This is a genomic window from Azospirillum palustre, from assembly GCF_002573965.1.
Classification (GTDB): domain Bacteria; phylum Pseudomonadota; class Alphaproteobacteria; order Azospirillales; family Azospirillaceae; genus Azospirillum; species Azospirillum palustre.
The window spans coordinates 1-56,633 of the sequence record NZ_PDKW01000037.1 but is presented as its reverse complement, the minus strand read 5'-3'; the positions used below and the strand labels follow the sequence as shown (position 1 = coordinate 56,633).

The window sequence follows — 56,633 nt, the reverse complement described above, 5'->3', positions numbered from 1 at the left end:
GCGGGTGTCGATCCGCGGCTTCAGGATGACGTCGACGGCCCCGGCCTCCAGCGCCTGCATCAGCGTCTCGCTGCCGTCCTCGACCAGCGAGGAGCACATCACCACCGGGATCGGGTGCTGGCCCATCAGCTTGCGCAGGAAGGTGATGCCGTCCATGCGCGGCATCTCCACGTCGAGCGTGATGACGTCCGGCGCCTCCTCCGCGATGCGGCGGACAGCGGCATAGGGATCGGCGGCCGTCCCCATCACCTCGATCTGCGGATCGGACGACAGGATGCCGGCCAGGGTCTGGCGGACGGTCGCGGAATCGTCGACGATCAGCACGCGGATCTTCTGGCCCATCGTTCAGCTCCGGACGAAAATGGCGGACCCCACCTGTTTCACGGGCAGGTCCATGTTGGTGATGGTCTCGCTGTGGCCGACGAACAGGTAGCCGCCGGGCCGCAGATGGCCGCACAGCTTCTCCAGCACCTTCTGCTGCGTCTTCTTGTCGAAATAGATCAGGATGTTGCGGAAGAAGACGACATCCATGTCGGTCGCCATCGGATAGACCGGGTCCATCACGTTGAGATGGCCGAAGCGGACCGACTGGCGCACCGGCGGCACCAGCCGGACCGTGGGATTGCCGTCGTCGCGCGACCGCATCAGATAGCGCGACGCGAAGGGGGCGGGCACCATCTTTGCCATGTCGAGCGGGTAGACGCCGCTCTTCGCGGCGGCCAGCGCCTCCGTGCAGATGTCGGTGCCGACGATCTCGTGGCGGATCGGCGCTCCGGTGCTGGCGCGGTCGAGCAGCAGCATCGCCACCGTGTAGGGTTCCGCCCCGGTCGAACAGGCCGCACTCCAGATCTTGAGCGGGCGGTCCTGGCCGGGCCGGTGGGGGAGACGGGACAGGGCCGGGATGGCGGTGCCCATCAGATAGCGGAAATGCTCGATCTCGCGGAAGAAGTCGGTCTTGTTGGTGGTGACGGCATCGATCAGGTCGACCATCTCGCCGTCCAGCCCGCCGTCGTCCAGCACATGGCGGCAGTAGGCGTTCATGTCCGGCAGGCCGAGCACCCGCAGGCGGCGGCGCAGACGGCCTTCCACCATCGTCCGCTTGCTGGGCGGCATCCGGATGCCGGCATGGCGTTCGATGATGACGGCGAGCCGGACGAAATCCCGCTCCGACAAGGTGTCGGAGGACGGCCGCCGCGATCCTTCCTCTGGCTGCGGATCGTCGGGATCGATCATGACACCCCGTCCGCCATCAGATCCGCCATATCGTTCGCCGTGCCGGCCGCCATGTCCAGCAGGGCCGCGTCGTCCTCGGCGAACAGACGGGCGATGTCGAAGACGATGACGAAAGTGCCGTTGGAGCGGCCGATGGCCTGGATGCAGTCCGAGCGCCAGCGCCCGCCGACCTGGGGCGGCGTTTCCAGCCCGCGCTCGTCGAGCGAGGTGACCTCGAACACCCGGTCGGCGATGACGCCGACGGTGATCGACTGCCCCCGCTGCGGAACGTCGAGCACGACGATCCGGGTGTTGGCGGTGGGCTGTGCCGCCGGCAGTCCCAGCTTGACCCGCAGATCGACGGTGGGCACCCCCTGCCCCCGCACGTCGATCATGCCGACCAGGAAAGGCGGCGCGTGCGGCAGGCGGGTGATCGGCTGGAGATCGAGGATCTCGCGCACGATGGCGACCTCTATGGCGAACACTTCGCGATCGATGCCGATCGTCACATATTGCGCCGGTTCGCGGGGCGCGGTCGCGCTGGTCATCTGCGGCTTCCGGTTCGGGGGGCGGAACGGCGGGATGGCGCGGCGAGGCGCCATCCCTGCTTGGCATGGAATACGGCCCGGCGATCAGGCCCCAATCCTCAGAACGCGGTGTAGCGGGCGTCGAGCGCGTCGGGGCCGCTGCCGCCCTCCAGCGCGATCTTCACGCCGCGGTCCTTGCCGTTCAGCTTCGCCGCCGGCTTGTGCGTCAGGGTGACCGTCGTCGCCGGACGGCGGGCGGCCGGAGCCGGGGCGTGAGCCTGCGCCGGCCGGGCCTGGGCGGCCACGGCGACCGGGTTGCGGGCGGCGGAGCGGGCGGCGGCCTTCTCCTCCACCGTGAAGTAGGAGATGGTGTCCTGCAACTGCGTCGCCATCGACGACAGCTCTTCCGAGGTCGCCGCCATCTGCTCGGACGCGCTGGAGTTCTGCTGTGTCACCTTGTCGAGCTGCTGGATCGCCTGGTTGATCTGCTCGGCGCCGATGTCCTGCTCGCGGCAGGCGGCGCTGATCTCCTCGACCAGTTCGGCGGTCTTGCGGATGTCGGGCACCAGCCGGCCCAGCATCTGCCCGGCCTCCTGGGCGATCTTGGTCGATTCCGCCGACAGGGAGCTGATCTCCGCCGCAGCACCCTGGCTGCGCTCGGCCAGCTTGCGCACCTCCGAGGCGACCACAGCAAAGCCGCGGCCATGCTCGCCGGCCCGCGCCGCCTCCACCGCGGCGTTCAGCGCCAGGAGGTCGGTCTGGCGGGCGATCTCCTGCACGATGCTGATCTTCTCGGCGATGGTCTGCATCGCCTGCACCGCCTTGTTCACCGCCTCGCCCGACGCCTGGGCGTCCTTGGACGACTGGCGGGCGATCTTCTCCGTCTGGGTGGCGTTCTCGGCGTTCTGCTTGATGTTGGCGGCCATCTCCTCCATCGAGGCCGAGGCCTGCTCGGCGGCGGAGGCCTGCTCGGTCGAACCCTGAGACAGCTGCTCCGAGCTGGCCGACAGCTCCTGGCTGCCCGCGGCCACATTGTCGGAGGCGGACAGCGCGTCGGTCACGACACCGCGCAGCTTCTCCAGCATGGTTTCCAGCGCCAGACCCAGCGTGTCCTTGTCCGACTGCGGACGGGCCTGGACGGTCAGGTTGCCGCGGGAAATCTCGTCGGCGACCTCGGCGGTCGCCCGCAAATTGGCGGTCATGCTGTTCAGCGCCGTCACCAGATCCTTGATCTCGTCGTCGGTCGACACCTCCACCTTCTGGCTGAGATCGCCGATGGCGACCGCATCGGCCAGACCGACCGCCTTGCCGAGGCCGCGGGCGATGGAAATGGCGATGTAGGCGCCGGCGGCGATGGCGATCAGCAGGGCGATGGCGACGGCGCCGATGGTGATCGCGCGGATCTGGGAGTAGGTGGCCTCCGCCGCCTGCCGGTCAGCCGCCATGCCCTTCTCGGCATCGGTGACGAGATCGTTGGCGGCCTGCACCAGCTTGGTGGCGGCGGTCCGCACCTCACCGACGGAGAGCGCCAGGGCCTTCACCTCGGTGTTTTTCAAGGACAGTGCGATCACTTCGTCGGTGAAGCGTTCATAAACATGATAACGCTCGACGAAGACATTGAATGCCCGGATATCCTCTTCGCTGGCCAGGCGGGTACGAATGCGGTCCTGCTGCTGGGAGATATTTTTCAGCAGATCGGGCAGTGGCTTGAGCGTCGCCGCCGTCGAGGCATCGTCTGAAACGAGCAGGGAGTTTCTGACGATGATGCGCGCCGTCCCCCAATCCGTCGTCATGCGCCGGATCAGATGGGCGACGGCAATCTGTTCCGCCGTCGCCTGTGTCCCAGTCTCGACGCGGTCGAGCAACGGGCGCAATGCCTCCTGCGCCGCGAGAACCGCATCGTTGCCGGAGCCTGTCAGGAGGTCTGCACCCTTGGCATTCGAATGGATCCGACCGATGGAGCGAACCTTGTCCTGAGCCGTGCTGAACTCCGTCATCAGGGTTTCGATCTGGGCCAGCTTGCGGGCACCTTCGGCATCGGCGACCCGCCGATACTGCTCCAGCACGCCCTTGAACTCCTCACGGCGGGCCAGGATCGCCTTGTCGAAGCGGTCCATGTCCTCCTCGCTGCTCGACAGCAGGAAGTTCTTCTCCTCCCGCTGGATCAGATAGACCGTGGACGGCATCTGGCGGGCGATGTCGATGCGCTGGGCCGATACGCTGACGAGTTCCTCGATCTTCTGGTTCAGGTCCGACAGGCCGTTCAGGGCGATGCCGGCGGTGGCGGCGGACAGCAGGATGACCGTGCCGAATGCCGCGACGATTTTCGCTTTGATTGAGATGCGCATGGTCGCTCCTTGCTCCCCGGGCCTGAACCGCTCCCGGTCGATGGGGCGGTGCCGGTTCGTCTGGTTTCCGTTGACCGGGGTTCGGTCGGGTCAGTGGGTCGTGAAGATCCGGACGATGTCCGGAATGACGATGAAGTCGTCGCCGCGCTTGCCGATCCCCTTGATCAGGTCGGGGTTCCAGCGCATGCCGATGTCGGGCGTGTCCTCGATGGAGGCGCCGGCGATGCCGGTCACCTCATGGACCTTGTCGGCCAGCAGCCCGACCACCGTCGGCTCGTCGTCCAGCAGGATTTCGACGACGACGATGCGGGTGTCGATGGTCGGCGGCGTGCGCTCCATGCCGAAGCGGATGCGCAGGTCGGCCAGCGGCACCACCTTGCCCCGCACGTTGATCAGGTGGCCGACCAGCGGCGGCGCGCCCGGAACCTCGGTCTGGGGAACGATGTCCAGGATCTCGTGGACCGAATTGGCATCGATGGCGAAGATCTCACCGCCCAGCCCCAGGGTCAGCGCTTCGAAGGTCTCTGTCCCGGTGACAGCCATGCCGGCCTCCCTGTGACGTCTGTCGTGGAATCGGTTCGCTTGTGAAGCCTGCTCAGCAGGCTTCGCGCCGCAGTTCCTGCGTCTGGCCGGCGGCCACGATCTGTCCGATGTCGAGGATCAGCGCCACCGAGCCGTCGCCGAGGATGGTGGCGCCGGAGAAGTTGGCGACGTCGGCATGCAGCTTGGACATCGACTTGATGACGGTCTGGTGGTCGCCCAGGACCTGATCGACCACCAGGCCGACGCGCTTGTCGCCGGAGGAGATGATGACGATCTTCTGATAGGGATCGGGCGGATGGCGGACGGCGAAGCTGTCGCGCAGACGCAGGAACGGCACCAGCGCACCGCGGATGTTCAGGAAGTTGCGGTTGGCATGGCGGCGTTCGACATCGGCCGGCAGCTCGACGCATTCCTCCACCGCGAACAGCGGGATCACGTAGCGCCCCTGCCCGACCCGGACCAGCAGCCCGTCGATGATCGCCAGCGTCAGCGGCAGGCCGAGCGTGATCTCGGTGCCGCCGCCCGGCAGGCTGGACACCTCGATGGTGCCGCGCAGCCCATCGATGGTGCGCTTGACCACGTCCATGCCGATGCCGCGGCCCGACACGCTGGTCAAGGTCCGCGCCGTCGAGAAGCCGGGATGGAAGATCAGCTGGAACAGCTCGGCGTCCGACAGCTTGGCACCGGGCGGGATCAGCTCCTGCTCCTCGGCCTTGGCGCGGATGCGCTCGCGGTCCAGCCCGCGCCCGTCGTCGCGGATGGTCATCAGCACGCGGGTTCCGGCATGGCGGGCCGACAGATGGATGCGGCCCTGCGGCGCCTTGCCCGCCGCCACGCGCTCCGCCGCCGGTTCCAGCCCGTGATCCAGGCTGTTGCGGATGATGTGGACGAGCGGGTCGTTCAGCCGCTCGATCATCGTCTTGTCCAGCTCGGTCTCCTCGCCGGACATCGTCAGCGCCACGTCCTTGCCCAGCTCCTGCGAGAGGTCGCGGACCAGCCGGCGGAAGCGGCCGAACAGCGATTCCACCGGCACCATGCGGATGCCCATGGTGATGTCGCGCAGGCCGTTGGACAGCCGTTCGATCTCCTCGGTCACCGACTTGATCTGGAGATCGACGCTGTCGGAGATCAGCTGCTTCAGGCGGGCATGGGCGATCACCAGCTCGCCGACCTGATCCATCAGATCGTCGAGCCGCTCCGCCGGCACGCGGATCGAGTTGGCCGCCGGCTGCGCCCTGCCCTTCTCGGGCACGGGCTCCGCCTTGGGCGGGGCCGGCTCCTTCGGCGGGACAGGCGCGGCCACCATCGCCGGCACCGGCACCGGCCCTGTCACTGGCACCGACAGCGGTTCCTGCTCCACCCCCGGCTCCGGCAGCGCCGACACCGGTTCGATGGTCAGTTCGGTCTCGTCGATCACGAAGATGAAGACGTCTTCGATGGTCGAACGCGGATGTGCGGTGGTGAGGATCAGCTCCCAGCCGATGTGGCAGCGGGTCGGCTCCAGCTCGCCCAGCGGCGGAACGTCGTCGGTCAGGGCGACGATCTCGGCCTCGCCCAGCCCGCGCAGTTCATCGAGCAGCAGCAGCGGGTTGGTTCCGCGCTCCAGCGCGTCGGGAGCGAGCCGGAAGCGGACACGCCAGGTCGCCAGGATTTCCTCGTCGTCGCGCTCCCGGTCAGGGGGAACGGACATCGCGGCACTGCCGCTCAGGTCCGCCAGCCGGGCCAGGATGCCGTCGGCTACGGCAGGGTCGGCACTGGCGGGGTCGTCGATCAGGATGCGGATATGGTCCTTGGCGGCAAGGGCGATGCCGATCATCGCCGTCGTGGCGGCCAGTTCGCCCTTGCGCATCCGGTCGAAGGCACTTTCCAGATGATGGGTGAAGCTCGCCGCAGCCTCGAACCCGAACATCGAGCCGGAGCCCTTGATCGTGTGCAGGGCACGGAACGCGGTGTCGAGCGGCTCGCGGTCGGTGGGGTTCTGTTCCAGATGGAGCAGTGCGGATTCCAGAGCGGCCAGAAGCTCCGCCGCCTCTTCGCGGAAGACCTGGCCCGGGTCGCCGCCGGTCATGTGCCGACGATCTTTCGGACAACGCTCAGCAGTTGGTCCTGCTGGAACGGCTTGACGATCCAGGCGGTGGCGCCGGCCGCCTTGGCTTCGGCCTTCTTGCCGGCGTCGGATTCGGTGGTCAGGAAGACCATCGGGATGCCGCGATAGGCCGGCAGCGTCCGCAATTCGCGGATCAGCGTCAGGCCATCCATATTCGGCATGTTCAGGTCGGTCAGCACCAGATTGAAGCTGCCGGACTTCGCCTTGACCAGAGCGTCACGCCCATCCGTGGCCTCCACCACCTGATACCCGGCAGAGGACAGGGTCAACTTCACCATCTGGCGCATGCTGGCGGAATCGTCGACGGCTAGTATGGTCTTCGCCATGGTATCAGGGCACTCCAATCCAGAATTCATCCGCCTTGCGCGCCGGTCCGGACATACCGATGAAGCCGCCCCGTTCGAGCGCATCGCGCATCGATGCGGAGAGCGGCTGTTTGAGATGCAGGCTGACGCCCCGCCCGGCTGCGCTTGTGCGCGCCGCCAGCAAAAGTTGAATGAAGCAGATCGATGTCTCTCCAACCTCGCTGCAATCGACCTCGACCCGGCCAGCCGAACCCAGCGAATCCCGAAGCCGGTCGCGAACGTCCTCGACTTCGATGAGCGTCATCGGGCCAACGCACTCCACAACAACGCTTCCCCTGAGATCAGCCATTCGTCTTCACCGCATTCGCCGCGTCATCGCATTCGCCATGTCGCCGCAAGGCACATGTTGAAATTTTATATCTTGTCGGTCTGCGCAATTGAAATTCGGGATATCCCCAACCCCGGTTTCATCGCAACTTAATGGCCGCGAAAGATGATATAGCATCTATATTAGACTCTTCATTGGCACTGGGCTTGTCGTACCGGGCGGCCAGCGGCGGCTCCCCCCTCCCCTTCCGGTCACGGCCGGCAATCGTGTGCGTGTTTGCGGCCGCCCCTCGCCTCTTGGTAGTCTGAGGCCGGACGACCGGAGAGGCTTTCGTGGCGAACGGCGGGCAGCGGGGCGGGCAACGGAGCGGGTGGCCGGAAAGAGTGGGGCCGGAGGGCGGACGGCCGGCACGAGCCGGTCTGAGCGAGGCGATCCTGACCTTCCTGGAGCGTGGCGTCAGCCTGGTCGTATCGTCGAGCGATGGGGCGAACCGACCGCGGGTCGGCCGGGCTCTGGCGGTGCAGGTGCCGGCCGACGGGGCCTGGATCGGCGTCTGCCTCGACCGGACGGCGAACGCCGCCCTGCTGGCGGCGGTTGCCGAGACCGGACGCTTCGCCCTGGCGGCGACCGAGCCGAGCACGCATCTCTCCATCCAGCTGATCGGCGATGATGCCACCGTCACCGCGGCGGATGCCGAGGCGGCGGCGCTGGCCGCCCGCCACGTCGACGCCTTCGCCGCCGAACTGGCGCTGATCGGCTACGGCGACGCCTTCACCCGTGCCCTGATGGCCCATGACCCGGCCACACTGGCGATGGTCCGCTTCTGCCCGTCGCGGCTCTACGACCAGACACCGGGCCCGAAGGCCGGCACCGCGGTGCCGCCATGAGCGCCGCCATCGGCGCCTCCCTGACGCTCGACGCGATCCGCGCCTGCCTGGAGGGGGCGGTGCCGGCGACCATCGCCACCTGCGCGCCGGACGGAACGCCCAACGTCTCGCTGCTGTCGCAGGTCCATTACGTCGATCCCGATCATGTCGCGCTGTCGTACCAGTTCTTCAACAAGACGCGCGCGAACATCCTGGCCAACCCCATCGCCGTCCTGCAGCTGATCGACCCGCCGACCGCCGCGCAATACCGGATGGAGCTGTGCTACCTGCGCACCGAGACCACCGGGCCGCTGTTCGAGAGCATGAAGGCTAAGCTGGCCGGCATCGCCTCCCATGTCGGAATGCAGGACGTGTTCCGGCTGCTCGGCGCCGACCTCTATCGGGTGACGGCAATCGAGGCGGTGCCCGGCGGCGCGCCCCTCCCCGCCCCGGTCGCCCAGCGCAGCCTCCTGTCGGCGACCCGGCGGGCCTGCGAGGCCTTGCGCGGCTGCGCCGATCTGACGGAGCTGCTCGACCACAGCCTCTGCGTGCTGCAGCGGCTGTTCGGGGTCGACCATGCGCTGATCCTGATGCCGGACGAGGCGACTGGCCGGCTCTTCACCGTCGCGGCGCTCGGCTACGATTCCTCCGGCGTCGGGTCGGAGGTGGCACCCGGCGAGGGGGTGATCGGCGTGGCCGCGCGGGAACGGGTGCCGATCCGCATCACCCACATGACCAGCGATGTCGCCTACAGCCTGACCGCCCGCGACGGGGCGGAGGACGCCGGGCTGACCGGCGGCCCGGCCCGCGAGATTCCCTTTCCCGGATTGGAGCGTCCGCACAGCCAGCTGGCGGTGCCGATCCTGGCCGGGCGGCGTCTGGCCGGCGTGCTGTTCGTCGAGAGCCGGCAGGAGATGCGCTTCACCTACGACGACGAGGATGCGCTGGCGACGCTGGCCGCCCAGCTCGGCGCGCTGATGCAGGCCCTGCCCCCGGCGGAGGAGGTGGCGCCCGTTCCCGCCGCCTGCCCGGAGGCCGGCGGTGCGCCGGCGGTGGTGCGCCACTACGCCGCCGACGACAGCGTGTTCGTGGACCACGATTATCTGATCAAGGGCGTGGCCGGCGCCATCCTGTGGAAGCTGGTGCGCGACCACACCACGCTCGGCCGCACCGACTTCACCAACCGCGAGCTGCGGCTGGCCCCCGACATCCCGCTGCCCGACTTCGCCGAAAATCTGGAAGCGCGGCTGATCCTGCTGCAACGCCGGCTGGAGGAACGCTGCGGCGTGCTGCGCATCGAAAAGACCGGGCGCGGGCGCTTCCGTCTGGTGGTGATGAAGCCGATTCTCCTCCAGGAGACGGCGTGAACGCCGTCCGGCTTTACTTTCCATCCCGACAGTTATCGGGCCAGAAACAGTTACGAATATTTTAGCATTCCGTTAGGCAACAGTTAGCAAGCCGGCGGCGATTGCCTGCGTAGGGTCCGTTCCGCACACAACGTCACGGAGCCGACCGACATGACCGCCCGCCCTCCCGTGGAGGCCCTGGAGTGCATGATGCTGGAGCGCATGATGCTGATCCGGGCCTACGAAGAAACCCTGGTCGACCTGCATGGCCGCGGCCGCGCCGCCGGAACCTGCACCGCCATCGGGCAGGAGGCGTCGGCCGTCGGCGTCGTCGCGGCGCTGACGCCTGACGACCTGATCCTCACCAACCACCGCAGCGCCGGCCATCTGCTGGCCCGCGGCGCCGACCCCGGCCGGATGCTGGCCGAGGTGCAGGGCAAGAGCGGCGGCTATTGCGGCGGCAAGAGCGGGTCGCTGCACATCTCCGCCAAGGAGCTGGGCGTCGTCCTGACCTCCACCATCGTCGGCGGCGAGCTGGCGCTGGCGACCGGCGTGGGGCTGTCGCGCTCGATGCAGGGCGGCCCCGGCATCGTCGTCTGCTTCTTCGGCGACGGGGCGGCCTGCGAGGGGCGCTTCCACGAATCGCTGAACCTCGCCGCGGTGTGGAGCCTACCGATCCTCTATGTCTGCGAGAACAACCAGTGGCAGGCCTTCGTCCACCGCAAGGAGACGATGACGGCAGACGGCGTCGCCGGCCATGCCGCCGCCTACGGCATCGACAGCGCGGTGGTCGACGGCAACGACCCGCTGGCGGTGTTCGATGCCGCCGCCGCCGCCGTTGCCACCATCCGCCGCACCGGCAAGCCCTTCCTGCTGGAGGCCATGACCTACCGGCTGCGCGGCCATTTCGAACCGGACGACCAGTCCTACGTCGACCCCGGCGAGCTGGCCCGCTGGCGCGAACGCGACCCCGTCATCCTGCTGCGCCGCCGGCTGGAGCGCGACGGGCTGCTCGATGCCGCTGCCGCCACCCGGATGGAGGAGTCGGTCAGGGCACGGATGGAGGCGGCCGCCGCCTTCGCCGAAGCCAGCCCGTACCCGGCGCCCGAGGAACTGACCCGCGACGTCTACGCCTGACCGAGGAGACCGACATCATGACCCAGATGACCGTGAACGATGCGATCTCCGCCGCGCTGGCCGAGGAGATGCGCCGCGATCCCTCCGTGCTGATCTTCGGCGAAGGCGTCGCCACCAAGCGCCGCGACCTGCTGGGCGAATTCGGCCCGGCCCGCGTCCGCAACACCCCGCTGGCCGAGGGCATCATCGCCGGCACCGCCGCCGGGGCCGCCGCCACCGGCCTGCGCCCGGTGATCGACCTGCTGTTCGCCCCCTTCCTGTGCTACGCGATGGACGAGATCGTGAACAGCGCCGGCAAGCTGCGCTACGTCTCCGGCGGGCAGTTCAAGTTCCCGATGGTGGTGCTGGCGATGACCGGCGCCGGCTGGGGCGTCGGCGCCCAGCACAACCACAACATCGAATCCTGGTTCGTCCACAGCCCCGGCCTGAAGGTGGCGATGCCCTCGACCCCCGCCGACTTCAAGGGGCTGCTGAAGGCAGCGATCCGCGACGACAACCCGGTGCTGGTCTTCGCCGACATCGCGCTCGGCTACAGCGCCGGCGAGGTTCCCGAGGACATCGACGCGATCCCGCTCGGGCAGGCCGCGCTGCGGCGGACAGGCGACGACGTGACGCTGGTCTCCTACGCCAAGACCGTCGGCACCTGCCTGGCTGCCGCCGACCGGCTGGCCGAGGCCGGCATTTCCGCCGACGTGCTCGACCTGCGTAGCCTGAAGCCGCTGGACGAGGACGCCATCCTGCGGTCGGTCGCCAAGACCGGCCGGCTGGTGGTCGTCCATGAGGCGAGCCGCCTGTGCGGCGTCGGGGCCGAGGTCGCGGCGCTGGTCGCCGAAAAGGCCTTCGCCAGCCTGCGGGCGCCGGTGCTGCGGCTAACCGGTCCCGACGCCCCGGCCCCGGCCAGCTTCCCGCTGGAGCAGGCCTTCGTTCCCCAGGCCGACGCGGTGGTCGCGGCGGTTCAGTCCCTCGTCCATGGCGCACTCGCCGCCTGATCATCCGGAGTTGCCGACGATGTTCCGCAAGACCCTGTGCACCGCCCTCCTGCTGTCCGCCGCCGTTCTCGCCTCCCACGCCGATGGGGCCCGCGCTGATGAGAGGGTGGAGCGCGGCAAATACCTCGTCGCCCTCGGTGGCTGCAACGACTGCCACACGCCGGGCAACTTCCTCGGCAAGCCGGATTTCGCTCATGCGCTGAGCGGGTCGGAGGTCGGCTTCGAGATCCCGGGCATGGGCGTGTTCCACGGCCCGAACCTGACGCCGGACAAGGTGACCGGGCTCGGCGACTGGAGCGAGGATCAGATCGTCACCACGCTGCGCACCGGCAAGCGGCCGGACGGGCGCATGCTGGCGCCGGTGATGCCCTGGATGGCCTTCTCCGCCCTGACGGACGCCGACGCCTATGCCATCGCCGCTTACCTGAAGAGCCTGCCGGCGGTCGCCAACAAGGTCCCCGGCCCCTTCGGCCCGACGGCGAAGCCGACCGGGTTCGTGATGCGGGTGGTGGCGCCGCAGAGCGAGTGAAACCGGCGTCCCGGCGGGGTCGCTCAGTCCTCGCCGATTGACACCAGCTCGGCCTTACGGCGGCGCCGGGTGTCGGCCAGTTCCCTGGAATCGACCCGGACGAAACTGCCCGGCGCCTGTTCGGCGTCGGCCGCACGGGCGATTTCCCGCCGGTTCCAGGCGGACACCCGATGCGCCTCGGCGATCTGATGCAGGAACAGGTCGGACGGACGCAGGCGGAAAATGATGTCGTCGTGGCGCTTGCCGACCTTGATGACCTCGCGTTCGACCTCCGCCAGCGCGCCGACCTTCTGCAGCACATCGACGATGTCGGAAATCCAGCGGAGCATGTTCGACCAGCGCGCCCATTCCGTCATGCCGCTGTCGCGCATGATCTCCCGCGCGGTGATCTCGATGCTGGACCGGTCCTGGTGATGGCGTTGCAGCAGCGTGAAAGCGACACGCTTGAACAGCCAGCGCGAGAAGGGATTGGCGATGCGCATCAGCCATTCATAGGAGATGCGCTGCTGCTCGACGCTGCGGATGGTGTTTTCCACCATCCAGTTGAACTGCACGGCGGTTTCGACGTCGGCCCGGCCGTTCTCGTCCGGCGAGCCGCCGGCATTGACGTCCTGGTTGCGCATCCACAATTGCGGAAAGACGCTGGAATCGAGCAGGGCGTTCTTCCCGCCCTTCTCCGCGATGACGATTGTCGAGCGGCGCAGGACGAGAAGCGCTTCCTTGAGTTCCGGCAGGCTCAGCGTGTGCTTGACCCGCCGAAGCTCCTGCATCACCTCGTAGAGGGTGAATTTGAAGACGATGGAGTCCTTGTCGCCGGTCGACAGCCGGGCCTTCTCGGCCGCAAGACGGCGGATGACCTCCTCGACGACCTGCTCCTTCTCGCCGGGGAACATGTCGATTTCCTCGACGACCTCGGTGGCGCCCTCCTTCACCCGGCGCTCGATGCGGGCCGGCAGGATCTTGAGCGAATAGCTCTTGTCGTTGAAGACGAACTCGCGCTTCACCTGACGCAGGAACCGCGGCTTGGCCGGATCGGGCTCCGCGGCGTCGACCGCGCCGGCGGAGCGCTTGCGGCCGTTGGAGCGTGCGACATCGGAGGCGAAGAAGACCCATTTGGGCGCGACATCGTACAGACCGACGAAATGGGTCGTGCGCTTGGCGTCGTCGGGCTCGTCGATCTCGAACAGCGCGAACTGGAGCGGCAACGCCATCTGCTTCAAGTCGCCCTTTCCGCCCGGTGTGTTGCTCGACATCTTGGGGTCTCCAGCCACGTCTCCAACGACACACGCTATGGGGTCGGACGCCCGGTGCGCAACGAAGGATTTGGCATGCCCTTCTCCAAGCCGGTAGGTGCCGGGTGCAGATAGGCAGGTTGCGGGTGCAGAAGCGATAGGTACCGGGTGCAGACCTGTAGGTATCGGGTGCAGGAGACGCGGGGACAGTCAGGCGGACGGTGCTTTCTGCACCCGGTACCTACCGGCAACCCGTCCGAATCGGGCTGGAGTTGCCCGGCCGGCTTCCGGTGACGGCCCCTGGGTCCGCCCCTAGGGCGCCAGGATCTCCAGCCTCCGCAGCGAACTGCACCCGATGCCTACCCATCTGCGCCGGTGCGTACGCCGGCAGGCTCCCTCCCCCTGCCGCGCAGGCAGGCGGAGAGCGCAAGCGGTCGATAGGTACCGGGTGCAGCAGAGCTTCCGGCGCTTTCGGGTTCGCCGGTTAGCCTTCCCCCCTGGCGTGACGGTAGGCACCGGGTGCAGAAAGCGGAGTGTCCTCCGGCCCATCCAACCGCGACAGAAGGGTGCAGAATCCCGCGCCGGCCCCCCGATAGGAGCCGGGTGCAGATAGGACGCTCCGATTCGCAGTGTTTCTGCACCCGGCGCCTATCCATCGGCACCTGCGCCCTACCGGGCTGCATCCGGCACCTACGCATCTGCACCCGACACCTAACGGTGGGCGCCGGGTGCAATTTGGCCGATGCCCGTCCCTCGGAGAATCCTGCCCGCAGATCCGTCGGCCCATGCCGATTGCCAGACCTCGCAGGAGCACCCGATGCGCAGCTCGCCGACCGACAGCACCAGCCGCTGGGGCAGGATCCCCGCCTGGTGGCTCGACCATCCCGATCTCGACGCCGACGGGTTCGCCATCCTGGCGGCGCTCGCCACCTTTGCCGACGAGCACGGCGTCTGCTGGCCGTCGCAGTCGACGCTCGCCGCCAAACTCAAGCGGTCCCGCCCGACAATCAACCGAATCCTGCAACGGCTGGACGACATCGGTCTGGTCCGCATCGAGCACCGCCGCGGCCGCGACGGCTCCCGGCTGTCCTGCCTCTACCGGCTGCGCGTCGAGCAGGAGGGGGACAGGGCCGCGCAGGAAGCGCCGCGCCCTGCCGCCGCCGGGGATGTTCATGCGGCAGACAGGGATGACTCGGTGGTGAACGCCCCCTGTCCGTCAGCGAGTCAGAAACACCTCCATTCCGAACAGATTCCGGACTCGCTCGCCACGGGCGGGCGCGGGCAGATGTCCGGCGTGCCTGCGGATTGGATGCCGAACGCCGGCGATGTCGCCTGGGCCCATAGCCGTTTCGGCACGGTCGATCTCAGTCGGCACGTCGAGGGCTTCGTCCTGCGCTGCCAGGCGCATGGCTACCGCTACCGCGACATCTCCGCGGCATGGCGCGCCTGGCTGATCCAGGATGCCGCCGCCGGCAAGGCACCCACGGTCAGGAGTGCGGCGGCCGGCGCCTCCCTTTCGTCGTCCGCTTCGCCGCCCCCCCGGTCCCGCGAAAGCGCTGCCGAACAACGTGTCAATGCGTGGATGACCGTCGCGGCGCGGCTCAAGGACGCGAAACCAGACCCCCGTTCCCGGCTGTGAGGAGAACCGCCATGCCAGTCGCGAAGTCAGCCGCCGCCGTCATGCCGGTGCCGGAGCGTTCGCCGCTGCCGTTCGACCCCGCGATGCCGCCGGCCGACCGCCGCCGGCTGCTCGTTGCCGCCTTGCCGGAACCGCTGCGCGAGGTCCTGGCCGCCGGCCGGCTCGAACACCGCCCGCGCTTCGGTGACAATGGCTTCGACGGCCTTTCCGAGATCTGGTCGCCGCCCGCCGCCGTCACCGCCCGGCAGGCCGCCATGGCGCAATGGGCGCTGGCCGATCTCGAAGGGTCGGTCCTGGCACCGGCGGAGCCCGACCGGCTGCTCGGCCGTATCCTGGCGCTGCTGTCGCATTACCCCGCCAAGGGGCTGACGCCCGAGGTGGAGCAGCTGGTTGCGATGGACTGGGTCGAGGATCTGGGCGAGTTTCCGGGCTGGGCAATCGACCAGGCGGCGCGCAGCTGGCGCCGGACACGGAAATGGCGGCCGAGCATCGCCGAGATGCGGGCGCTGTGCGAGGAGGCCTGTGCGCAGGAGCGCCGGCTGGCCGAGTGTCTCCGCAAACTGTCGGGTGCCGCCCTGCCCGGATCGTCGGTTCCGGGTTTCGCGCGGCTGGCCGAGGCTCCCTGCATCCGCCGTTTTCCCTGATCCCAGGCCCTGATCGCGGCGTTCACCGGTGTTGCCGAAAAGACAGGGCGGCGGCGAGACGCTAACGCCGCCATGCCGGCCCATCCGAACGGCGTTGACAGGTGTGAGTGTCTCACACTATCGGTGACCCGGCTGGATTCGACGGATTGGGGAGGGGGCATGCTCGGCGAACAGTTGAAGGCGTACCGCGAGGCGCGCGGGCAATCGAGGGAAGACTTCGCGGCCTTTCTGAACGAGGGGCTGGAGCGCTCCTACGACCGCCAGCGGATTTCGCGCTGGGAGAATGGCGGAGAGCGCATTCCGCAGGCCGTCGTCGCCTTCGTCCGCAAGCACCCGGTGCTTCCGGTCGAGAAGCCCGGCCCGGCGCTGGTGGTATCGCTGGCGAACCAGAAGGGCGGCGTCGGCAAGACCACCGGCTGCGTCAATGTCGGCCGCATGCTGGCCGACCGCGGCTATTCCGTCGTGCTGGTGGATTCCGACCCCCAGGCCAACGCCGGCATCCATCTCAGCGTGGATGTCGTCGCCTGCGAGGACGCCGAGAAGACTCTCTATTATGTCCTCAAGGGGGCGGCGAAGGCGGAGGAGTGTCTGGTCGAGACGCGCAACCCGCGCCTTCGGGTGCTGCCCTCCTCCCTCAAGCTGGCTGAGAGCGAGACCGAGCTTGCCGCCCAGCAGTTCTCGCACAACACGCTGCGCAGCCGTCTTGCCGACCTGCGCCGCAGCGTCGATTTCATCCTCATCGACTGCCCGCCCACGCTGGGGCATCTGGTGACCAACGCTCTGGTGGCCAGCGACACGGTGCTGATCCCGTGCCAGACCCAGCCGCTCGCCTTCATGGGCATGGGCACGCTGCGCAAGCAGATCGACTTCGTGCGGGAGCGCGGCAATCCCACCCTGTCGCTGCTCGGCATCGTCCCGACCTTCTATTCCGGCCGCACGACCCAGGATCAGGCCACCCTGAAGGACATGCACGACACCTATGGGCAGGAGGTTCACATCTTCCCGCCGATCCCCAACACCACGCTCTACCCGCAATCCTCGGCCGGCGGCGACGCGCTGGTCGCCTTCAACGCCAAGGCGCCGGGGATCGGAACCTTCGATCTGGTGGTGCAGACCCTGATCGCGGAACGCGACCGCCGCATCGTCCCGGCCGGTCATGGAGTGATGACGCATGGCTAAGGGCATTCCGCGCTCCAACATGGGGCTTATCACCAAGAGCAGCGATCAGAGCAGCGCCAGCCCGGTGCGGCTCGACAGCAATGCGCTGACCGGCAAGGCCGTGCCCTTCGAGCGCCCCTTCGCCTGCGACATCGGGCTGGTGGTGACCAATCCCGACCAGCCGCGCAAGATCTTCCGGGAGGAGGATCTGGCGTCTCTGGCCGCCTCGCTCGACCGGCATGGCCTGAAGCAGCCGATCGGTGTGCAGCAGCAGGGCAACGGCGAGTATCTTCTGGTGTGGGGCGAGCGGCGTTGGCGGGCCGCCCGGTCGCTGGGCTGGCCGACCATCACCGCGGTCCTCACCGCCGGCGATCCGCTCGAGGTGGCGCTGGTCGAGAATGTGCAGCGTGTCGACCTGTCTCCGTTCGAGCAGTCCGATGCGCTGCAGGGGCTGAAGGAGCGTCACGGCTACACGGACGAGGCGCTTGCCGGCATCGTCGGCAAGGACCGCAGCATGATCTCCAAGCTGCTCCGCCTGCAATCCCTGCCCGGTGTGATCCGCAAGGAGTATGCGGAGCATGAGCCGACGCTCCGCTTCCTCCTCACCCTGAGCCGGGCAGCGTCGGAAGCGTCCGCGCTTGCCATGTGGACGCAATGGAAGAGCAGTGACGGGCAGGGAACTCCCGATCCGGACGGCGAGCCGCCACAGCGGAAGAGCGCCGCGGAGGACGGCGAGGGCTCCACACCCAGCCCCGCCGACAGCTCGCCGGAGATGGCGCTGAGCGCCCTGCCGCAGCGGGTGTTCCGCGTGCTCAACCGGGCTCAGGAAACCATCAGCGCGATGGTCGAGAAGCCGCGCCCGCTGACCGACGAGGATTGGCAGCGGCTGATGCGGATGCGGTCGCTGATCGACACGCTGCTTGAACAGCGCAAGGCGTAGGGAAAGGGCTGTGCAATGGGAACGGTTCCCATTGCACAGCCTTCTCGACCGGAGGAGTGCCGGCATTGTGGACTTCGGCGAACGTCTGTTCCTGCCGGTCCATTCGATGGGAACGGTTCCCATCGACCACCCCGTGCCCCGGCCTTGCGCCAGCGGCAGAGTCGGTTCCCCGCCGGCACGAGCCTGCAGCCCTGTCGACTAAAAAATTGTCGGCAGCAAAAGGGCCTGACCGCCTGAAGAAAACCGACGGTCCTTCCATAAGCTTGGAGTGGATCGTCCGGTGGGTGATAATAGGCCGGCGGGTCCGTCACTGAGATCGCCTGCGCTCAACACCCATAAAGGAAAACAGAAAGTGATGTTGAACACGGACTTCGGGGAACCCCTCGACAAGCTCTGCCCGGAGTGCGGGAGCGCAAACCTCGTCCACAGCGTGGAAACGCAGGCGGTTCGTTTCCCCTATGGACCCGGGGACGTCCTGATGGCGACTGTCGATGTGCAGGTCCCGGTCACCACGTGCGGCGCCTGCGGGGAGGCTTGGACTGATGCCCGAGCGGAGAGCGTCCGGGAGGAGGCCGTCTTGCAACGCCTTGCTGAGTTGAAGGCCTGAGAGGTCTGCCTCAACTGAAGCGGTGCAGGGGGCGCGGCATTCCGAAGGTGGGTATGTCATCGGAGGAAATCCGATGCTGTGCACTGTCATCAGGGAAGCCGGCACCGCCGCCTTAATGGATGAGGAATATCCGTCAGGCAAGGTATCTCATGGGGCTGTGAGGGAAATCCGGGCTGTCACGGATTTCCAGCGACCACGCCGGCCTTACTGGATGCCTTCCCGGCGGAGACCAGCGTCGGCGTCCAAGCGGCGCCGACGCCCTGACCGGCGTCGGCGGCAACGACGCCTACATCGTCGTTAAGACGGGCGACGTCGCCACCGAACTGGCCGGCCAGGGCAACGACACGGTGTCGAGCGCTTGGTTCGTGACGCTCTGAACCCGACGAGCAGCGCCCCGCTCTATGAGCGGTCAGTCCCTGCCGGTCGCCAAGCGGTGCGCAGATCAGACCTGGGCCATGCCGCCGTCGACCGGAAGCTCGGCCCCGGTGATGAAGCTGCTTTGGTCGCTGGCGAGGAACAGCGCGGCGGAGGCCACTTCGTCGGCACGACCCATACGGCCGAGCGGGATCAGTGTCGTCAGCGTCTCGCGCACCTCGTTGGACGCTGCCGCCATCATGGCGGTGTCGGTTGGTCCCGGTGCCACGACGTTGACGCGGATGTTGCGGGGCGCCAGCTCGTTGGCCCAGGTCCGTGCGAACGAGCGCACGGCGGCCTTGGTCGCCCCGTAGACGCCATAGCCTTTGGTGCCGATCGCGCCGGCGATCGAGCCCACCAGCACGATGGAGCCGCCATCCGGCATGATCGCCGCCGCCGCCTTGGTTGCAAACAGCAGCGTGCGTACGTTGAGGCCGAAGGTCCGGTCGAAATGATCCTCGCCGATGCCGTCGAGAGTCGCGAACTCGGAGATGCCGGCGTTGACGGCAAGCACGTCCACCCGCCCGGCCTCGCTGCCCACCGCCTCGAAGAAGGCGGCCAGCGCCGTCGGATCGGAAGCATCGACGCGGCGCGTGCGCAGCCTGCCGGCCCCAAGCTCGGCCTCTCCCTCTTCGGCACGGCGACTGGTGGCGTAAACCGTGGCGCCTTCCGCTGCGAACCGCTCTGCGATGGCGCCACCGATGCCGCCATGGCCACCGACCACGACGGCGATTTTTCCTGAAAGCCCGCTCATACGTCCTCACATCGCTGGTGATGACGAACAGCTATCATTCCTATATCTAATTACAAGAAGGCACCTGATGGTGCTTAGATACCAGATGGTGCTCAGATATTGAGGTGTATACCCATGGCCAGAGACGTGCTCGAACTGCCGCTCGATGTCACCGCGACGCGGCCCATCCTCGAACATATCGCCAACAAATGGACGGTGCTGATCCTGAGCGTCCTCTGCACGCAGCCGGCGCGGTTCAACGACCTCAAGCGCCGGCTCGACGGCATCACGCACAAGGCTTTGTCCGAGGCATTGAAGCGTCTGGAGCGCAACGGCCTCGTCAGCCGTAAAGTCCTGCCGACGCAGCCCATCGGCGTCGAGTACACGATTACCGATCTCGGCTGCTCGCTGCGCGAACCCTTCGCCGCCCTTTACAACTGGTCGCTCGCCAACGGCCCCGCGATGGAAAGAGCGCAGCGCGCCTATGACACATCGAAAGGGGAGGAAGAGGAGGTCTAGCAGCCGGACGGCATGCAGCCTCCTTCGCACACCGTCCCGGAGCGCTGCTTTGCCATCTCTACATTCGATCAGTTTTTATCGGCCTTTATCACCCTCGTATCGCTCCATGCCAGAACCCGCCCGTCTCCGCTGTGCAGTTCCAGACGGGCAACCGGGAGGCCCGTTTCAGCGGCGATCATCGAGGATCGCGGTTCATCGGGGGCATAGAGATGGTCTTCGCCCCACTGGCGCAGCGCGACGATGACGAGGAAAAGGCCGCGCCCTTTTTCGGTCAGGACATATTCCTTGTAGGCGCTGCCGTCCGAAGCCGGCGCGGTCTCCAGAATGCCGCGTTCGGTCAGATCGCGCAGCCGGGTTGCCAACATTCCCTTGGCAATACCAAGGCCGCTCTGGAACTCGTTGAAGCGTCGCACTCCGTCGAAGGCGTCGCGAATGATCAATAGCGACCACCAATCGCCGATGACATCGAGCGCCCGCGCCACCGGGCAACCCGCATCCCAAAGACTGACCCGCTTGACCATGCCACCGGCCTCCACCGCACAAAACTGGTTCTAACTTAGAACTGGATTTCTCTTCGTGCAAGTGGTCTCGATATGAAACCAGATTGGCTTCACGAACGGGATCGCCATGCAGAGCGCAAGGGAATCAGGAAGACGACATCAGCCGGATGGCGGGCTATCGAGAGGTACGACGCTGATCTTTGCCAGTGCCGCCGGCATCAGCGTCGCGAATGTCTATTTCGCTCAACCATTGCTCGACGCTATCGCGAGGGATTTCGGAGTTTCGCCCGCTGCGATTGGGCTTGTCGTGACGCTGACCCAGGTCGGTTATGCGCTGGGGCTGATCTTCATCGTTCCGCTCGGGGATATGCTTGACAGCCGTCGGCTTGTCATTGGGCAAGGTTTTTTGTCGGTCGTCGCATTGGTCGCCGTTGCGACAGCGAAAACCGATTGGGTTCTATTCACCGGCCTTGTCGCGATGGGCCTGCTCGCCGTTGTGGTTCAGGTTCTGGTCGCCTTTGCCGCGACACTGGCAGCGCCTGCCGAACGGGGCAGGGCAGTCGGCACAGTGACAAGCGGTGTCGTCATCGGCATCCTCGCCGCCCGCTTTGTCGCCGGACTGCTCGCCGATGTCGGCGGCTGGCGGCTGGTCTATCTGACATCGGCTGTTCTGATGGCTGCTATGGTCGGGCTGCTGACGCGTGTTCTGCCGCGAAATCCGCTGCCGGGTAGCACCGACAGCTACGCCGAGACACTGTGCTCCATCCCCTCCCTGTTTTTTCGTGACCGGGTTTTGCTGGTGCGCGGTCTTCTCGCTCTGCTGATTTTCGCGACCTTCAGCACATTCTGGACAAGCCTGGTTCTGCCGCTCAGCACGGCTCCTTTCAACTACTCGCACACGCAGATCGGGCTGTTCGGTCTGGTCGGTCTGGCAGGGGTGGCCGCCGCGACAGGTGCGGGACGCCTCGCGGATCGCGGTCTCGGCCAATGGACAACGGCACTGTCTCTCACGCTCCTGCTGCTGTCGTGGGGGCTGATCGCGTTTCTGCCGTCGTCGATTCCGCTTCTGCTGATCGGCGTTGTCCTGCTCGATCTTGCCGTTCAGGCGGTCCATGTCACCAACCAGAGCATCATCGTCGCTCGCCACCCGACGGCACGCAGCCGTCTCGTCGGCGGGTACATGGTTTTCTATTCGATCGGCAGTGCCATTGGAGCAAGTGCCGCGACCATGGTCTACGCCCATGCCGGCTGGCACGGCGTTTCCATGCTGGGAGCGGCATTCAGTGCAGCCGCAATGCTGATTTGGGCTGGCGCGCGCCACGTGTCGGTCGGTAGCGAAGCGACGGAATGCGCCAACGGACCCTGAGCTTCTGGTTTGCCGACGTCACCCTCTCTTGCACGTGAAACACCGCCGTCCCAGGCGTTTTCCGCCGAAGAGGATTTTTATGGGAGGCGATCCTCTTGCGGCTGGTTGGAACATGTGGCGCGGGACAGGATGCGGCGGGCCTTGCGCGCCATCGCTTCGTCGATCATGCGGCCATCGACCACCGCGACGCCCTTTGCACTTTCAGCCAGGATACGGCGGGCTTGGGCGATCTCGGCTTCGGTCGGGGTGAATGTTGCGGTGATGGTGGATATCTGGCCGGGATGGATCGCCGCCTTGGCGCCGAATCCCAGCGCCAGGGCGGATGCCGCTTCCCGTTGCAACCCGGCGCTGTCCGTCAGATCGAAGAAGGGGGAATCCACCGCTTCGATGCCCGCAAGCGCCGCGGCATTGATCAGCCGGGACCGCGCCGACAGAAGCGGTTCCCACGCGGTGGCGCAGCCAAGATCGGCGGACAGGTCGGCGGCGCCGAAGAACAGGGCGGCCAGCCGGGGCGATGCGCGGGCGATGTCCTCAACCGCCGCGTTCCCGGGGGCGGACTCGATCAGCGCCACCAGCGGCAGGGGCCGGCCCGCGCCGCCCAGAAGCGTGTCGATCCAGCGGATCGTCTCGGGACTGTCGACCTTCGGCACGATGACGAAATCCGGCCCGCCGCCTTGCGGGCGGCGCATCAGGGCCAGCAGATCCTCCAGCCCCTCCGGCGTCACCGGCGCGTTGATGCGCAGCGCCCGCAGGATCGGCGCGGCGGGTGGCGCCGCCAGGGCTGTCAACGCCGCATCGCGCGCCGCCGCCTTGTCGGCCGGTGGCACGGCGTCCTCCAGATCGACGATCAGGACATCGGCACCGGACCGGGCGGCACGGTCGAAGCGGTCCGGGCGCGTCGCCGGGGTGAACAGCCAGCTGCGCCGGGGCCGCCCGCTGGAAAATTCTCCGTCCCGAATTGGCGCGCTCATGGCGTCACCGCGAATTCGGCCGTCATGGCGACCTGTCCGTCCGGACCGACCGCCCATCCGCCGATCTCGCCATCCCCCCTGTCCGCCGCGTTCAGCGTGAAGGGTGCGGTGTCGAACAGCGGCCGGCGGGCGCGGAAACGGAAACCGGCGACCCGCCGGCCATCGGCATCGCCGCCAAGGTTGCGCAGCACCAGATCCATCAGCAGGGTCGCCGTCAGCGGTCCATGCACCACCAGCCCCGGATACCCTTCCACCTCGCGGCAGTAGGGGCGGTCGTAATGGATGCGGTGGCCGTTGAAGGTCAGGGCGGAATAGCGGAACAGCAGCACCGGATCGGGAGTGACGCCGGCGGTCCAGCCGGCCGCGGGCAGGGGATCGGCGGATGGCGGGGGCGGCGCCTCGCCCGGCCTGGCGGCCTCGCGGTAAACGATGTCCTGCTTTTCGCGGATGGCGATGCCGGCGTCGGTCGCGATCTCGTGCCTCACGCTGACGAACACCATGTCGCCCGACCGGCCGGCCTTGTGCTCCACCGCTTCGATGGTGGAGGTGCGCCGCATCTCCGCCCCGATGGGGATCGGCGCCAGGAAGCGCATGTCGCTGCCGGCCCACATCCGGCGCGGCAGCGGCACCGGCGGCAGGAAACCGCCCTTGTGCGGGTGGCCGTCCTCGCCGATGTCCCGCTGCGGCGCGTTGGGGAGGAAATGCAGCCAATGGCCGAGCGGCGGCAGCTCCCCCGCCGGCCAGGGCGGGGTGTCGTGGTCCAGCGTCGCCGCCAGCCCGGCCAGCGGTGCGGCGATGGCGGTGTCCGTCCGCATCTCCACCCGGCCGATCCAGTCCTTCAAAGTGTCGAAGGTCATGACGCCACCTTGGGGGCCACCTCGGGGGAATGCAGGATCTTGCCCGGATTCATGAGGTTGTGCGGATCGAAGGCACGCTTCAGCGTCGCCATCATCTCCAGTTCCACCGGCGATTTGTAGCGCGGCATCTCGTCGATGCGCAGGCGGCCGATGCCGTGCTCGGCCGAGATCGACCCGCCGAGATCGACGACGATGTCGTGGACGATGGCGTTGACCGTCGCCAGCTTCGCCCGCCATTCGGCCGGGTCGCCGTCCTCCGCCTGGATCGGGTTGTAATGGATGTTGCCGTCGCCGAGATGGCCGAAGGAGAAGGGGCGGATGCCCGGACAGGCCCGCTCCAGCGCCGCGTCGGTGCGGTCGAGGAAGCGCGCGACGCGGGAGATCGGCACAGAAACATCGTGCTTGAACGACACGCCCTCGCGCTTCTGGCCTTCCGGGATGCCTTCACGGATGCGCCACAGCGAATCGGCCTGGGCCTTCGATGCGGCGACAACGCCGTCCAGAACCTCGCCGGCCTCCATCCCCGCCTCCAGGATGCCCTCCAGCATCTCGGCCAGCCGGTTGCCGGAATCCTGGTCGGCCAGTTCCACCAGCACGTACCAGGGATAGCGGTCGCGCAGGGGATCGGGCACGTCCGGCACATGTTTGCGGGCCACGTCGATGCAGGCGCGCTGGATCAGTTCGAAGGTGACGATGCGGTCGCCGGCCACGCCCTTGGCGCGGGTCAGCAGATCGACGGCGTCGCTGGGGGCCGACACGGCGACCAGGGCGGTGGCGGTGGCGCGCGGCAGCGGCGACAGCTTCAGCACCGCGGCGGTGACGATGCCCAGCGTGCCTTCCGAGCCGATGAAGATCTGCTTCAGGTCGTAGCCGGCATTGTCCTTGCGCAGGCCGCGCAGCCCGTCCCAGATCCGGCCGTCGGGCAGCACCACCTCCAGCCCGGCCACGAGGTTGCGCATGTTGCCGTAGCGCACGACCTGAACGCCGCCGGCATTGGTCGCGATGTTGCCGCCGATCTGGCAGGATCCCTCGGCGGCGAGGCTCATCGGGAACAGCCGGCCGACGTCGCGCGCAGCACTCTGGATGTTGGCGAGGATGCAGCCGGCCTCCACCGTCATCGTGTCGTTGTCGATGTCGATTTCGCGGATGCGGTTCAGCCGGTTGGTGGAGATGACGATCTCCGACCCGTCGGCATGCGGCTGGCTGGCCCCGGTCAGGCCGGTGTTGCCGCCCTGGGGCACGATCGGCGTGTGGGTCTCGGCACAGATGCGGACCACGGCGGCGAGCGCTGCGGTGCTGTCGGGAAGCACCACGGCGGGCGACCGGCCGACCCAGCCGTCGCGCCAGGATTCCATGAAGGGCTTCATGGTTTCGGCGTCGGTGATCAGGCCGCGGTCGCCGACGATGGCGCGGATGGGGGCGAGTACGGCCGTCTCGAAGTCCGGCCGGAGGGTGGCGATCTGCCCGCTGGTCGGCCCGCTGGTCTGGATGTCGTTCGGCAAGGGAGCTCTCCCTGGGCTTCGGGCCTGCGTCACAGCGCGCGGTAGGCCGTCTTGATGATGGTGTAGAATTCGATGGCCGACCGTCCCTGCTCGCGCGGGCCGTAGCTCGACATCTTCCGCCCGCCGAAGGGGACATGGTAGTCGACGCCTGCCGTCGGCAGGTTCAGCATGGTCATGCCGGCCTGGATGTTGGCCTGGAAATGGCGGGCATGCTTCATCGAGTTGGTGATGATGCCCGACGACAGGCCGTACTCGGTGTCGTTGGCGACGGCCAGCGCCTCGTCGTAATCCTTGACGCGGATGACGCTGGCGACCGGGCCGAACACCTCTTCGCGGTTGATGGTCATGGCGTTGCCGGTTTCGGTGAACAGCGTCGGCGCCAGGAAATGCCCGCGCGTCGGCCGCTCCAGCCGCGCGCCGCCGGACGCCAGCCGGGCGCCCTCGTTCAAGCCGGTGTCGATGTAGCGCAGGTTCTTGGTCAGCTGGAACTCGTCGATCACCGGGCCGATCTGGGTCTCCGGCAGAAGGGCATGGCCGACGCGCAGGGCCGCCATCCGCTCGACCATCGCGGCGACGAAGGCGTCGTGGATGCTGTCCTCGACGATGAAGCGGCCGGTGGCGGTGCAGCGCTGCCCGGCGTGGAAATAGGCGCTGTTGACGCCGATCTCGGCAGCACGCTCCGGGTCGGCGTCGCCCAGCACCACCAGCGGGTTCTGGCCGCCGAGTTCGAGCTGGACGCGGATCATCCGCTCGGCGCAGCGCACGGCGATGCGCCGTCCGGTGTTGACGGACCCGGTGAAGGACACCGCGTCCACCGCATCGACCACCGCGGCGCCGACGTTCGGACCGGCGCCGATCACCAGATTGAACAGGCCGGCCGGCATGCCGTGCGCCTCCAGCGCCGCCGCGACGATGCGGGTGACGGCGATGGAGATGCCGGGGGTCTTTTCCGACGGCTTCCAGATCACCGCGTTGCCGAAGGCGAGCGCCGGGGCGATCTTCCACATCGGCGTGGCGACCGGGAAGTTCCAGGGCGTCACCAGACCGATGACGCCGACCGGCTCGCGCGTCACGTCCACCTCGACCCCCGGACGCACCGAGCCCAGCGTCTCGCCCGGCGCCCGCAACGCCTCGGCCGAGAAGAAGCGGGCGAGATGGGCGGCGCGGACGATCTCGCCCAGCGCGTCGGGGATGGTCTTGCCGCCCTCGGTGGCGGCGATCCGCGCCAGCTCGTCCTTGCCGTCGAACAGCGCGCGGGAGATGGCGTCGAGCACCAGGGAACGCTGCTCCACCGTCGCGGCGCGCCACTGGGGCTGGGCGCTTCGGGCGGCGGCCACGGCTTCGGCCACGTCGTCAGCGGTCGCCAACGTATAGGAACCGGCCAGCTCGTCCAGGTCCGACGGGTTGAAGATGTCGAGCCGGTCGCGGCCCGGCCGCCAGTTTCCGGCGATGAAGTTGGTGGTTTGACTGATGTCGGAAGGCATGTCGGGTCTTCTCCGGAAATCCGTTCGGTCTAGGGGGGCGGCGGCCTTGAGGCAGCTCTTGGCTCAGCCGGCGCGGGCCGCCCGCTCCTTCAGGGCGGTCAGCGCCCACAGCGTTTCGATGGTCGGCACCGGCATGCCGCGGCGGCGGGCCAGTTCGAGGACGGCGGTCACGATGGGGTCGATCTCCATGCTGCGCCCGGCTTCGAAATCCTGCAGCATCGACGGCTTGTGCCCTGGAACGCCGCTGCCGCGCCCGAGCCGCTCGTCGACGTCGTCGGGCAGGTCGACGCCCCAGGCGCGGGCCACGGCCAGGCATTCGCGCATCAGCCGGCCCTGAACGGCAGCCATGCCGGGCGCCTGCTCCATCGCGCCCATGGTGGCGCCGGTCAGCACGCTGGTCGGGCCGACCGCCATGTTGAGCATCAGCTTGCTCCACAGCGGGACGCGGATGTCGGCTGGCAGCCGGGCAGTGGCGCCGGCGGCGTTGAAGGACTTGGCCAGTGCCGCCAGCTTTTCGGCGTGGTCGCCGGGCCGGGGAGCGCCGAGGGCCAGCACCGGCGTGGCGGTGTGGGCGACGATTCCCGGCTCGACGATGCGGGCGGGGAGAACCTCCATCACGCAGGCGGCGACCCGTTCGGGCCCGATGGCCGACCAGACCGCACCGCCGGGATCGACCACCTCAAGCGGTTCCGGCGTCACGTCGTCCCCGGCGCCGTACAGGTACCACCAGGGCACGCCGTTCTGCGCCGCCACCACCAGCGTTTCCGGGCCGCAGAGCGCCGGAAAGGACGGGGCCAGCGCCGGCAGGCCGTGCCCCTTGACCGTGACGATCACCATGTCCTGATGGCCGAGGTCGCTGGCATCGTCGCTGGCCTGCGGCCGGCTGCTGAGCGTCCCCGTCGGCGTCCGGACGGTCAGGCCGCGCTCGCGGATCGCCGCCAGATGGGCGCCGCGCGCCAGCAGCGACACGTCGTGCCGGCCGGTCGCGGCCAAGTACCCCGCCAGCGCGCCGCCCACGGCGCCGGCCCCTACGACGGCGATGCGCATGTCGTCTTCCCTTCCTGTCTCACTTGAATTCCAGCGGCGGCAGCTCGTTGTCCATGCCGCTGCCCAGCCCCTGGAACTGCTCCTCGATCTGCTTGTCGTCGAGTTTCACCGCGGTCGACTTGTAATGCATGACCATCTGCGGGAAGGCGATCACCAGCGCCACCATCACCAGCTGGATGACGACGAAGGGCACGGCTCCCCAATAGATCTGACTGGTCAGGACCGGTGCGGTCTCCTTCTTCGTCACGCGGTCGATGTAGGGCAGCTTCGGCGCCACCGAGCGCAGGAAGAACAGCGAGAAGCCGAAGGGCGGATGCATGAAGCTGGTCTGCATGTTCACCGCCAGGATGATGCCGAACCACACCAGATCGATGCCCAGCCGGTCGGCCGCCGGAGCCAGCAGCGGGATGACGATGAAGGCCAGCTCGAAGAAATCGAGGAAGAAGGCGAGCAGGAACACCATCACGCTGACGGCGATCAGGAAGCCCATCTGGCCGCCCGGCAGGGAGACCATCAGCTCCTCGACCCAGACATGGCCGTTGACGCCGTAGAAGGTCAGCGAGAACACCCGCGCCCCGATCAGGATGAACAGCACGAAGGAAGCCAGCTTGGCCGTCGAGTAGGTCGCCTGACGCACCATGTCGAAGCTCAGCCGCTTCTTCATCGCCGCCAGCGCCAGCGCGCCGACGGCACCCATGGCGCCGCCCTCCGTCGGGGTGGCGAGCCCGATGAAGATGGTGCCGAGCACCAGGAAGATCAGCGCCAGCGGCGGCACCATGACGAAGGTCGCCTGCTCCGCCATCCGGGAGATCAGCCGCTGTCCGCTGGCCCGCTCCACCAGCGCCACGGCCAGGGCGTAGAGCGCGCCCGCCGCGATTGAATCGCCCAGCAGCGCCAGCGTGGTCGAGCCGTTCAGCGTCAGCCACGCCGCTCCCGCCGTCAGCGCCGCCGTCACCGCGGCTTGCAGCGCCAGACGCTGCGCGCCGAAGGTCCGGTTGAAGGTGGCGGCCAGGAAGGCCACCGTCACCGCCACCGACAGCAGCAGCACGACATAGTCGGCGCCGGACTTCACCTCGGTTCGCCCCATCACCCAATAGGCGACGGCGCCCGAGAACAGGGCGAGCAGGCCGAGCTGCCAGACGCCGCGCGTCCCGTTCGGCTCGCGGTAGGCGATGGCCTCCGGCGGCAGGCCGGGAGCGGCCTTGGGGAAGATCATCGAGACGACGAAGACGTAAAGCGCATAGAGGCCCGACAGCAGCAGGCCGGGAATGAAGGCGGCCTCGTACATGTCGCCGACGGAGCGGCCGAGCTGGTCGGCCATGACGATCAGCACCAGGGACGGCGGAATGATCTGGGCCAGCGTGCCGGATGCGGCGATGATGCCCGACGCCAGACGGCGGTCGTAGCCGTAGCGCAGCATGATCGGCAGCGAGATCAGGCCCATGGAGATCACCGAGGCGGCGACCACGCCGGTCGTCGCCGCCAAGAGCGCGCCGACGAAGATGACGGCATAGGCGAGCCCGCCGCGGATCGAGCCGAACAGCTGCCCGATGGTGTCGAGCAGATCCTCGGCCATTCCCGAACGTTCCAGCACCAGCCCCATGAAGGTGAAGAAGGGCACGGCCAGCAGCACGTCGTTGTTCATCGTGCCGTAGATGCGTTCCGGCAGCGCCTGGAACAGGTCGGGGCGGAACAGGCCCAGCTCGATGCCGATCAGGCCGAACAGCAGGCCGTTGGCGGCCAGCGCGAAGGCGACCGGATAGCCCAGCAGCAGCATGACCACCAGCACGCCGAACATGATCGGCGCCATGTTGTGGCCGAACCAGCCGCGCCAGCCGTCCTGTTCGGCGAGCGCCCCGGCGCCCGGCACCGGAAGCACGTAGAGCGCCACGGCGACGGCGGCCAGCAGCAGCAGGGAGATGACGGACAGCCGGACGGTGCGCGGCGACAGGGAGGGGGAGGTCGTGCTCATCGCGCGTCTACCGGCTGGGAATGGTGTCGGGAGGGGTGGTCCGCTCGCGCTCGGCGGCGAGCAGCCGCTCGGCCTCGGCCTCGGCGGCCGCCTGATGGCCTCCGGCCCGCTGGGTCCCATCCTCCAGATGGCCGGACATGATCGCGGCGCGCTTGAGCAGCTCCGACAGGCCCTGGACGAACAGCACGGTGAATCCCAGCGGAATCAGCAGCTTCGCCGGCCATTGCGGCAGGCCGCCAGCGTTCATCGACTGTTCCTCGATGGCGTAGGAGGCGAGCGCGAAGGGCCAGGAGGTGATCATCATCACGAAGCTGAAGGGCAGCAGGAAGGCGATATGGCCGAACAGGTCGATGCCGTCGCGTGCGCGCTTGGTCAGCATCGCGTTGACGATGTCGATGCGGATGTGCTCGTCCTCCCGCAACGTCCAGGGCGAGCAGAGCAGGAACACCGCGGCGAACAGCACCCATTGCAGCTCCAGCCACGAGTTGGAACTGACGTCGAACAGCTTGCGGATCACGGCGTTGACCGCCGAAACCAGGATCGCCAGCAGGATCAGCCAGGATATCGCCTTGCCCAGCCGCGCGGTGACCGCGTCGACCAGCCGGCAGACCCCGACCAGGGCCGTCATCAGGGGGGAGGGGGATGGGCTCGTCATGATGGCAACTTCTCCCGGAGGGCCGGCGGCGAAGGCCGCAACGGTGCCGGGACCGGATGCGGCAACGTCGGCATCCGGTCCCGGCTTGGGATATCGCGAGGAGCGGCGGCCGATCAGCGCCGCGTCAGGCGGAGGGTCGCGCTGTCATAGGCATATTCCGAAGCCTGCAACCAAAGATTGGAATCGTTCTGGAAGCGGCGGTAGCTCTCGTAGAACTTCTTGAAGGCCGGGTTCTTGTCCGACAGCTCGTCGTAGAGCTCCATCGCCGCCTTGTGGCTGGCCTGCAGCACGTCCTGCGGGAAGGCGCGCAGCTTGGCGCCATTGGCGACCACGCGCTTCAGCGCGGCCGGGTTCAGCACGTCGTAGCGCGCCACGCTGTCGATGTTCGCGAGCGCCGCCGCCGCCGTCAGCGCCGCCTGATAATGCTTCGGCAGGTCGTTCCAGCGCTTGGTGTTGATGAAGAAATGCTGGAGCGAGGTGCCGTCCCACCAGCCGGGATAGTAATAGTTTGGCGCGATCTTGTAGAGCCCGAGCTTCTCGTCGTCATAGGGGCCGTTGAACTCGGCGGCGTCGATGGTGCCGCGTTCCAGCGCCGGATAGATGTCGCCGCCGCCCACCTGCTGCGCCACCACGCCGAGCTTGGCCAGGATCTGGCCGCCCAGGCCGGAGATGCGGAACTTCAGCCCCTTCAGGTCCTCGACGCTCTTGATCTCGTTGCGGAACCAGCCGCCCATCTGCGCGCCGGTGTTGCCGCCCGCCAGCGCCTTGAGATTGTAGCCGGCGTAGAACTCCTCCAGCAGCTTGCCGCCTTCGCCGTGATAGAACCAGGCGTTCTGCTGGCGGGTGTTCAACCCGAAGGGCAGGCAGCAGCCGAAAGCGAAGGCGGGATCCTTGCCGACATAGTAGTAGGACGCGGTGTGGCACATCTCGACCGTGTCGTTGCTCGCGGCGTCCAGCGCCTGGAGCGCCGGGACCACCTCGCCGGCGGCGAAGACCTGGATCTGGAACTTGCCGCCGGTGGCCTCGGCGACGTTCTTTGCCATCACCTCGGCGCTGCCATAGAGCACGTCGATGTTCTTCGGGAAGCTGGACACGCAGCGCCAGCGGATCGTCGGCTCCGACTGCGCGATGGCCGGAGCCGCAAGCGTGGAGGCACCGGCGGCGACGGCGGCACCCTTGAAGAAATGACGGCGCTTCATTCTGTTGTTCCTCCCGAAGTTCTTGTTGTGTGACGGCACGATGAGGGCTGATCGTCCACGACCGCTTTTCCCGGCAAGACATCCATCGAACCGCTGAAGAGCGGATGGAAGTCATGGTTTGCGGTGTCTGGCGGCGGGCGCGACATCTCCTTGTTCGCGGTGTCCGGGGTATTGGCGGCGGCTGGTCCCGGGGGCGATGGTGACTGTCTGGGAATGGACGGGTCGATGTGGTGACCCTGACAGTGGAGCAACCGTCCGCACAGAGGAATGTGTTTCGTGGGCATACCAGCCATAAGCTGGGCAAGCCATCAGCCATACGAACCGTTTCCGCCGGGCCCCGCAGCCCCCCGCGAAACCGGCGTAAACGCTGACGGTTTGCTATGCCCGCAATGAATATCTGTTACAGGCACGCCATGCGCTCCGCGATGCGAGGCTGACCGGTAGTCTGATGGGAACTGTTCCCAATGCCTCAAACGACGGATGTTCAACCGCATGAACGGTAAGCGCCATGTCTAGGCCGTCCTCTCCGCTCAACGCCGCCGGGGCCGCCTATCTCGAAGCGTTGCAGGAGCGCTTCCGCGACGATCCCGCATCGGTGGATGTGAGCTGGCGCGCCGTCTTCCAGATCCTGGACGAGCTGGGTGCGGTCGCTGCGGACGCGATGGCATCCGGTGCTTCGGCGCCCGATGGGCCTGCATCCGATCCGCTGGCGCTCCGGCACGAGGACATCCGCCAGCGCGGCCATGCCGCCGCCGCCCTCGATCCGCTGGGCCGCGCCGCCCCTCCCGCCGGACCGGAGTCCGGGGATGCGGAGACCATCAGGCTGCGCCGGCTCTATCAGGGCACGCTGACGCTGGAAACCGCCCATATCGACGATCCGGCCCTGCGGTCCTGGCTGCGCGACGCCTATGAGGGGGCGGCTGACGTTCCGCCGGCCGAGGCCCGGCGCCGCGCGCTGTCGCTGCTGAGTGCTGCGGAGGAGTTCGAAAGGCTGCTCGGCACCCGCTACCCGACGAAGAAGCGGTTCGGCGCGGAGGGGATGGAGACGCTGATTCCGCTGCTCGACCGCATCCTCGCGGCGGCGGCGGCGGCGGGCGTGACCGAGGTGCAGGTCGGGACCATGCATCGCGGCCGGCTCAGCCTGATGGCCAACGTGCTGGGCAAGCCTCTGGTCGAGCTGTTCGCCGGGATCAAGGGCATGCATCCCTTCCAGGCCGACCCGCCGGTCCCTGCCGACGTCCCCTATCACATGGGGGTGGAAAGCAGCCTGTCCTTCGGCGACGGCACGCTGGCGCTGACCCTGTCCCCCAACCCGTCGCATCTGGAGGCGATCAATCCGGTCACTCTGGGCCGTGCGCGGGCGCGCCAGGATCTGCTCCGGGAGCAGGGCGGCGAGGCGCGCCGGGTGCTGTGCGTGCTGCTGCACACCGACGCCAGCGTGATCGGCCAGGGCAGCGTGACCGAGGCGCTGCAACTGTCCGGCGTCGCCGGCTTCACCGTCGCCGGCACCATCCATGTCATCGTCAACAACCAGATCGGCTTCACCACCGACCGCGACGAGGCGCGGACCTCGCTGCATTGCACCGGTCTGTGGAAGGCGGTGGACAGCCCCATCCTGCACGTCAACGCCGACGATCCGGACGCGGCGCTGCGGGCCGCCGACCTCGCGGTCGCCTTCCGGCAGACGCACGGGCGCGATGCGGTGATCGACCTCGTCGGCTACCGCCGCAACGGTCACAACGAGATCGACGAGCCGCGCTTCACCCAGCCGCTGGATTACGCGGCCATCGACGCCCACCCGCCCGTCCGCGCGCTCTATGCCAAGCGGCTGGCCGCCGACGGAGCGGTCGGGGAGGGCGACGTCGAAACTCTTGCCGCCGGTCACAAGGCCCGCTTCCAGGAGGCGTTGGCCGCCGCCGCCGCCGCCGATCACCGGCCGAACCATGACGGCTTCCCCGGCGGACGCTGGGCGCCGTTCGCTTCCGGCGGATCGGTTGCCGGCGGTTCAACGGCGGCCGAACCGGACACCGGCATCGGCCCCGACCGGCTGCGGGCTCTGCTGGCGGCGCTGGCCGCCATTCCGGATGGCCTGACCGTCGACCGCAAGGTGGAGCGCGTCATCCGCCGCCGTGCCGAGGAACCGCTGGACTGGGCGACCGGCGAGGCGCTGGCCTTCGCCACGCTGCTGGCCGACGGGGTGCCGGTGCGGCTGACCGGCCAGGACGTGGTGCGCGGCGCCTTCTCCCACCGGCATTTCGCCCTGACCGATGCCGTCACCGGCAAGCGCCATGTCAGCCTGAACAATCTGGGCGTCGCCCAGGCCCGCTTCGACGTGGTCAACAGCCCGCTGTCGGAATATGCCGTGCTCGGCTTCGAATACGGCTACAGCCTGGAACGGCCCGACGCGCTGGTGATCTGGGAGGCGCAGTTCGGCGATTTCGCCAACGGCGCCCAGATCCTGATCGACCAGTTCATCGTCAGCGCGGAAGACAAGTGGCGCCAGCCCTCCGGCCTCGTCATCCTGCTGCCGCACGGTCTGGAAGGGCAGGGGCCGGAGCACTCCTCCGCCCGGCCGGAGCGCTTCCTCCAGATGGCGGCGCGCGACAACATCCGCATCGCGCATCCGTCCACCCCGGCGAACTATTTCCACCTGCTGCGCCGCCAGATGCTGCGGCGCGACCGCAAGCCGCTGGTGGTGCTGAGCCCGAAGACCCTGCTGCGCCTGCCGGCGGCGGTGTCGGCGCTGGCTGATTTGGCACCCGGCACCGGATTCCAGCCGGTCGTCGTCACCGCCGGCGAGCGCGTCGGCCGAATCCTGCTGTGCAGCGGTAAGCTGGCTTACGAGCTGGAACGGGAGCGGGCTGCCCTGGACGCCGGGGACGTGGCGGTGGTGCGGCTGGAGATGCTGTATCCCCTGCCCGCGGCCGAACTGTCGGCCCTGTTCCGCCGGTGGCCGGAGGCGTCTTGCCTGTGGGTGCAGGAGGAGCCGGAAAATCTCGGCGCCTGGAGCTACCTCGACCGCCGGCTGGAGGCCTTGCGGGAAGCGGCCGGCTGCGCCGAGCCGCGCGTCGCCTGCGTGGCCCGTGCCGAAGCGGCCTCGCCCGCCGGCAGCTTCCACGGCGACCATGACGCCGATCAACGCCGGCTGGTCGAGCAGGCCTTCGCCGGGCTCGCCGCCGCCCTGCCGTCCCGCGGACAGGCGGCGGCGGAATGACGGGCCGTCCGTCCTCCGCGACGGTCGGACCCGACAGCAAACACCATATAACGGACACTGGGGAAACGCGCCGATGTCTTCCAGCTTGAACACCGTCAGCCCGTCCGAAGCCTCTCCGCTTCTGCTCCCCGATCTCTTGCAGGCCACGGCCACGGCGCTCGACGCGGTGGCGCAGCTGGCCGAGGCGGCGGAGCGCGGCGTCGCGGCGCTGGTGGCGCCGGATGGGCGCGTGGACGCCGCCCTGCTCGACCGCCACCAGGTTGCGGCGCATGGCTTCGCCTGGGTGGCGACCTATGCCGCGGCATTGCGCCAGATGCGGGGCTGGGCGGAACGGCTGGACCATGCCGGCCGGCTGGGCGAACTGGAAGCGGCCATGCTCCAGGCGGCGTTCGGCGAGTATCTGGCCCAGCTCGACGGCGGTCTGGCGATGAGTCAGGGCGAGATCGTCCGCCCCGCCGATTTCGGGCTGGGCGAGGCGGAGCGGGACGCCTTCCGCACCGAGGCGGTGCGCCGGCTGATCGCCGCCGGCAACGCGTCGGCCCTGCGGCTGCGCATCGCCGAGCTGCTGACCGATGCGCTGCATGGCGGCGGCTTCGGCGATGCCGCCCTGGAGGACGAGGCGCTGGACATGGTCCGCGACCAGTTCCGCCGTTTCGTCGCCGACGCGGTGGAGCCGCATGCCCATGACTGGCATCTGAAGGACGAGCTGATCCCGCTTCCCGTCATCGAGCGGATGGCGGACATGGGGGTGTTCGGCCTGACCGTGCCGGAGGAGGACGGCGGGCTGGGCATGGGCAAGCTCGCCATGTGCGTGGTGACGGAGGAGCTGTCGCGCGGGTACATCGGCGTCGGTTCCCTTGGCACCCGCGCGGAGATCGCGGCCGAACTGATCCGCATGGGCGGCACCGCCGAACAGCGGGCGCGCTGGCTGCCGCGCATCGCGTCGGGCGAGATCCTGCCGACCGCCGTGTTCACCGAGCCCAACACCGGTTCCGACCTGGGCAGCCTGCGCACCCGCGCGGTGCCGGACGGCGACCTCTATCGCGTCACCGGGGCGAAGACCTGGATCACCCATGGCAGCCGGTCGGACCTGATGACGCTGCTGGTGCGCACCGATCCGGACGCCCCCGGCTATCGCGGCCTGTCGATGCTGCTGGCCGAGAAGCCGCGCGGCACCGAGGCGGACCCCTTCCCGGCCGAGGGGATGAGCGGCGGCGAGATCCCGGTGCTGGGCTATCGCGGCATGAAGGAATACGAAATCGGCTTCGACGGCTTCGCCGTCCCCCGCGAAAACCTGCTGGGCGGTGTCGAGGGGCAGGGCTTCAAGCAGTTGATGGCGACCTTCGAATCCGCCCGCGTGCAGACCGCCGCCCGCGCGGTCGGCGTGGCGCAGAACGCCATGGAGCTTGGCCTGCGCTATGCCCAGGAGCGCGTCCAGTTCGGCCGTCCGCTCGCCGCCTTCCCGCGCGTCGCCGGCAAGCTGGCCTGGATGGCGGTGGAAACGATGATCGCCCGCCAGTTGACCTATTTCGCCGCGCGGGAGAAGGACAGCGACCGCCGTTGCGACATCGAGGCCGGCATGGCGAAGCTGCTCGCCGCGCGCGTCGCCTGGTCGAACGCCGACAACTCGGTGCAGATCCATGGCGGCAACGGCTACGCCGTCGAATATCCGGTCAGCCGGGTGCTGTGTGACGCCCGTATCCTGAACATCTTCGAAGGTGCTGCGGAAATCCAGGCCCAGGTGGTCGCCCGTGGATTGCTGTCGCGCCGCAATTGAGGGGTGCCGGCCGGGCGGAACTGACCTGTCGCGACCACGCTTGTATCATACCGGCGTATTCGCTATCCGACGGGGAGGACTGAAAGAACGAGGCCGCCCGCGATGGAACTTCTGGAACTGCGCTATTTCGTTCAGGTGGCTGACCTTGGCAGCTTCTCCAAGGCCTCGGTCAAGCTGGGCATCACGCAGCCGGCGCTGAGCCGGCAGGTCCAGAAGCTGGAGCACGAGCTGCGCACCAGCCTGTTCTACCGTCACGGCCGCGGCGTCTCGCTGACCCAGCAGGGGCGCAAGCTCTACGACGTGGTGCGTCACCTGCTGGGCGCGCTCAGCGAGATCAAGGAGGAGATCCAGGACCAGTCGGAGCGGCTGACCGGGACCGTCACGCTGGGGCTGCCGCCGTCGATCTGCGCCACGCTGGGCGCTCCGCTGGCCCGCCGCTTCCACGAGAACTATCCCGACGCGACCCTGCGCATCCACGAGGTGTTCAGCGGCACGCTGCTGGAATGGGTGGAGGGCGGGCGGCTGGACCTCGCCGTCCTTTACGACGCGCGGCGCGGACGCAGCATGCTGTCGTCTCCCCTGCTGGTGGAAAGCTTGCAACTGGTCCAGTCGGCCAAGGACGCGGCGGCCGGCGACGACGGGCCGGTCGGGGTCGAGAGGCTGGCCGACCTGCATTTCGTGCTGCCCGGCCTGGAAAACGGCCTGCGCCGGGTGGTGGATGCGGCGGTGCGCCGGGCCGACATCGATCTTCAGGTCGATATGGAGATCGACTCCGTTACCGCCATCAAGCAGCTGGTGGAGGAGGGAATGGGATCGACCATCCTTCCCTTCGGCGCCGTCCACCGCGAGGTGCGCCAGGGCCGGCTGATCGCGCGCGAGATCACGTCGAAGGACATGCATGCCATGCTGGTCACCGCGACGCCGCTGCATCAGCCGGTGTCGAAGGCGACCCGTGCCCTGCTGCGGCTGATCCATGTCGAGGTCGTCAAATGCGTCGCCAACGGCGTGCTCAAGGGCAAGGTCGTCGCGCCCGGCAGTGCCGGGGAGGACAGCGCGCTTTGACGAAAGCTGGGGCCGTGCTCCGCCCCATTATGCTTTGGCTGCTGATAGCAGTTATGACGGATGGTCCATAGCACGGCCGGTTCAGCGCGGATAGCCTCCCCCCATCACCACAGAATTCCCTGGGGAAGGAACCGAGAATGACGAAGCGCCTGGACGGCAAGGTTGCCCTGATCACCGGGGCGGCGCAGGGCCTGGGCCTTGCGATGGCCGAAACCTTCGTGCGCGAGGGCGCCCGCGTGGCGGTCGTCGACATCAACGGCGACGCCGCCCATGCGGTGGCGGAGCGGCTGGGCGAGGCCGCCATCGGCATTGCCGCCAACGTCACCAAAACCGCCGATGTCGAGATGACCATCGCCGCGACGGTCGAGAAATTCGGGCGTCTCGACATCCTGGTGAACAATGCCGGCTCCACCCACGCCAACGGCCCGTTCGAAAACGTGACCGAAGAGGAGTTCGACCGCGTCTTCGCCCTGAACGTCAAGTCGATCTACCTCTATTCCAAGGCGGTGGTCGCGACGATGCGGGCGCAGAAGTCCGGCGTGATCCTCAATCTCGGCTCCACCGCCGGGCTGCGTCCGCGTCCGGGCCTGGTCTGGTACAACGCCACGAAGGGCGCGGTGCACAACATCACCCAGTCGCTCGCGCTGGAACTGGCGCCCGACAACATCCGCGTCTGCGCGCTGGCTCCTGTCGCCACCGAAACGCCGCTGCTCGCCACCTTCATGGGTGGCGACACCCCGGAGAAGCGGGCGCGCATGCTGGGCATCGTTCCGCTCGGCCGCCTGGGTCAGCCCTCCGACGTCGCCAACGCCGCGCTGTATCTCGCCTCCGACGAGGCGGCCTTCATCACCGGCGTGGTGCTGGAGGTAGACGGCGGCCGCTGCGTCTGAGGACGGGCCGTGCAAGGCCGGGGTGCGCCTGCGCCCCGGCCTTGCCGGCTCCTGCCGCCCCTCTGCATCCACCCCCCTAGCGGAATCCATCCCCCATGTCCTCGCTCCTTTCCGATCTGCGCATCGTCGAAGTCTCGGCCTTCGTCGCGGCTCCGCTGGGCGGCATGACCCTGGCCCAGCTGGGTGCGGAGGTGATCCGCATCGACCCCATCGGCGGCAACATCGATTACCGCCGCTGGCCGCTGGCGCCCAACGGCACCAGCCTCTACTGGACGGCCCTGAACAAGGCGAAACGGTCGGTCACCCTGGCGCTCGACAGGCCGGAGGGGCGGGAGATCGCCCAGGCCATCATCACCGCGTCGGGCGAGGATGCCGGCTTCCTGCTGACCAACCTGCCGGCCAGCGGCTGGATGGGCTATGAGGCGCTGTCCGCCAGGCGCGACGACCTGATCATGCTGCGGCTGACCGGCAATCCGGACGGATCCGCCGCGGTGGATAACACCGTCAATTGCGCCGGCGGATTCCCGATGGCGACCGGCAGGGGAGGGGAGCCGGTGAACCATGTCCTGCCGGCCTGGGACGTGGCGGCCGGCCTCTATCTCGCCACCGGGCTGCTGGCGGCGGACCGGCAGCGGCGCCGCACCGGCCGGGGGCAGGAGGTGACGGTGGCGCTGGCCGACGTGATGCTGGCGACCGTCGGCAATCTCGGCTACCTCGCCGACGTCCGGGTGAACGGCGCCGTGCGCCCGCCGATTGGCAACGACCTGTACGGCGCCTATGGCCGCGACTTCCCCACCGCCGATGGGCGGCGCGCGATGGTCGTCGCCATTTCCAACCGCCAGTGGAAGGCGCTCGGCAAGGCGACCGGGCTGGCCGACCGGCTGGCGATGATCGGACCGCTGATGGGCGTGGACATGGATGACGAAGGCGGGCGCTTCCAGGCCCGCGATGCGATCTCCGCCGTGCTCGCCCCCTGGTTCGCCGCGCGCACGCTGTCAGAGGTGGAAGGCGCGTTCGCCGGCTCGGGCGTGCTGTGGGGGCCCTACCGCGATTTCGGCCAGCTCGTCGCCGAGGATGCGCGCTGTTCCACCGCCAACCCGCTGTTCCGCGAGATCGACCAGCCCGGCGTCGGACCGCTGCTGGTTCCCGGATCGCCGCTCGGCTTTCCCGGCATGGGCGAGCGCACCGACCATCGCCCGGCCCCCGGCCTGGGGCAGGACACCGACGCGGTGCTGGCCGACCTGCTGGGGCTGCCGTCGGCGGAGATCGGCCGCCTTCACGATGCCGGCATCGCCGGATAAGGCGATCTGGCGGGTCCCGTCCGGCGAGGCCGCAACGGTTCACTCGGCAAGGTGCGAGCCCGCAGCCGTTCCGATCGTCAGAGTCGCGGACATGCCGACACGGATGCGTTGTTTCTGCGCGTCGGACAGGGGCGGCAGCGCCACGCGAACGGCGAAGGATGCGCCGGTCGACGCCGCCCCGTCACCGGCCGTCGCCTGCTGCGCGACCCAGGCGACCCGTCCGGACAGCCGACTGGCTGGAAAGGCTTCGCCGGTCACCTCGACCGGCTGACCGACGCGCAGGCTGTTGATGTCCATCTCGTCGACCTGCGCCGTGACCGCCAGGCTGTCCATCTCGGCAATCAGGAACAGGCTTTGGTTCTGGGACAGCCCGGCCCCGACCTCGACCGCGGCAACACCGGACGCATTGGCGGAAGAGGCTGTCGGCGCCTTCATGACCATGCCGGAGGCCGGAGCCCTCACCACCGCACGCTCGACTTGCCGGCGCAGATCCTCGACCTTCGCCAGGGCGCCCGCATGCTCCAGTTCAGCCATGCGGACGGCGTCGCGCCCGCCCCTCTTCGCGGTGGTGGCCAGCTCCTCTTCCGCCGCCTGACGGTTGAGCGCCTGTGCTTCGGCCTGCCTGAGCAGATCCTCATACTCCTGCCGCGGAATGATGCCCTGGGCAATCAGGGGCTTGGCATCCTGCACACGGCGTTGCGCCTGCTCGGCCTCCCGCCGCGCGGCGGCCACCTGACGCTGCGCACGCGCCATCTCCGCGCCGGTCGCCCAGTTCCTGACCTCGTCCAGATGCTGGGCGGTCTTGAGACGGGCAGTCTCCGCGTCGCGCGCGCGCATATCCATATCGAAGCCGTCGATGACCAGCAGGACCTGACCGGCTTCGACCTGCTGGCCATACTCGAACCGCTTTTCCGTCACCGATCCGGCGAAGGGGGCCACCACCGTCACCGTGCGGCCCGGTTCGACCGTTCCGGCCACCGATAGGACAGGAAGGGACAGGACGGGACGCTGCCCGGCCATCTCCGGTTCACCCTCCGGACGCATCGGCGCGGCCCGGTCGGCCGGGACGCGGCTTGCCGAAAGCATTGCCTGCGCATCGTCGAACCAGGACGGGCCGCTCAGGGCCAGGCCGGCGCACAGGGCGCCGCCGCAGAACCACGCCAGCCTGTCCAGGGCCCGCCGCCGCGATCCGCCGGCCGCCGGTCGCGGTGCCTGCACGCTCATCGACCCGCTCCTTGCACTCTTCTCGACCGCATCGGCGTTCACTCCCCGCGCAACGCCGCGACCGGCTCCAGGCGGGACGCCTGCATCGCCGGGTAAAGCCCGAAGAACAGCCCCACTCCGCTGGACATGCCGAGCCCCAGCGGCAGCGACGGGACGGACGGCGCGAACGCCCACCCCGCATTCCAGGCATAGACCGCCGCCGCCGCGAGGCCCAGGAGGGCGCCCGCCATCCCACCGCTGAGCGAGAGCGCCAGCGCTTCGGCCAGAAACATCGCGCAGACATCGATGGGCCGGGCGCCCAGGGCCATGCGCAAGCCGATTTCGCGCCGCCGCTCGACCACGCCCATCAGCATCACATTCATCACGCCGACCCCGCCGACGATCAGCGACACGCCGCCGATGGCGGCCAGCAGCAGGGTGTGAACCCGCGCCTGATCGCTCATGGCGGCGATCAGCTGGCGGGCGCTCTGCACCATGACCGGGCGGGGATGGGCGCCGGCGGAGAAATGACCGGCCATCGACTGCCGCACGTCCTGATCGGCGGCAATCGACATCTTGCGGACCACGAGATTGGTGATGTCGCTGTTGGCCGACACCCGCCGCGCGCCGGACAGCGGCACGAAGGCCGTGCTGTCGACATCCAGCGGCAACACCGGGTTCGGCGTGCTGTCGGCGAGAACGCCGACCACCGTATGGTTGTATCCACCCATCCGCAGCAGGGCACCCGGTACCGGGGGGTGGCCGTCTTCCGTCAGCCGGCGGGCCAGCCCGGCCCCGAGAACGACGACGGTCGCGGCACGGTCCCCCTCGGTCAGCGTCCGGCCCTGCGCGGCTTTGGCCTGGACCAGCGCAAAGAACTCCGGCGTGACGCCGGCGACGGCGCTGGGCAGGCGGGTGCGCCCCTGGCGGATCTCAACCCCCAGCATCGCCAGCGGCGCGACCTTCTCGACGCCGGGAAGCGCCCGCAGCCGGTCGACATCGGCGCGGTTCAGGGCCGCCGGCCGGCTGGACAGGCTGAAATCCTTCTGGACCGTCAGGATGTCCGCCCCCATGGCAAGGAACTGGCGCATGGAGTGTTCCCTGGCATTCTCGCCGATGGAGATCAGGGCGACCACGGCCGCCGTTCCGATGGCGATGCCGAGCAGGGCCAGGAGCGAGCGCTGCCGCATCGCCCCGAGGTTGCGCAACGCGTCCGCCGCCAGAGCCCGCCACCGGCGCCCGCCGCTTTCCCCGTCATCTATCGGCCTCACGCGCCTCATGGGACGGCCCCGGACGCCGCGCCGTCCAGCCGTCCGTCCCGCATCACCAATCGACGCCCGCAACGCGCCGCGATGGCGGGATCATGGGTGACGAGCGCCACGGTCACCCCCAGATCGGCGTTCAGGGCGAAGAACAGGTCGATGATCTGGCGCGCGGTGGCGCTGTCCAGATTTCCCGTCGGCTCGTCGGCCAGCAGCAGGGCGGGATCGCCGACCACCGCGCGGGCAACGGCGACGCGCTGGCGCTGGCCCCCCGACATCTCCTCCGGCCGGTGATGCAGCCGGTCGCCCAGCCCGACCCGCTCCAGCATCGCCGCCGCACGGTCGCGGCCCAGGCGCGGCGGCACGCCGCGGTACAGGAACGGCAGGGCGACATTCTCCAACGCCGTCAGCCGGGGCAGCAGATGGAAGGACTGGAAGACGAAGCCGATGCGGCGGTTGCGCAGTGCCGCCAGCCGGTCCGCCGAGGCCGCCCCGACCTCCTCCCCCTCGAAGCGGAGCCGCCCGGAATCCGGACGGTCCAGCAGACCCATCAGCGAGAGAAGCGTCGATTTTCCCGACCCCGAAGCCCCGACGATGGCGCAGACCTCGCCCTGCCGGATGTCCAGCGACACGTCGCGCAGCACCTGCACCGCACCTGCCGCGTGGCCATGGCTCTTATGCACGCCGTCGAGAGCGAGGATGGTCATGCGTCGCCTCACGGACCGGCGGCGGGCGTGTCGGCGGACGGCAGGGCGGGCGACGGTGCGGGCGACACCAGCCGGAGGGAGACCCCCGCCTCGCCGGTGGGGCGGGCATAGGCCGCCAGCGGCAGACCGTCGGCGGAAGCCGCCAGTGCCGGCGCCGCGATGTCCGGCGCCGCGACGGGGGGAAGTGCTGTCTCGGGCGGCGCGCAGCAGCCGGCCGCCAGCGTGCACAGCAACGCCGGGAGCAGCGCCGGGAGCAACGCCGGCCTGGGCCGGAGGGCGGGGATGGGGGCGCGCATCATGGCGGCGGATCGTTCAGCTGGATGCCCCAGGTGTCGATGGTGGTGCCGACCTGCAGGTCCAGCAGGACGAGCGCATCGAGATAGGCCACCAGCGCCGCCAGCTCGCCGCTTTCGGCGGAGCGCAGCTGGTCCTGGAACGACACGACCTGGAAATTGCTCGACCGTCCGGCGCGCAGCTTGGCCATCTCGCCGGCCAGCGTCCGTTCACCCAGTTCCCGCACCTGCCGGCTGAGCGTGTATTGGCGCCACATGGCGTCGACCGTCCGCACCCCGTCGCGCACCTGCTGATCGACCTGGGCGCGCAGCTGTTCCAGTACGACCTCGTTCTGCCGCAGGCCGACGCTGGCCTGGACCTCCTGCTGTTTCAGGGACAGGTCGTTGATGGGAATGTTGAGCTGAAGCCCGGCCCGCAGGTCGGTCTTGGTGGCGGGCAGCTTTTCCGACGCCCGCCAGCCGCTGCGCCCGGCTCCCGGCACGCTCACCCCGGCGACCACCGAAACGTCCCACAGCCGTTGATTGCGGGCGACATCCAGCCCGATGCGCGCGCTTTCGATGGCGATCAGCTGCGACAGGTAATCCGGGCGGTTGTCGAAGGCCAGCGCCCTCACCTCGTTCACGTCGATCCGCACCGGCTTCGCCGTCAGCCGGTCGGCGGGAACGATCCGCGTGTCGAGATCGAGCGCCAGCAGCGCCAGCAGTGCGAGCCGCGCGGCATCGAACGCGCTTTGCGCCTGCAACAGCGCCAGTTCCTGGGCCGCGGTGGTCGCCTGGGCCTGGAACAGCTCGACCGCCGCCATCCGTCCGGCGGCGATCAGGGCCCGGTTGGTCGCCTCCAGATCGCGGGCGCGTTGCAGGGCGCCGTCGGCCAGGGCGATCTGCTGGCGGGTTTGAACGAACTGGTGATAGGCGCGGGCGATGTCGGTCACGGTGTTGGCGACCGCGGTCTTCAGGCGAAGCCGGTTGTAGCGCTCCTGCAACCGCGCGATGCGCACCGGGGCCATCGTGGTGTCGTAGCCGGCGCCCTTCAGCAGCGGTTGGATGACCGACAGGGTGAGCGCCGACTCCCCCTGCGACAGCCCCTCGTTCGGTTGCCGCCTGCTGCTCTGCCGCAGGTCCCAGCCGAACGCGATGATTGTTCCCAGCGGCGTCAGCGTTTGCACCGTCGGCGCCAGGTCGATGGCGACCCCGCGGCTGCCGCCGGTGCGGTCGGCATCGATGGTGGACAGCAGATTTCCGCGGGGGGTGAAGGCGGATTCCGCGACATGCAGGTTGTAGGCGTCGAGAACCCGTTGCAGATAAGCCGCCCGGACCCCGTTGTTCCGCCGCAGTCCGAGATAGACCGCCTCAGGCAGGGTCAGGCGCAGTTCGGGACCGGTTGCCGGCGGCGGCGGTCCGGAGCCGTCATGGGCATAGCGGGGTTGCGGAGCCATCTGCGCGTGTGCGCCCTCCGTACCGCCAACGGCGGTTCCCAGAGCCAGGGCGACCACCATGCAGCGTATGATCGCAGGACATGCGTTCATGGCACTCGGAACCGCAATGGAAACACCTTTGATACAACCATAACTGTCCATATCATACGCAATGTGCCATGGACAGGAAAAGGGCGGGCGGCACGCGCGACGATGCCGATCCTCGCCACCTGTTTCGGGCCTTGGAGGTGGACATCCGTCCTGCCGGCTGGCTTCTTCCCTCCGGCCGGGCCGTGTTCAGGTCTTCAGATCGACGGGCTTGTATGAGGGCGGAGGCGACGCTTTGTCGGCGGTCTGGGTGGAGGACTTGTCGGCGGAGGGATCGGTGAGGGAGGACGCCAGCCAATGTGCAGGGCCATTCGCCCCCGATTGGTCGCGCCCGGTCACGCCATTCAGCAGCCGCTCGGCAAGCTGCGCCGCATCCTCGCTCCGCGCCTTCATGCGGTCAAACCGCGTGCCACCGCCAGACGCCGGAGAGGACGCATCGCCCTTCTCCCCCCGAAGCTCTCTCTGCTGAGCTTCGTAGGCCGCTTTGGATTCCTTTATGCCTTGAACGAATTTTTCGTATTGTTCTGGCGGAAGATTTTCTTTTACATATTTAAGCTCTTCTTCTTCTGTCATTTTCCCAGATTTTGTGCCGACTGAGTCATTCATCTTACCTACGGTCGATACAAACTGATCGATATCATCTCCACTGTCGGCGACGTTACTGCCACCTTCGCCGCCACCAACTTGAACGCTTTTATCTGTTGTCTCCAGGCGATAGGATAAGGCATAGCCAGATTTTCCATTCAAGTCAGTTCCAAAATCTGACGTGATGTTTACGGAAATTTCGCCATCGGCAGACCTGAAGTCTGCTTTGAATCCCGCGACGCTTCCGGTTTCCTCGATTTTCTTCTTGGCGGCAGCGGCGGTGTGTTCCATGAATTTCTTCAAAGCGGAACCGCCCGCAAGCGTGACGTTGGGGCCGTTATAATCCGTGATCGCTCCAGCCATTTTCGGCACTCCGTCAGCGGGATGATAGGCCTACACCATCGCGTGAGGTGCGACCGATGCCTGTTGTGTCGAGGGGTAAGCGAAGAGAGTGGATGTGTTCAGGCACCGTTGCCGAACGAATAATGTTGTTTACAGAGTCAGGTCTTCAGATCGACAGGCTTGTAGGAAGGCGGGGGCGACGCCTCGTCCGCGGTCCGGACGGAGGATTTGTCAGTGGCAGGATCGGTGAGCGAGGAAGCCAGCCAGTGTGCGGTACGATTCGCCTCCGACTGGTCGCGCCCGGTCACGCCCTTCAGCAGCCTTTCGGCCAGTTGCGCCCCGTCCTCGCTCCGTGCCTTCATGCGGTCAAGCCGCGTGCCGTTATCAAGCGCCGGTGAAGACGCATCACTTTTTTCCCCACGCAACTCTCTCTGCTGAGCTTCGTAGGCCGCTTTGGATTCCTTTAAACCTTGAACGACCTTTTCATATTGCTCCGGCGTAAAATTCTCTTTCACAAAATTCAAATGTTCTTCTTCTGTCATTTTAACCGATTGTGCGGCCGACACGTCATTCATATCGGTCATCATTGAACGAAATCGCTCAATATCTTCGTTATTGGCGGTAACTCCGGTTACTCCTTCTCCGTGAGCAATCCGAGTGCCATTCTCGCTCGTATCCATTTCATAGGATAGGCCATAACCCGATTGACCATCAGGCCCCACCATCAACTTCGAGGTGATCTTGACCGATATATCCCCAGTTGCCGATGTAAATCCTGTCTTAAATCCCTCAAGACTTCCGTCGGCAGCTATTTTCTTCTTTGCCTCGGAAACCGATTTCTCCATAAAATTTTGAAGATCCTTCCCGCCAACCATAGTAAAATTGGGAGCGTTGAATTTTCCAATTCCAACCATTTTCTACTACTCCCTTATGTTGGGCGGTTGATGGCGCTAATAAATACTCATCAGTGCAATCTAATTTTATTGATCATGGTAATCCACGATCTAGAAATTAAATTAAAAACGCTGAATCAAATTTATTAGCGCCAAAGATTTTAACGGATGGTGAATACGATGGCGCCCGTGCAGGTGGGTGAAGGCTGCTGGCTGACACTTGGGGTAGGACATTGAGCGGTCACGCCAAGCGGTGTAGCGAAAGCCGTCAGCGTCCCGCAGAGCGGACCGTTCTTAACCTGCTGCCCCGGCCGCGACCACGAGAAGCTGCAAGTCTTCCCGCCCCCCGACACGGTCAAGACGCCGCTGTCCGGCTGACCGGAGGAAAAGCTGGATGTGCCCGTTCCCGAGGCACCGTTGTTGATCGAGCTCGGCAGGCCGATGCTGGTCCCCGACACCGTGACGGTTTGGCCGGACAGATTCTGCACGACGACACCTGTGGTTCCCGCCAGAGCCGGCATGGCGAACAGCAGGGAGGCCGCAAAGCCCATTGCTCCGGCAAATTTGGCTGACATTAAAATTCCTCCAGTTTTTGGTCTCAATGCCCAAGACATCTCGGAATGGTGGTGACATAGGCAGAAGACAACACCTATATAGAGCAATTCTATGCCGCAAGACAATGCGTGAAGGTAGAAAAATAGAATTCAATAAATCCTTAGATAGCGAATTTAGTATTTCTGCTCCCGTCATCCACAGGGTCTGTTGCAAGGTTTGCCGGTAGGCACGGGATGATGGTTGCGGGCATCCCGTGAGGTCCGACACCGATTGGCTTCCTCCAGCGCCCAGCCATTCCGCCGCCTGCCGGCAGGCCTCGCAACAGAGCCGGAACGCGTACCCGGACGTCGGTGTGGTGCTTGCGGGACGAAGGACGCTGCCCTCCCGGCACCGGCCCGGACGCCTCCGGCACGGCCATGGCCTCACCGTTTCGTCGCCATCCTGCTTTGGGCTGCCGTTGCCTATGCAGACTGCGACGCCGAATCCGGGTAATGTCCGCCCAGCGTCTCCGACAGGCGGCTGCCGGCGGCCAGCAGCAGGGGCGCCATCACCGCCACCCGCTCCCCGGTGAAGCGGGTCAGCGGTCCCGACAGGGTCAACGCGCCGACCAGCCCGTCCCGTTGTGAAAAGACCGGCACGGCGGCGGCCCCGGTCTCGGACTCGCGCTCGCCGAAGGAGAGCAGTGGCAAGGCGGCGAAGTCGGCCGCCGATCCCTGCCCGGCGAAGCGGGTGAGCACATGGCCGGCGGCACCCCGGTCCAGAGGCAGGCGGTCGCCTTCATGAACATGATCGCGGATCGCCTGCGTCGAATCCTCGCGGAAGGCGCAGATGCGCCACGCCCCTTCGCGCCGGAAGAAGGAGGCGCTTTCCCCGCTCTCCCGCATCAGCTGGCGCAGCACCGGCCGGACATGGTCCTCCAGCCGCAGCGAGCGCTGGTAGAGACCCCCCAGCCGCATCAGCTCCGGGCCGAGCCGGTAGGACTTGTCCTGGTGGCGGACGAGATAGCCGGCCCTTTCCAGCGACACGGTCAGCCGCAGGATGGTGCTCTTGTAGAGTCCGGTGCGCGCCGCGATCTCGGTCAGGCTCAATGCATGATCGCCCGCCTGAAAGCAGCCGACAATGCTCAATGCCCGGTCGACGGACTCAACTCCCCCGGCGGATGCGGCGGTCGTGGTCGGCTTCGCATCGGTCATGTCGCACCCTTCATTGGCAGCTTCGGCGTGCATTCTTCCTCGACACCGCCATCGGCCGTCAAGGACGGCCCGAACAAGTCCCGGGCGTGAGAAAAGTGCGGGGGCAAATGGTTCAGGCTTGACGCAATTTGCCTTCGTATGTTCTCTTAGATGAAACACAGTTCTATCTAACAGAACTTTTGCGAGGCGAAGGGTGGAACGCTACAAGCTGTTCATCGACGGGGACTGGTGCGATCCGGTTTCCAACGAGTGGTTCGAGACGACGGAGCCCTTTTCGGGGCGGGCCTGGGCGGAGATCCCGCGCGGCACGCAGGCCGATGCCGACCGCGCGGTGGAGGCGGCGCACCGCGCCTTCCTGTCGCCGGACTGGGCCGGGCTGACGGCGACCCAGCGCGGCGCGCTGCTGCGCCGGCTGGCCGGGCTGATCGAGGACAATGTCGACCGGCTGGGCGCCATCGAGCAGCGCGACAACGGCAAGCTGATGGCCGAGGTCAGCGGGCAGGTGCGGAACGTCGCCCAATGGTTCCATTACTATGCCGGGCTGGCCGACAAGGTTCAGGGCGCCGTCGTGCCGATCAACAAGGCCGACGTCTTCAACTATGTGAAGTATGAGCCGCTCGGCGTCGTCGTCGCCATCACGCCGTGGAATTCGCCGCTGGCGCTGACCACCTGGAAGATGGCTCCGGCGCTGGCGGCCGGGAACACCCTCGTCATCAAGCCGTCGGAATACACCTCCGCCTCCATCCTGGAGCTGGCGAAGCTGGCGCATGAGGCGGGTTTCCCGCGCGGCGTCGTCAACGTCGTCACCGGCTTCGGCGGGGAAGTGGGCGAGCCGCTGGTGCGCCATCCCCTGACCGCCAAGATCGCCTTCACCGGCGGCGACATCGGCGGTCAGCGCGTCAACGAGGCCGCGGCGCCGGGCCTGAAGAAGGTGACGCTGGAACTGGGCGGCAAGTCGCCGAACATCGTCTTCGACGACGCCGACCTCGACCAGGCGGTGAAGGGCGCCATCTCCGGCGTGTTCGGCGCCTCGGGCCAGACCTGTATGGCGGGCTCGCGCCTGCTGGTCCAGAAGACCATCCACGACGCCTTCGTCGGCAAGCTGGTCGCGGCGGCGGGCGAGGCGCGCATCGGCGACCCGTCCAGCATGGACACGCAGGTCGGCCCCATCGCCACCCGTCCGCAATGGGAGAAGATCCTGCGGATGATCGACATGGCGAAGCAGGAAGGCGCGGTCTGTGCGCTCGGCGGCCATGCCCTGTCGGGGCCGGACTACGGCCAGGGGCAGTTCGTGGCGCCGACCATCTTCACCCAGGTGCGCAACGACATGCGCATCGCCCAGGAGGAGGTGTTCGGCCCGGTCCTCTGCGTCATCCCCTTCGAGGACGAGGACGATGCGCTGCGCATCGCCAACGACGTCGAGTTCGGTTTGGCGGCCGGCGTGTGGACCCGCGACCTGCACCGGGCGATGTACTGCGTCGACCGGCTGCGGGCGGGGACGGTGTGGGTGAACAATTACCGCTCGACCAGCTTCACCACGCCCTTCGGCGGCTACAAGCGCTCCGGCCTCGGCCGTGAAGGGGGCGTGGAGGCGATCAAGGAGTATCTCCAGACCAAGTCCGTCTGGATCACCACGAAACCCAACCGCGCCAACCCCTTCGTGCTCGGCTGAGGCCGGGCCTGCGAAGGGAGTTCTCCGGGAGCATTCCCATGTCCGAAGCGACCATCGACAGCGCCGCCGGCTGGTGGCGGACGTCGATCATCGACATCCATCCGGGTTCGATTCGGGTGCGCGGCTATGCCATAGAGGAGTTGATCGGCACGATCGGCTTCCCCGACATGGTCTGGCTGATGCTGCGCGGCGAGTTGCCGGCACCGGCGCAGGGCCGGCTGCTGGGCGCCGCGCTGGTGGCGGCGGTGGATCACGGGCCGCAGGCGCCATCCATCGCCACCGCCCGCATGGCCGCCACCTGCGGCGTCGGGCTGAACAACGCCATGGCGTCCGGCATCAACGCGCTGGGCGACGTCCATGGCGGCGCCGGCCAGCAATGCATGGACCTCTACGCCGCCATCGCCGCCCGCATGGCCAATCACGGGGCGGGCGGCATGTCCGTGGCCGGGGCGGCGGATGAGGAAATCGCCGCCCGGCTGGAGCGGCGCGAGCATATCCCCGGCTTCGGCCACCGCTTCCATCCCGTCGATCCGCGCGCCGGCCGGCTGCTGGCCCTGGTGGAGACGGCGACGGGGGAGGGGGCCGTGACGGGAGAGGCTGCCGCCATCGGCCGCGCGGTGGAGGATGCGCTGGCCGCGCGCAAGGGCAGGCGGCTTCCGATGAACATCGACGGTGCCACCGCCGTGGTGTTCGCCGAACTCGGCTTCCCGTCCGGGCTCGGGCGCGGGCTGTTCGTGCTGTCGCGCTCGGTCGGCATCCTGGCCCACGCCTGGGAGCAGTCGCAGCAGGGCGGCCGCATCAAGGGGCCGATGCCGCCGTCCATCCCCTATCGCTATGACGGGGCGTCGCCGCGTCCGGTTCCAACAGAGATTCCGGGAGACGGAGCATGACCGACCGATCCCCCGCCGATGCCCTTGCCAAGCCGCTCCCCCTGGCCGGCGTCAAGGTCGTCGATTTCGGCCATACCGTGATGGGGCCATCCTGCGCCATGATCCTCGCCGACCTCGGCGCCGACGTGGTGAAGGTCGAGCCGGTGCCCAACGGCGAGCCGACCCGCCATCTGAAGGGCTTCGGCACCGGCTATTTCGGCTATTTCAACCGCAACAAACGCTCCATCGCCGTCGATTTGAAGACGCCGGAGGGCCGCGACATCGCCCATCGTCTCGTTGCCGAGGCCGACGTGCTGGTGGAGAATTTCGCCCCCGGCACGATGGAGCGGCTGGGGCTGGGCGCCGACGCGCTGGCCCGCGTCAATCCGCGCCTGATCTACGCCAGCCTGAAGGGATTCCTCGACGGCCCCTATGCCGGCCGCCTCGCGCTCGACGAGGTGGTGCAGATGATGACCGGGCTCGCCTACATGACCGGGCCGAGCGGCCGGCCGTTGCGCGCCGGCACCTCGGTCGTGGACATCACCGGCGGCATGTTCGCCGTCATCGCCATCCTGGTGGCGCTGCGCGAGCGGGAACGGATCGGCAAGGGCCAGACCGTCGAGACCGCCCTGTTCGAAACAACGGTGTTCCTGATGGGGCAGCATCTCTGCTACGCCGCCCAGGCGGACGGGCCGATCCCGCCGATGCCGGAGCGGGTGTCGGCCTGGGCGGTCTACGAGACCTTCCGTACTGCCGACGGGCGGCCGATCTTCGTCGGCATCACCACCGACAGCCATTGGGAGCGCTTCTGCGCCGTCATCGACCGGCCGGACCTGCGCGACGATCCCGCGTTCCGCACCAACAACGACCGCATCGCCGCCCGGCCGCGCCTGCTGCCGCTGCTGACGGCGCTGTTCGGCAGCCTGTCGATGGAGGAGGCGGTGTCGGTGTGCGAGCGCGCCCGCATTCCCTTCGCGCCCATCGCCCGGCCGGAGGATTTGTTCGAGGATCCGCACCTGCGGGCCACCGGCGGGCTGATGCCGACCACCCTGCCGAACGGGGTGCGGACCGCCCTGCCGCGGCTGCCGATCCATGTGGCGGACAGCGATCTTACGATCCGCCGCGACCCGCCGCGCGTCGGACAGGACACCTGCGCGGTGCTGGCCGAACTCGGCTACGGTCCGGCGGCGATCGAACAGCTGACGGGGGCCGGAATCGTCGTGGCCGATAAGGAACCCGACGGCAACCGGCAGCGCCTTGCCGGATGATGCGGGCCGGATGATGCGGGACAGGTCTGGAGACGAAGGAAATGACGGAGGAAACACGGATGTCTGAGCACCCCATCGGCGATTTGGCCATCAGCGATCTGGTCATCGTCGGCTGCGGCATCGCCGGGCTTTCGGCGGCGGTGACGGCGCTGCAGGCCGGCCTGTCGGTCACCCTGCTGGAGCGGGCGCCCGAGGAGGATTTCGGCGGCAACTCGCGCTGGACCGAAGCCTATATGCGGATGAAGAACGATTCGGAGATCTCCGACGATTTCGAGGAGCATTTCGCCGCCAATGCCGGGCTGAACATCGACCCCAACGTGCTGGCCGCCGCCGCCGAACCGTACGAGCATTGGCCGGACTATGTGAAGGCCCACCCCTTCCCCGATCCGGAAGTGATCTCCCGCTTCGCCGAGCGGGTGCCGCCGACCATCGCCTGGCTGAAGGGCTTCGGCCTGCGCTTCGAACCGCAGCCGATCTATCTGCTGACCCAGAACACCCAGCGCATCGCGGCGCAGGGCGGCGGTCTCGCCCTGATCGAACGCCTGATGGCGGAGGCGAAGGCGCTGGGCGCCCGCGTGCTCTACCGCACCACGGCGCTCGACCTGCTGCGTGACGACCGGGGCCGCATCGGCGGCGTTCATGCCACCGGGACGGACGGGCTGCGCGTCGCCATCCGCGGCCGGTCGACCATCCTGGCGTCGGGCGGCTATCAGGGCAACCCGGAGATGATGACCCGCTACATGGGCCAGCGCGCCAAACATGTGCGGCCGGTGGCGCGCGGCGGCTACTACAATCGTGGCGAGGGCATCCGCATGGCGCTCGACGCCGGGGCGGCGGCGGCCGGCGATTTCGGTTCCTACCATGCAGAACCGGTCGACCCGCGCTCCCGCCAGCCGGAAGCGGTGATCTTCATCTGGCCCTATGGCGTGCTGGTCAACAAGCGCGGCGAACGCTTCCTCGACGAGGCGCCGGGCACCGCAGACGCCACCTACGACCACATCACCCGCATCGTTGCCGACCAGCCCGACGGGATCGCCTATGTGCTGTTCGACGATCAGGTGGAGGACATTCCGCGCTGGCGCACCAGCATCCGCAGCGACGTGCCGGCCATCGAGGCGCCGACGCTCGACGCGCTGGTCGAAAAGCTGGGCCTGCCGCCGGACGCCACGCTGGCGACGGTCGCCGCCTACAACGCCGCCTGTCCCGCCGACGCGGCCCGCTTCGACCCGACGCGGGTGGACGGTCTGGCGACCACCGGCCTGACCCCGGCCAAGACCAACTGGGCGCGCCCGCTGACCAAGGGTCCGTTCCGCGCCTTCCCCATCGTCTCGGCCAATTGCTTCACCTTCGGCGGATTGAAGGTGGATGCCGATGCCCGCGTGCTGGACGGCAACGGCCGGCCGATGCCGGGACTCTATGCGGCGGGCGAGACGGTCGGCCTCTATCACCAGGTCTATACCGGCTCGACCTCGGTCCTGCGCGGCGCGGTGTTCGGCCGGCTGGCCGCCCAGCATGCGGCGGCCTCCAGCGACGCCGATTGATCATCCATAACGCTGGCGATCCATAAAAATTCCCTAGGGAGGACCTGATGAACCGTTACGCCGTAACGGCGGCTGTCGCCGCCTGCCTGTTCGCCCACAGCCTGTCCCAGCCGGCGCTCGCGCAGAGCGCCGCCTACAGCGACGGCAAGATCAAGATCGGCATCCTGACCGATCTGTCGGGCCAGCTGTCCGACAGCACCGGTCAGGGGTCGATCGCCGCGGCGCAAATGGCGGTGGAGGATTTCGGCGGCGCCGTCAACGGCACGCCCGTCGAGCTGATCTTCGCCGACCATCAGAACAAGGCCGACGTCGGCGCCTCGACGGCGCGGCGCTGGTACGACGTCGATCAGGTCGACGCCATCATGGACGTGCCGAACTCCGCCGTGGCGCTGGCGGTGCAGCAGATCACCAAGGAGAAGAACCGCGTCGCCATCTTCTCCTCGCCGGCCAGCTCCGACCTGACCGGCAAGGCCTGCACGCCGAACGGCATCCACTGGACTTACGACACCTATGCGCTGGCCCATGTGACCGGCGAAGCGGTGGTGGCCTCGGGCTTCGACAGCTGGTACTTCCTGACCTCCGACTATGCCTTCGGCCATGCGCTGGAGCGTGACACCGGCGCCGTCGTCGAAAGCCAGAAGGGCAAGGTGGTGGGAAGCGTGCGGATGCCGGCGAACAATGCCGACTTCTCCTCCTTCCTGCTCCAGGCCCAGGCGTCGCCGGCCAAGGTCGTGGCGCTCGCCACCGCCGGGGCCGACACCCAGAACGCCATCAAGCAGGCGGCGGAATTCGGGCTCGGCCAGTCGGGCAAGAACATCGTGGCGCTGCTGCTCGCCATCAGCGAGGTCCATGCGCTGGGCCTGCCGGCGACCCAGGGCATCATGCTGACGACGCCCTTCTACTGGGACATGGACGACGGGACGCGCGCCTTCTCCAAGCGCTTCTTCGAGAAGCGCAAGGCGATGCCGACCTTCTACCAGGCCGGCGTCTACGGCGCGGTCAGCCATTACCTGAAGGCGATCAAGGCCGCCGGGACCGATGCCGCTCCCACCGTCATGAAGACGATGAAGGAAACGCCGGTGAACGACTTCATGACGAAGAACGGCACGGTGCGCGAGGACGGCCGGGTGCTGCGCGACATGTATCTCTTCCAGGTCAAGACCCCGGCCGAGTCCAAGTCGTCCTGGGACTATTACAAGCTGGTCCGCAGCGTTCCCGCCGACCGTGCCTTCCGGCCGCTGTCGGAAAGCGACTGCCCTCTGGTCAAGAAGATGTAGGCGTTCCCCCACAGGGCTTCGCTCCCGGCGATGCATAACCGATGGTAATGCCCCGCTTACATATAGGAAGTTGAGCCGGAGGGCTGATTGCTTAGGATTCGCACCGAATTCGCCGCATCACCCCCGGCGGCGGCGCCTCCCACCCCTTACCGGACAGCATGACGATGGAGCGGATATCGGCCGCCGAAACCAGCCTGAGCGGGGGCGACCCGGCGACGGGTGAGATGGTGATGCGTGGGCATCGACTGCCCGATCTGATCGCCCGTCCCTATGAGGAGGTGGTGGCGATCCTGTGGGATGCGGAGATCCCGGCACGGATGAGCCCGGATGCCCTGGCTGCGGCGAGATGCGACGCCTTTGCGCGGCTCTCTCCCCGCTTCGCGGCGATGCCGTCCGATCTCACCGTGATCGAATGTCAGCGCTTCCTGCTGGCCTCGCTGCCGGGGGCCGCGATGACGCCGACGATGCTGGTGGCGGGCGCCGCCGTTGCCGCCGCTTCGGCCATCCGGCTGGTTCGTGGACAGGCCCCGGTGGCGCCGGACCGCTCCTTGCCGCATGCCGCCGATCTGCTGCGCATGATCCATGATGCCGCAGTCGGCGAGGCGGAGACGCGGGCGCTCGACCGTTATCTGGTCGCGATGGTCGATCACGGCGTGAACGCCTCGACCTTCACCGCCCGCGTGGTCGCCTCGACCGGGGGCAGCCTGTCGGCTGCCGCGTTGGCGGCGCTGGGCGCGCTGGAAGGGCCGCTGCATGGCGGGGCGCCGGGGTTGGTCCTCGACATGCTGGATGCCATCGGCGAGGCGGATCATGCGGAAGGCTGGGTGACGGCGGCGCTCGACCGCGGGGAGCGGCTGATGGGCTTCGGGTCGCGGGCCTATCACATCCGCGATCCTCGCGCGGACATCATGAAAGACAGCCTCCTGGCGCTCCAGCGGTCCGGCGCGAGCCGGGTAGCAGAGGGTCGGCTCGCCTTTGCCGAAGCCGTCGAGCGGACGGTTCTTTCGGTGATGGCGGCGCGCCGTCCCGAGCGGACCCTGCACACCAATGTGGAATTTTACGCCGCCCTGCTGCTGGAAGCGCTCGGTGTGCCGCGTGCGGGCTTCACACCCCTCTTCGCCGCCAGCCGTGCTGCCGGATGGGCGGCGCATGTGCGTGAACAGGAGCGGACCGGACGCATGTTGCGACCGACGTCACGCTATGTCGGTCCGCTGCCGGCCGGCCGACCCAAGACCGGAAGAGGACAGGAATGACCACCGGACCCACCGACGACATCATCCTGGAAGCGCGTGGTCTGACGAAGGAATTCAAGGGGTTCGTGGCGGTTCGGGATGTGAACCTCCAGGTTCGCCGCGGCACCATCCATGCGCTGATCGGCCCGAACGGCGCCGGCAAGAGCACGGTGTTCAACCTGCTGACCAAGTTCCTGACGCCGACCCGCGGCCAGATCCTCTACAAGGGCCGCGACATCACCCGCACCAAGCCGGCCGACATCGCATGCAAGGGGCTGGTCCGCTCCTTCCAGATCTC

Annotated in this window: 51 protein-coding genes (1 of these 51 running past the window's edge); 23 read left to right on the top strand and 28 right to left on the bottom strand. The window is 67.8% G+C overall.

Translation table 11 applies throughout. From position 1 onward, the window contains the following. From CRT60_RS02140 to CRT60_RS02105, 8 genes are all read right to left on the bottom strand, one after another. Positions 1–342: the beginning of a protein-glutamate methylesterase/protein-glutamine glutaminase gene (locus CRT60_RS02140; RefSeq protein WP_098734815.1), read on the bottom strand. Its footprint begins 783 nt before the window's first position; the window shows 342 of its 1,125 coding nt (coding positions 1–342); its start codon is at positions 340–342; its stop codon lies off the left edge, out of view. Between the two features lie 3 nt (positions 343–345). Next, positions 346–1,233 carry a CheR family methyltransferase gene (locus CRT60_RS02135; protein ID WP_098734814.1) on the bottom strand — a complete coding sequence of 296 codons (888 nt, stop codon included), beginning with the start codon at positions 1,231–1,233 and terminating at the stop codon, positions 346–348. Then, positions 1,230–1,760 (bottom strand): chemotaxis protein CheW, encoded by a 531-nt coding sequence (locus tag CRT60_RS02130; protein ID WP_098734813.1) that lies wholly within the window; start codon positions 1,758–1,760, stop codon positions 1,230–1,232. The genes CRT60_RS02135 and CRT60_RS02130 overlap by 4 nt, the downstream gene beginning before the upstream one ends. 98 nt (positions 1,761–1,858) lie before the next feature. Next, positions 1,859–4,087 carry a HAMP domain-containing methyl-accepting chemotaxis protein gene (locus tag CRT60_RS02125; RefSeq protein ID WP_098734812.1) on the bottom strand — a complete coding sequence of 743 codons (2,229 nt, stop codon included), beginning with the start codon at positions 4,085–4,087 and terminating at the stop codon, positions 1,859–1,861. A gap of 90 nt (positions 4,088–4,177) precedes the next feature. After that, positions 4,178–4,630 (bottom strand): chemotaxis protein CheW, encoded by a 453-nt coding sequence (locus tag CRT60_RS02120; protein WP_098734811.1) that lies wholly within the window; start codon positions 4,628–4,630, stop codon positions 4,178–4,180. 52 nt (positions 4,631–4,682) lie between these two features. After that, complete coding sequence (locus CRT60_RS02115; RefSeq protein ID WP_098734810.1) at positions 4,683–6,698, bottom strand: chemotaxis protein CheA; 2,016 nt, start codon at positions 6,696–6,698, stop codon at positions 4,683–4,685. Next, the gene (locus tag CRT60_RS02110) at positions 6,695–7,063 is read right to left on the bottom strand and encodes a response regulator (protein ID WP_098734809.1); all 369 of its coding nucleotides are present in this window, start codon (positions 7,061–7,063) and stop codon (positions 6,695–6,697) included. The genes CRT60_RS02115 and CRT60_RS02110 overlap by 4 nt, the downstream gene beginning before the upstream one ends. 4 nt (positions 7,064–7,067) lie before the next feature. Further along, positions 7,068–7,391 (bottom strand): STAS domain-containing protein, encoded by a 324-nt coding sequence (locus CRT60_RS02105; protein WP_098734808.1) that lies wholly within the window; start codon positions 7,389–7,391, stop codon positions 7,068–7,070. 311 nt (positions 7,392–7,702) lie between these two features. Here CRT60_RS02105 and CRT60_RS02100 point away from each other — a divergent pair, with 311 nt between their 5' ends. From CRT60_RS02100 to CRT60_RS02080, 5 genes are all read left to right on the top strand, one after another. Beyond that, positions 7,703–8,257: a hypothetical protein gene (locus CRT60_RS02100; protein WP_244592220.1), complete on the top strand. Its 555-nt coding sequence runs from the start codon at positions 7,703–7,705 to the stop codon at positions 8,255–8,257. After that, complete coding sequence (locus CRT60_RS02095; protein WP_098734806.1) at positions 8,254–9,603, top strand: GAF domain-containing protein; 1,350 nt, start codon at positions 8,254–8,256, stop codon at positions 9,601–9,603. Before CRT60_RS02100 ends, CRT60_RS02095 begins: the two co-directional genes overlap by 4 nt. A gap of 150 nt (positions 9,604–9,753) precedes the next feature. After that, the gene (locus CRT60_RS02090) at positions 9,754–10,719 is read left to right on the top strand and encodes a thiamine pyrophosphate-dependent dehydrogenase E1 component subunit alpha (protein ID WP_098734805.1); all 966 of its coding nucleotides are present in this window, start codon (positions 9,754–9,756) and stop codon (positions 10,717–10,719) included. A gap of 17 nt (positions 10,720–10,736) precedes the next feature. Next, positions 10,737–11,708, top strand: a complete 972-nt coding sequence (locus tag CRT60_RS02085; protein ID WP_098734804.1) for an alpha-ketoacid dehydrogenase subunit beta — start codon at positions 10,737–10,739, stop codon at positions 11,706–11,708. Between the two features lie 19 nt (positions 11,709–11,727). After that, a complete protein-coding gene (locus CRT60_RS02080) occupies positions 11,728–12,237 on the top strand; it encodes a c-type cytochrome (protein ID WP_098734803.1) in 510 nt (169 codons plus the stop codon). A gap of 23 nt (positions 12,238–12,260) precedes the next feature. On the opposite strand, the gene CRT60_RS02075 is transcribed toward CRT60_RS02080, so the two are convergent. Then, positions 12,261–13,490: a plasmid replication protein gene (locus CRT60_RS02075; protein ID WP_143273030.1), complete on the bottom strand. Its 1,230-nt coding sequence runs from the start codon at positions 13,488–13,490 to the stop codon at positions 12,261–12,263. A 796-nt stretch (positions 13,491–14,286) separates the two neighbouring features. On the opposite strand from CRT60_RS02075, the gene CRT60_RS02070 reads away from it, so the two are divergent. From CRT60_RS02070 to CRT60_RS02055, 4 genes are all read left to right on the top strand, one after another. Then, complete coding sequence (locus CRT60_RS02070; protein WP_098734801.1) at positions 14,287–15,108, top strand: helix-turn-helix domain-containing protein; 822 nt, start codon at positions 14,287–14,289, stop codon at positions 15,106–15,108. An 11-nt stretch (positions 15,109–15,119) separates the two neighbouring features. After that, positions 15,120–15,752: a hypothetical protein gene (locus CRT60_RS02065; RefSeq protein ID WP_193548398.1), complete on the top strand. Its 633-nt coding sequence runs from the start codon at positions 15,120–15,122 to the stop codon at positions 15,750–15,752. Between the two features lie 159 nt (positions 15,753–15,911). Further along, entirely contained in the window at positions 15,912–16,931 is a 1,020-nt protein-coding gene (locus CRT60_RS02060; protein WP_161957953.1) for an AAA family ATPase, read from the top strand. Beyond that, a complete protein-coding gene (locus CRT60_RS02055; protein ID WP_098734799.1) occupies positions 16,924–17,850 on the top strand; it encodes a ParB/RepB/Spo0J family partition protein in 927 nt (308 codons plus the stop codon). The genes CRT60_RS02060 and CRT60_RS02055 overlap by 8 nt, the downstream gene beginning before the upstream one ends. A 1,049-nt stretch (positions 17,851–18,899) precedes the next feature. Here the strand turns inward: CRT60_RS02055 and CRT60_RS02045 are convergent. Next, a complete protein-coding gene (locus CRT60_RS02045; protein WP_098734797.1) occupies positions 18,900–19,625 on the bottom strand; it encodes an SDR family NAD(P)-dependent oxidoreductase in 726 nt (241 codons plus the stop codon). A 114-nt stretch (positions 19,626–19,739) separates the two neighbouring features. Here CRT60_RS02045 and CRT60_RS02040 point away from each other — a divergent pair, with 114 nt between their 5' ends. Continuing rightward, on the top strand, positions 19,740–20,123 hold the full coding sequence (locus tag CRT60_RS02040) for a winged helix-turn-helix transcriptional regulator (protein WP_098734796.1): 384 nt from the start codon (positions 19,740–19,742) through the stop codon (positions 20,121–20,123). A 68-nt stretch (positions 20,124–20,191) separates the two neighbouring features. Here CRT60_RS02040 and CRT60_RS02035 read toward each other — a convergent pair whose 3' ends face one another. Further along, entirely contained in the window at positions 20,192–20,644 is a 453-nt protein-coding gene (locus CRT60_RS02035; RefSeq protein ID WP_098734795.1) for a winged helix-turn-helix transcriptional regulator, read from the bottom strand. A gap of 106 nt (positions 20,645–20,750) precedes the next feature. Between CRT60_RS02035 and CRT60_RS02030 the strand changes: the two genes are divergently transcribed. Further along, positions 20,751–21,989 carry an MFS transporter gene (locus CRT60_RS02030; protein ID WP_098734794.1) on the top strand — a complete coding sequence of 413 codons (1,239 nt, stop codon included), beginning with the start codon at positions 20,751–20,753 and terminating at the stop codon, positions 21,987–21,989. Positions 21,990–22,066: 77 nt separating this feature from the next. On the opposite strand, the gene CRT60_RS02025 is transcribed toward CRT60_RS02030, so the two are convergent. From CRT60_RS02025 to CRT60_RS01990, 8 genes are all read right to left on the bottom strand, one after another. Continuing rightward, a complete protein-coding gene (locus tag CRT60_RS02025; protein ID WP_098734793.1) occupies positions 22,067–22,960 on the bottom strand; it encodes an aldolase/citrate lyase family protein in 894 nt (297 codons plus the stop codon). Continuing rightward, entirely contained in the window at positions 22,957–23,817 is an 861-nt protein-coding gene (locus tag CRT60_RS02020; protein ID WP_098734792.1) for an HTD2 family dehydratase, read from the bottom strand. Before CRT60_RS02020 ends, CRT60_RS02025 begins: the two co-directional genes overlap by 4 nt. Then, positions 23,814–25,319 (bottom strand): FAD-binding oxidoreductase, encoded by a 1,506-nt coding sequence (locus tag CRT60_RS02015; protein WP_244592219.1) that lies wholly within the window; start codon positions 25,317–25,319, stop codon positions 23,814–23,816. Before CRT60_RS02015 ends, CRT60_RS02020 begins: the two co-directional genes overlap by 4 nt. Before the next feature lie 29 nt (positions 25,320–25,348). Beyond that, positions 25,349–26,803, bottom strand: coding sequence for an aldehyde dehydrogenase family protein (locus CRT60_RS02010; protein WP_098734791.1), 1,455 nt, complete (start codon positions 26,801–26,803; stop codon positions 25,349–25,351). A 63-nt stretch (positions 26,804–26,866) separates the two neighbouring features. After that, complete coding sequence (locus CRT60_RS02005; protein WP_098734790.1) at positions 26,867–27,850, bottom strand: ketopantoate reductase family protein; 984 nt, start codon at positions 27,848–27,850, stop codon at positions 26,867–26,869. 19 nt (positions 27,851–27,869) lie between these two features. Next, positions 27,870–29,660 (bottom strand): TRAP transporter large permease, encoded by a 1,791-nt coding sequence (locus CRT60_RS02000; RefSeq protein WP_244592247.1) that lies wholly within the window; start codon positions 29,658–29,660, stop codon positions 27,870–27,872. A gap of 169 nt (positions 29,661–29,829) precedes the next feature. After that, positions 29,830–30,477: a TRAP transporter small permease subunit gene (locus CRT60_RS01995; protein WP_244592218.1), complete on the bottom strand. Its 648-nt coding sequence runs from the start codon at positions 30,475–30,477 to the stop codon at positions 29,830–29,832. Between the two features lie 113 nt (positions 30,478–30,590). Next, positions 30,591–31,676: a TRAP transporter substrate-binding protein gene (locus tag CRT60_RS01990; RefSeq protein ID WP_098734787.1), complete on the bottom strand. Its 1,086-nt coding sequence runs from the start codon at positions 31,674–31,676 to the stop codon at positions 30,591–30,593. A 508-nt stretch (positions 31,677–32,184) separates the two neighbouring features. Here CRT60_RS01990 and CRT60_RS01985 point away from each other — a divergent pair. From CRT60_RS01985 to CRT60_RS01965, 5 genes are all read left to right on the top strand, one after another. Beyond that, entirely contained in the window at positions 32,185–34,890 is a 2,706-nt protein-coding gene (locus CRT60_RS01985) for a 2-oxoglutarate dehydrogenase E1 component (protein WP_098734786.1), read from the top strand. 73 nt (positions 34,891–34,963) lie between these two features. After that, positions 34,964–36,667 (top strand): acyl-CoA dehydrogenase family protein, encoded by a 1,704-nt coding sequence (locus CRT60_RS01980; protein ID WP_098734785.1) that lies wholly within the window; start codon positions 34,964–34,966, stop codon positions 36,665–36,667. A gap of 102 nt (positions 36,668–36,769) precedes the next feature. Next, a complete protein-coding gene (locus tag CRT60_RS01975; protein WP_098734784.1) occupies positions 36,770–37,729 on the top strand; it encodes a LysR family transcriptional regulator in 960 nt (319 codons plus the stop codon). 137 nt (positions 37,730–37,866) lie between these two features. Then, positions 37,867–38,619 (top strand): glucose 1-dehydrogenase, encoded by a 753-nt coding sequence (locus CRT60_RS01970; protein ID WP_098734783.1) that lies wholly within the window; start codon positions 37,867–37,869, stop codon positions 38,617–38,619. A gap of 95 nt (positions 38,620–38,714) precedes the next feature. Continuing rightward, complete coding sequence (locus CRT60_RS01965; protein WP_098734782.1) at positions 38,715–39,920, top strand: CoA transferase; 1,206 nt, start codon at positions 38,715–38,717, stop codon at positions 39,918–39,920. 39 nt (positions 39,921–39,959) lie between these two features. On the opposite strand, the gene CRT60_RS01960 is transcribed toward CRT60_RS01965, so the two are convergent. The 9 genes from CRT60_RS01960 to CRT60_RS01920 form a co-directional block, all read right to left on the bottom strand. Then, complete coding sequence (locus CRT60_RS01960) at positions 39,960–41,144, bottom strand: HlyD family secretion protein (RefSeq protein ID WP_098734781.1); 1,185 nt, start codon at positions 41,142–41,144, stop codon at positions 39,960–39,962. Positions 41,145–41,182: 38 nt separating this feature from the next. Next, positions 41,183–42,403 (bottom strand): ABC transporter permease, encoded by a 1,221-nt coding sequence (locus CRT60_RS01955; protein WP_098734780.1) that lies wholly within the window; start codon positions 42,401–42,403, stop codon positions 41,183–41,185. Then, positions 42,400–43,092: an ABC transporter ATP-binding protein gene (locus tag CRT60_RS01950; protein WP_098734779.1), complete on the bottom strand. Its 693-nt coding sequence runs from the start codon at positions 43,090–43,092 to the stop codon at positions 42,400–42,402. The genes CRT60_RS01955 and CRT60_RS01950 overlap by 4 nt, the downstream gene beginning before the upstream one ends. Before the next feature lie 8 nt (positions 43,093–43,100). Continuing rightward, positions 43,101–43,391: a hypothetical protein gene (locus CRT60_RS01945; RefSeq protein WP_098734778.1), complete on the bottom strand. Its 291-nt coding sequence runs from the start codon at positions 43,389–43,391 to the stop codon at positions 43,101–43,103. Next, positions 43,388–44,821: a TolC family protein gene (locus CRT60_RS01940; protein ID WP_244592217.1), complete on the bottom strand. Its 1,434-nt coding sequence runs from the start codon at positions 44,819–44,821 to the stop codon at positions 43,388–43,390. The genes CRT60_RS01945 and CRT60_RS01940 overlap by 4 nt, the downstream gene beginning before the upstream one ends. Positions 44,822–45,097: 276 nt before the next feature. Then, positions 45,098–45,856: a hypothetical protein gene (locus CRT60_RS01935; RefSeq protein WP_244592216.1), complete on the bottom strand. Its 759-nt coding sequence runs from the start codon at positions 45,854–45,856 to the stop codon at positions 45,098–45,100. Between the two features lie 137 nt (positions 45,857–45,993). Continuing rightward, positions 45,994–46,749 (bottom strand): hypothetical protein, encoded by a 756-nt coding sequence (locus CRT60_RS01930; protein WP_098734776.1) that lies wholly within the window; start codon positions 46,747–46,749, stop codon positions 45,994–45,996. A gap of 140 nt (positions 46,750–46,889) precedes the next feature. Then, the gene (locus tag CRT60_RS01925; RefSeq protein WP_143273028.1) at positions 46,890–47,303 is read right to left on the bottom strand and encodes a hypothetical protein; all 414 of its coding nucleotides are present in this window, start codon (positions 47,301–47,303) and stop codon (positions 46,890–46,892) included. Positions 47,304–47,744: 441 nt separating this feature from the next. Continuing rightward, a complete protein-coding gene (locus tag CRT60_RS01920; RefSeq protein WP_161957952.1) occupies positions 47,745–48,476 on the bottom strand; it encodes an IclR family transcriptional regulator in 732 nt (243 codons plus the stop codon). 193 nt (positions 48,477–48,669) lie between these two features. Between CRT60_RS01920 and CRT60_RS01915 the strand changes: the two genes are divergently transcribed. The 7 genes from CRT60_RS01915 to CRT60_RS01885 form a co-directional block, all read left to right on the top strand. Next, complete coding sequence (locus tag CRT60_RS01915; protein ID WP_098734773.1) at positions 48,670–50,148, top strand: aldehyde dehydrogenase; 1,479 nt, start codon at positions 48,670–48,672, stop codon at positions 50,146–50,148. Between the two features lie 38 nt (positions 50,149–50,186). Further along, positions 50,187–51,038, top strand: a complete 852-nt coding sequence (locus CRT60_RS01910; protein WP_098734772.1) for a citryl-CoA lyase — start codon at positions 50,187–50,189, stop codon at positions 51,036–51,038. After that, a complete protein-coding gene (locus CRT60_RS01905; protein ID WP_098734771.1) occupies positions 51,035–52,285 on the top strand; it encodes a CaiB/BaiF CoA transferase family protein in 1,251 nt (416 codons plus the stop codon). Before CRT60_RS01910 ends, CRT60_RS01905 begins: the two co-directional genes overlap by 4 nt. A 59-nt stretch (positions 52,286–52,344) precedes the next feature. Beyond that, positions 52,345–53,826 (top strand): FAD-dependent oxidoreductase, encoded by a 1,482-nt coding sequence (locus CRT60_RS01900; protein ID WP_098734770.1) that lies wholly within the window; start codon positions 52,345–52,347, stop codon positions 53,824–53,826. 47 nt (positions 53,827–53,873) lie between these two features. After that, positions 53,874–55,103, top strand: coding sequence for an ABC transporter substrate-binding protein (locus tag CRT60_RS01895; RefSeq protein ID WP_098734769.1), 1,230 nt, complete (start codon positions 53,874–53,876; stop codon positions 55,101–55,103). 164 nt (positions 55,104–55,267) lie between these two features. Beyond that, positions 55,268–56,356, top strand: a complete 1,089-nt coding sequence (locus tag CRT60_RS01890) for a citrate synthase (protein ID WP_204561605.1) — start codon at positions 55,268–55,270, stop codon at positions 56,354–56,356. Then, a partial coding sequence (locus CRT60_RS01885; protein WP_143273026.1) for an ATP-binding cassette domain-containing protein occupies positions 56,353–56,633 on the top strand: 281 nt, incomplete at its 3' end. The genes CRT60_RS01890 and CRT60_RS01885, both read left to right, overlap by 4 nt.

Excerpts from the sequence above, each read along its gene's own strand:
- CRT60_RS02090 (WP_098734805.1), top strand. The coding sequence starts at position 9,754 with ATGACCGCCCGCCCTCCCGTGGAGGCCCTGGAGTGCATGATGCTGGAG.
- CRT60_RS02000 (WP_244592247.1), bottom strand. The coding sequence starts at position 29,660 with ATGGCGCCGATCATGTTCGGCGTGCTGGTGGTCATGCTGCTGCTGGGC.
- CRT60_RS01945 (WP_098734778.1), bottom strand. The coding sequence starts at position 43,391 with ATGATGCGCGCCCCCATCCCCGCCCTCCGGCCCAGGCCGGCGTTGCTC.
- CRT60_RS02030 (WP_098734794.1), top strand. The coding sequence starts at position 20,751 with ATGCAGAGCGCAAGGGAATCAGGAAGACGACATCAGCCGGATGGCGGG.
- CRT60_RS01940 (WP_244592217.1), bottom strand. The coding sequence starts at position 44,821 with ATGGCTCCGCAACCCCGCTATGCCCATGACGGCTCCGGACCGCCGCCG.
- CRT60_RS01955 (WP_098734780.1), bottom strand. The coding sequence starts at position 42,403 with ATGAGGCGCGTGAGGCCGATAGATGACGGGGAAAGCGGCGGGCGCCGG.
- CRT60_RS02055 (WP_098734799.1), top strand. The coding sequence starts at position 16,924 with ATGGCTAAGGGCATTCCGCGCTCCAACATGGGGCTTATCACCAAGAGC.
- CRT60_RS02075 (WP_143273030.1), bottom strand. The coding sequence starts at position 13,490 with ATGTCGAGCAACACACCGGGCGGAAAGGGCGACTTGAAGCAGATGGCG.
- CRT60_RS02125 (WP_098734812.1), bottom strand. The coding sequence starts at position 4,087 with ATGCGCATCTCAATCAAAGCGAAAATCGTCGCGGCATTCGGCACGGTC.
- CRT60_RS02025 (WP_098734793.1), bottom strand. The coding sequence starts at position 22,960 with ATGAGCGCGCCAATTCGGGACGGAGAATTTTCCAGCGGGCGGCCCCGG.
- CRT60_RS02105 (WP_098734808.1), bottom strand. The coding sequence starts at position 7,391 with ATGGCTGATCTCAGGGGAAGCGTTGTTGTGGAGTGCGTTGGCCCGATG.
- CRT60_RS02080 (WP_098734803.1), top strand. The coding sequence starts at position 11,728 with ATGTTCCGCAAGACCCTGTGCACCGCCCTCCTGCTGTCCGCCGCCGTT.
- CRT60_RS01985 (WP_098734786.1), top strand. The coding sequence starts at position 32,185 with ATGTCTAGGCCGTCCTCTCCGCTCAACGCCGCCGGGGCCGCCTATCTC.
- CRT60_RS02135 (WP_098734814.1), bottom strand. The coding sequence starts at position 1,233 with ATGATCGATCCCGACGATCCGCAGCCAGAGGAAGGATCGCGGCGGCCG.
- CRT60_RS02130 (WP_098734813.1), bottom strand. The coding sequence starts at position 1,760 with ATGACCAGCGCGACCGCGCCCCGCGAACCGGCGCAATATGTGACGATC.
- CRT60_RS01935 (WP_244592216.1), bottom strand. The coding sequence starts at position 45,856 with ATGGCTGGAGCGATCACGGATTATAACGGCCCCAACGTCACGCTTGCG.
- CRT60_RS01925 (WP_143273028.1), bottom strand. The coding sequence starts at position 47,303 with ATGTCAGCCAAATTTGCCGGAGCAATGGGCTTTGCGGCCTCCCTGCTG.
- CRT60_RS02020 (WP_098734792.1), bottom strand. The coding sequence starts at position 23,817 with ATGACCTTCGACACTTTGAAGGACTGGATCGGCCGGGTGGAGATGCGG.
- CRT60_RS02065 (WP_193548398.1), top strand. The coding sequence starts at position 15,120 with ATGCCAGTCGCGAAGTCAGCCGCCGCCGTCATGCCGGTGCCGGAGCGT.
- CRT60_RS02035 (WP_098734795.1), bottom strand. The coding sequence starts at position 20,644 with ATGGTCAAGCGGGTCAGTCTTTGGGATGCGGGTTGCCCGGTGGCGCGG.
- CRT60_RS02045 (WP_098734797.1), bottom strand. The coding sequence starts at position 19,625 with ATGAGCGGGCTTTCAGGAAAAATCGCCGTCGTGGTCGGTGGCCATGGC.
- CRT60_RS01950 (WP_098734779.1), bottom strand. The coding sequence starts at position 43,092 with ATGACCATCCTCGCTCTCGACGGCGTGCATAAGAGCCATGGCCACGCG.
- CRT60_RS01960 (WP_098734781.1), bottom strand. The coding sequence starts at position 41,144 with ATGAGCGTGCAGGCACCGCGACCGGCGGCCGGCGGATCGCGGCGGCGG.
- CRT60_RS01920 (WP_161957952.1), bottom strand. The coding sequence starts at position 48,476 with ATGACCGATGCGAAGCCGACCACGACCGCCGCATCCGCCGGGGGAGTT.
- CRT60_RS02010 (WP_098734791.1), bottom strand. The coding sequence starts at position 26,803 with ATGCCTTCCGACATCAGTCAAACCACCAACTTCATCGCCGGAAACTGG.
- CRT60_RS02070 (WP_098734801.1), top strand. The coding sequence starts at position 14,287 with ATGCGCAGCTCGCCGACCGACAGCACCAGCCGCTGGGGCAGGATCCCC.
- CRT60_RS01965 (WP_098734782.1), top strand. The coding sequence starts at position 38,715 with ATGTCCTCGCTCCTTTCCGATCTGCGCATCGTCGAAGTCTCGGCCTTC.
- CRT60_RS01930 (WP_098734776.1), bottom strand. The coding sequence starts at position 46,749 with ATGGTTGGAATTGGAAAATTCAACGCTCCCAATTTTACTATGGTTGGC.
- CRT60_RS01910 (WP_098734772.1), top strand. The coding sequence starts at position 50,187 with ATGTCCGAAGCGACCATCGACAGCGCCGCCGGCTGGTGGCGGACGTCG.
- CRT60_RS02040 (WP_098734796.1), top strand. The coding sequence starts at position 19,740 with ATGGCCAGAGACGTGCTCGAACTGCCGCTCGATGTCACCGCGACGCGG.
- CRT60_RS02115 (WP_098734810.1), bottom strand. The coding sequence starts at position 6,698 with ATGACCGGCGGCGACCCGGGCCAGGTCTTCCGCGAAGAGGCGGCGGAG.
- CRT60_RS01990 (WP_098734787.1), bottom strand. The coding sequence starts at position 31,676 with ATGAAGCGCCGTCATTTCTTCAAGGGTGCCGCCGTCGCCGCCGGTGCC.
- CRT60_RS02060 (WP_161957953.1), top strand. The coding sequence starts at position 15,912 with ATGCTCGGCGAACAGTTGAAGGCGTACCGCGAGGCGCGCGGGCAATCG.
- CRT60_RS01900 (WP_098734770.1), top strand. The coding sequence starts at position 52,345 with ATGTCTGAGCACCCCATCGGCGATTTGGCCATCAGCGATCTGGTCATC.
- CRT60_RS01995 (WP_244592218.1), bottom strand. The coding sequence starts at position 30,477 with ATGACGAGCCCATCCCCCTCCCCCCTGATGACGGCCCTGGTCGGGGTC.
- CRT60_RS01970 (WP_098734783.1), top strand. The coding sequence starts at position 37,867 with ATGACGAAGCGCCTGGACGGCAAGGTTGCCCTGATCACCGGGGCGGCG.
- CRT60_RS02085 (WP_098734804.1), top strand. The coding sequence starts at position 10,737 with ATGACCCAGATGACCGTGAACGATGCGATCTCCGCCGCGCTGGCCGAG.
- CRT60_RS01890 (WP_204561605.1), top strand. The coding sequence starts at position 55,268 with ATGGAGCGGATATCGGCCGCCGAAACCAGCCTGAGCGGGGGCGACCCG.
- CRT60_RS02120 (WP_098734811.1), bottom strand. The coding sequence starts at position 4,630 with ATGGCTGTCACCGGGACAGAGACCTTCGAAGCGCTGACCCTGGGGCTG.
- CRT60_RS01980 (WP_098734785.1), top strand. The coding sequence starts at position 34,964 with ATGTCTTCCAGCTTGAACACCGTCAGCCCGTCCGAAGCCTCTCCGCTT.
- CRT60_RS01975 (WP_098734784.1), top strand. The coding sequence starts at position 36,770 with ATGGAACTTCTGGAACTGCGCTATTTCGTTCAGGTGGCTGACCTTGGC.
- CRT60_RS02095 (WP_098734806.1), top strand. The coding sequence starts at position 8,254 with ATGAGCGCCGCCATCGGCGCCTCCCTGACGCTCGACGCGATCCGCGCC.
- CRT60_RS02110 (WP_098734809.1), bottom strand. The coding sequence starts at position 7,063 with ATGGCGAAGACCATACTAGCCGTCGACGATTCCGCCAGCATGCGCCAG.
- CRT60_RS01895 (WP_098734769.1), top strand. The coding sequence starts at position 53,874 with ATGAACCGTTACGCCGTAACGGCGGCTGTCGCCGCCTGCCTGTTCGCC.
- CRT60_RS01905 (WP_098734771.1), top strand. The coding sequence starts at position 51,035 with ATGACCGACCGATCCCCCGCCGATGCCCTTGCCAAGCCGCTCCCCCTG.
- CRT60_RS02005 (WP_098734790.1), bottom strand. The coding sequence starts at position 27,850 with ATGCGCATCGCCGTCGTAGGGGCCGGCGCCGTGGGCGGCGCGCTGGCG.